This window comes from Psychroserpens luteus, assembly GCF_015319355.1.
GTDB classification, from domain to species: domain Bacteria; phylum Bacteroidota; class Bacteroidia; order Flavobacteriales; family Flavobacteriaceae; genus Psychroserpens; species Psychroserpens luteus.
Window position 1 is genome coordinate 403,700 of sequence record NZ_JADILU010000001.1, and the last position, 57,671, is coordinate 461,370.

Genomic DNA, 57,671 nt, shown 5'->3' on the forward strand with positions numbered 1-57,671 from the left:
CTTCAGGCGTTTTACCTAAAGGGGAAATAGATGAAATTGCGGTTATTGAGATTGGGTTTTGCAAGTAAAATAGTTTTGCGCAAAGATATTAATATCGCTTTATCTTTCTGCAAGGTTTTAATTCTATCCTACAAGGTTTCTACAACCTTGTAGGTTTGAGTTAGAAGATTATTGCTTTTTTGTAGATACCTACAAGGTTTTAGAAACCTTGCAGGATGGGGTAGTTATATCATTAAACGATTTCTAAAGCCTCTTCAATGACTTGATAAATCTTTTCAAGTTCTTCCGAAGAAATAATATAAGGCACTTGAATATAAATTGTATTTCCCAATGGTCTTAAAAACACACCTCGATCCATAAAGAATTTAAGAAGCTTATCTCTCAAATCTCCATAACGTTCCATTTTGGTGTTGAGGTCTAATGCGAAAATGACACCTATATGTCGTGTTGATTTTACTTTTGGGTGATTTTTAATTTTGAGTTCAAAGTCTGTATGAGCTTTGGAGATGTGTTTGATATTTTGTTGAATTTCCGAAGATATTAAAAGCTCAATTCCAGCAATAGCAGTTGCACAAGCTATTGGATTTGCAGAGTAGGTATGGCAGTGAAAAAAGCCTTTTGCCATGTCGTTGCTCAAAAACGCATCGTAAATGTCTTGCGTACAAGAGGTTATTGCCATTGGGATTAATCCTGCTGTTAAGGCTTTACTTAAACATATAATGTCTGGTTTGGTCTCGATATAATCTGAAGCAAAATAACGTCCTGTTTTACCAAAACCGGTCATGACTTCATCTGCAATGGTTAAGATTTGATGTTGTTTGCAAAATGATAAAATGTTGTTTAAACCCTTAGCATCATGAATTTTCATTCCTGCAGCACCTTGAACTAAAGGTTCGTAGATGAATCCTGCTATTTTATGTTGTGTGCTATACTCTTTTAAGAGGTTTAAAATGTGCTCAGTATTTGTTCCATCTGGTGTTGGGATTCGTTTGACATCAATTAGGAATTCTTCAAATGGACCATTATAAACTGATAAGCCAGAAACACTCATGGCTCCAAAAGTGTCACCATGAAATCCGTTTTCAAAAGCGATAAAAACAGAGCGTTTATCATCGCTATTAAAATGAAATTGCAATGCCATTTTAATAGCAGCTTCTACAGCTGTTGATCCATTATCATTAAAGAAAATCTTGTTTTGACCTTTTGGAAGGATTTTTATGAGCTCTTCAGATAAAGTTATTGCAGGTTCATGTGTGAAATCGCTAAACATGATTTGATCGAGTTGCTGCATTTGTTTATAGGTCTTCTCGATAATGTAATCGTTGCAATGTCCATACATGGATGTGTACCATGAGGAAATTGCATCTATATATTCGTTTCCATCTTCATCTTTAAGGATGCAACCTTTTGCTTTTACTATGGCAAGGCTTTCTGGATGGAGTTGGTGTTGCTTTAGTGGATGCCACAGGTGCTTTTTGTCTCTTTGTTTTAAATTCATATTCTACATCATGCTGAACTTGGTTCAGTACCTCATTATTTAATAATTTAAAGTTTCTAGATTTGGGTTTGTCTTTATACTAATTTTTCACTCTTACTTTCTGATAACAAAATTAATTGTTTTTGTCATTCCTGAGAGGACAATCTTTTGTGATTTCTATAATGACTTTAAATGGTCTTTAAATTTTTCAGCATACTCCAAAACTACATTTTTATCAAAATAAGGTTCTTCTTCAATACGACCAATAACTTTAACGTTAGTCATTTTTGTGATGATATCTTCTGTTGTTTTGTGCTCATTTCCGGAGAAAATAAGAGCGACATCAAATCCTTTTTCTTTTAATAGATTAAGGGTTAAAAGCGTGTGATTAATACTGCCTAAATAGTGTCTCGACACTACAATTACTTTATAATTTGGTTTGATGAGGTCTAAAATCGTGTTTTTAGTATTTATAGGAACTAAAAGTCCGCCAGCACCTTCTATCACTAAATGGTTTTTGGTTTTAGGCGGTTTAATGTTTTTAAGTTCTATGGTGATATGATCAATATCTGCAGCAGCATGCGGACTCATTGGTGTGTTTAACGCATAACTATTCTCGTGAAATTTAGAGTTGGTGTTCGAGATTAAACGCTGTACTTTTTTTGTATCACAATTATCTAATTCTCCAGCTTGAATAGGTTTCCAATAATCGGCTTCTAAGGATTCGGTTATAATTGCAGATGCTATTGTTTTGCCAACCTCTGTACTAATTCCTGTGATGAAATAGGTGTTCATTTAAAATATTGTTTTACAATTATTACAAATGTATTTTGTCTTTTCAAAGAAAGGAAATAGCATATAAAATAGATTTTTACGTTCTAAAGGAGCAATTAAAATATGAGTAGAATTGCAAGATGGGCAATGTATAGGGTTTTCATTTGCATCAACTTCATAAGGCCTTATCTCGTTATAAATTTGTAGCGCTTTTTCAAAATCATCATCTGCTACTAACAATTTTACACCTCCAATGGCTTGACTTATTAAAGGATCTGAGTCTACAGTTTTTTCATCTAATAGCATTACAGTAATGCCTTCAGATTCTAGCTTAGATTTTGTGATCTGTGCTTCGGTTGAATATGGAAATGCTGTAAGCACCTTATAATTATCGATCATAAATGTGAATTGATTTTAAACAAAAGTAGCAAGTAACTGTAGAACTTCTGTTATTTCTTTAAAAGAATTAAAACTATGTAAACAAAAGCGTAAACGCTCTTTTCCTTTCGGAATAGTGGGTGATAAGATAGATTTTACATCATAACCATTGTGTTTTAGTGCTTCGGAAATTTGCTTGACCAGATCATTTCCGGAGATAATACAACATTGAATCGCAGAATCACTCTTAATGAACAATTCCATAAGTTGGAGTCGTTTAATTTCAGACTTGAAAAAATTAATGTTTAGTTGGAGGTTCTTGATTTGAGATTCTTCGTTTACATTTTGAATGGTAAGTTCATCATAAGCTGCTTTTATGGTTGCTAAAGAGTGTGGAGGCAAAGCAGTAGTATAAATAAAAGGTCTCGAAAAATTGATGAGGTAATCTCTAAGATCGTTACTGCCTAAAATAGCTGCACCATGACAACCCAATGCTTTACCAAAGGTTATGATTCTTGCAAAAACGGAATCTTCTAGTTGGAGTTCATTTACCAATCCGTTGCCATGCTGTCCAGATACTCCAATAGCATGAGCTTCGTCAATGATTAAATTGGCTTTGTTTTCTTGACAAATTTTAGATAATCGCTTTAGGTCTGGAGAATCACCATCCATTGAGAAGACAGATTCTGTGATGACATATATGTCGTTGTCATTCAGAGCGAAGCGAAGAATCTCTTTTTCTAACGCTTTCAAATCATTATGTTCAAACTTGTAAGCTTTTGCGTTACCCATTTTGATACCATCACGAATGGAAGCGTGGCAAAATTCGTCATACAAAATAATATCATTTCGTTGAGGAACACATGAGAAAAAACCTAAGTTGGCATCGTAACCAGAATTAAAAATGAGCGCAGTTTCGCTATTGTGATAATCACTTATTTGTTGCTCTACTTGAGTAAAAAGTTGATGATTTCCAGATAGTAATCGAGAACCTGTTGCTCCATTTTGTTTGAGATTATGGTCTAATAAGTATTGATGCGTATTACCAAAAATAGTATTTGATTTTGAAAACCCTAAATAATCATTAGAAGAGAAATCTACTAAAGTATTAGGTTTTCCTAGATTTCTAAACGCGTTGTCTTGAGTTCTAGAATTGAGTTTGTTTTGGAGTTTTTTTGGTAGCATCTTTAGATTAATCTGTATAAATAATGTTGCCTGTTTCTCTGAATGCTATTTTATCAACCCATTTATAATCGTTTTTTACCGTAGCGTCTAAAAGGTCTATTGATAAGGCATCTGCAATATGAGAAGCAGCATTAAAAGCATTTTCAATGTCTTCTGTTTTGTGAACAGTTATTTTTTTATTTCTGTCATAAAAAATATTGACAACTATTATAGGAAAGCTATTTGTCGTTTCTGCGGTTATAACTCTAACGGTGATGTTTTCTGTTGTATTGAATACTGAAACATATTCTGGATTTTCAAGTGATTGCCATTTTCCTATACTGTAACCTAGTATTGAATCTGTTTTTCTATAAGTTTTTGATTCTAAATCTATTTCAGATCCATCTGTTTTTAACATCATAAATCCAAAGACAAGAGGAACTACTGCAAAATAGACTAGAGAAGCCAAGCCTAGAAGACCAACAAATATTGCAGCCAATCCTAGAATAATTTTCCATAAAGGTACTTTTCTTGAATATCTAATAATTCCATCCATAGCTACAAATATAGATAATGCTTTGAGTAAACCAATGAAACTAAAACTCCAATATATTTACTCATTTTAAATAAAAAATTATTGTTTATCAATAATTTTATTACATTTGTTATTGTTAAACGATAATAAAATTGATTTAATTATGAACAAAATAAAATTCTTAAACGGTTTTGTGGTTGTGTTAATCGTGATTTACTTAATACATTTCTTAGGTGATGCGTACCTCACTTTTTTTACAGATTTCATTGAGCCATTTGAACATCTATATAAAGATTTCATTTTTGGTTATTATACACAGTTTGTTGGTTTAGTTTTTTCTGTATTGACATTTATAGGTTTATTATTTATAAAAAACGGATTAGGAGAAATTATAAAAGAAGGTTTCTTCAATGCTTATAGTGCTACTAAATTTAAAACTGCAGGAAAACTGTTTTTAATCTCAGGTTTTTTGAACCTTGTGTTTAGCATGGTATTGCTTTTTCGTTCAGAAGAAGTTTTATTTCTTGGGGAAATGGGACAAAGTTTTCTTTTAATGATTATAGGATTTAGTCTCTATATTATTGCAGATATATTGCAAAACGGAAATCTTTTAAAACAAGAAAACGACCTAACCATATAATTATGCCAATAGTAGTTAATCTTGATGTGATGCTGGCTAAGCGTAAAATGAAAAGCAAAGACTTGGCAGAGATTATTGGTATAACAACTGCAAATCTATCTATCTTAAAATCGGGTAAGGCTAAGGCGATTCGGTTTTCTACTTTAGGAGCTATTTGTGAAGCTTTAGATTGTCAGCCAGCAGATATTTTAGAATATATTGAAAATTAAATTTTAACAATTGAACTAAAAATAGAAAACAAATAAGCTAAACATTTGTTGTATATTTACACATATGTTTGGACTCGTTGATTGTAATAATTTCTATGCATCTTGCGAGCGTGTTTTCAACCCTAATTTAGAAGGACAACCTATTGCTATTCTTAGTAATAATGATGGTTGTGTAATTTCACGTAGCGATGAAGCTAAAGCCTTAGACTTGCCAATGGGAGCGCCTATTTTTAAATGGGAAAGCTTTTGTAAGGCAAACAAAATTCATGTCTTATCGTCAAATTATCCTTTGTATGGTGACATGAGTAGTCGTGTGATGGATATTCTAAGACAGTTTACTCCAGATGTTGAAGTGTATAGTATAGATGAATCTTTTTTAGAATTCAAAGGGTTTGAAAACTATGATTTTAATGACTACGGAAATAAGATGCGAACACGTATTTTAAAGTGGACAGGAATTCCGGTCTGTGTTGGAATAGCACCTACGAAAGCATTATCTAAAGTTGCAAATAAGGTGGCTAGAAAATTTCCGAAGGAAACAAAAGGAACTTACGTTATAGACTCTGAAGAGAAAAGAATCAAAGCTCTAAAATGGACTAAAATTGGCAATGTTTGGGGAGTTGGACGTCGTTTAGCAAAGCGACTAGAAGTCAAAGGTTGTAAAACAGCTTATGATTTTACACAACTATCTGACGATTGGGTTCGTAAAACATTTTCAATTACTGAGTGGAAACTAAAAAAAGATTTAGAAGGGAACTCTAAAATAGGATTAGGTGAGCCTAAAAACAAAAATGCTATTGCTACAACGAGAAGCTTTGAATACACGTATTCAGATTTAGACAATATAAAAGAGCGCATCTCTACATTTGCTACAAGTTGTGCTGAAAAATTGCGAAAACAAGGCTCTAGTTGTCATATGATTATTGTTACTTTAAGTAGCGATAGACACAAAAGAGACTTAGAGCAACATCGTGCTAGTCAAAGTGTTAATTTATCTTACCCAACAAATTCATCTTTGATTATAAGTAATTGTGCAGTTAATTCTGTAATGTCTATCTTTAAATCAGGAATAAAGTACAAACGTGCTGGTGTGATTGTTACAGGTTTAGTACCAACAGATAATCATCAATTGCATTTATTTGATGCTGAAAATCCTAAACATCAACCTTTGATGCAGTCTATAGATAGTTTAAATACAAAATATAAAAGTCATAAAATTAAATTAGGGAGTCAAGATTTAAAACGCACTTGGAAAATGCGTCAAGAACGATTATCACCAAGATATACCACGAATATTAACGATATTATTGTAGTAAAATGATAGCACAAAAATCAGGAAGTTTAACTTTCTTTACACCAGAAGCCATTGAAGGTGCAGCAGCACAATTATTTGATGCAGGAATTTCGGCAGGTTTCCCATCACCAGCGGAGGATTTTAAAGAACAACGTTTATCATTAGATGAGGAGCTCGTTAAAAATAAAGAAGCCACGTTTTATGCTCGCGTTAGTGGGCAATCTATGATTGGAGCAGGACTAGATGATAATGATTTATTAGTTATCGATAGAAGTCTTGAGCCTGTAAATAATAAAATAGCGGTTTGTTTTCTAGATGGTGAATTCACGGTAAAACGATTGCGTGTCTCTGATGGTGAAGTATGGTTGCAGCCAGAGAATCCAAATTATCCTATTATAAATATCACAGAAGATAATAACTTTTTGATTTGGGGTATTGTTACCAATGTGATTAAAAAGGTTTAAATAAATTAAAACAAAAAAACGCCAAACATTAAGTTTGGCGTTTTCTATATGTATAAATAAAGAATTGCTTAGTCTGCTAATACAATCACTTTATTATCTTTCATTTCAAGTGTTCCAGAAGATATTGGTAACCAAAATCCTTTATCAGACTTATTGAATAATTTTTCAACTTCCTCTTCTAAAGTAATGTTACCATTAATTTTAACGTTACCCTCTTTTAATAAAGAGATGACAGGTGCGTGATTGTTTAACAATTCAAACTCACCCATTATGCCAGGAAGCGTTACGCTAGTAACTTCTCCGCTAAACAATGTAGCTTCTGGTGATACAATTTCTAAAAGCATGTTTCTGTAATTTTAGATTAAGCTTCTGCAAGCATTTTCTCTCCAGCTTCAATAGCTTCTTCGATAGTTCCTTTAAGGTTAAACGCAGCTTCTGGTAAGTGATCTAATTCACCATCCATAATCATGTTAAATCCTTTGATTGTTTCTTTAATATCAACTAATACACCTTTAAGACCAGTAAACTGTTCTGCTACGTGGAAAGGTTGAGATAAGAAACGTTGTACACGACGTGCACGGTTTACTGCCATTTTATCTTCTTCAGATAATTCTTCCATACCTAAGATGGCAATAATATCTTGTAATTCTTTATAACGTTGTAATAACTCTTTAACACGAGTTGCACAATCATAATGCTCATCACCTAAAATATCTGCTGCTAAGATACGAGAAGTAGAATCTAATGGATCTACTGCGGGATAAATACCTAACTCAGCAATCTTACGAGATAATACAGTTGTTGCATCTAAGTGAGCAAAGGTTGTAGCAGGAGCAGGATCGGTTAAATCATCTGCAGGTACGTAAACCGCTTGTACAGATGTAATAGATCCTTTTTTAGTTGAAGTAATACGTTCTTGCATTGCACCCATTTCGGTTGCTAATGTTGGTTGGTAACCTACCGCAGAAGGCATACGACCTAATAATGCAGAAACCTCAGATCCAGCTTGTGTAAAACGGAAGATGTTATCTACGAAGAAAAGTACATCTTTTCCTTGTCCATCACCAGCTCCATCACGGAAATATTCTGCTATAGTTAATCCTGAAAGTGCTACACGAGCACGAGCTCCAGGAGGCTCATTCATTTGTCCGAAAACGAAAGTTGCTTTAGAATCTTTCATTCCAGGTTTATCAACTTTAGATAAATCCCATCCGCCTTCTTCCATAGAGTGCATGAAGTCATCACCATACTTGATAATTCCAGATTCTAACATTTCACGAAGTAAATCATTACCTTCACGAGTACGCTCACCTACACCAGCAAATACAGAAAGTCCACCGTGTCCTTTTGCAATGTTGTTAATCAACTCTTGAATTAATACAGTTTTACCTACACCAGCACCACCAAATAAACCAATTTTACCACCTTTTGCATAAGGCTCAATTAAATCGATTACTTTAATACCAGTAAATAAAACTTCTGTAGATGTTGATAAATCTTCAAACTTAGGTGCTTGTCTGTGAATTGGTAAACCTGCATCACCTGCTTTAGGTAAATCACCTAAACCATCAATTGCATCTCCAATTACGTTAAAAAGACGTCCGTAGATATCTCCACCAATTGGCATTTGAATAGGAGCACCAGTAGCTGTAACTTCTGTTCCTCTACTTAAACCATCAGAAGAGTCCATCGCAATTGTACGAACTGTATCTTCACCAATGTGAGATTGTACTTCTAGTACTAAAAGAGATCCATCTGCTTTTTTAATTTCTAAAGAATCGTAAATTTTTGGAAGTTCAGAACCTGCTTCGAATTCAACATCGATAACTGGACCTACTATTTGTGCAACTTTACCTGTAACTTTTGACATTACTTATGTGTTTAATGTTTAGATATTTCAATTGAAAAAACATTCGTTTTTCGCGCTGCAAAGATATAATTTTTAATTTAAAACTAAAGTCTATATTTTGGCTTTTTTCAGTATAAAAAAACACCATCTTTCATTACTTTAGAAAGATGGTGTTTTGTAGTGATAAAAATTATATTTAATCTATGTACAAACCTGTATAGTCTACAGGGTTTACCGTTGGTAAATTAGAACCGTATTTTGTATTAATAATACCTATCATTTGGTTAGAAATTACAGAGTAACCTCTAGGAGATGGGTGAACACCATCTAAAGAAAATGTTCCTCCTGTTACATAATCTGCAGTCATAAATGCACTTCCAGCTTGGAAGCCACTTGTAGCGACATTGCTAAAAAATGTATTTACATCAAAAAAGGCTAAATCATATTGTGTTGCAAGATTAGCAATAGTTTGATTAAATGCTGTTGTTGCATTTTGAATCTCTGTTTGTTCTGAAGGTAATAATACCCATTTATCTTCTAAAGGAAGTGTAACACCTTCTGTAGAGAATTGTCCAGCTACTGCTTCTGGTAAACCAGCTTGTACTAATGCGTCAGCAGTCATTTGATTTACGGTTCCTATTATAGAACTACTAGGTAGAACAATTAAATCGCTAGAAGTCGCTTGTCTAGATTGACCGTAAAGATTGGCTAATAATCCAGCAGCTGATTGTACTACAAGAGGATTGTTTCCATCAAGACCAAAATTACTAATAAACGCAGGAAATGTTGCGCTAGCCATTAAAGTACCAAAAATTTGTGGCGCTATGTTCGTCAAAGTTTCATCTTGAATAACAACTGGGCTAGCAGCTGTTTGAGAAAACACAATTATTCTACTTGGATCTATAGCTTGAAAAATAGGATTTAAAGCACCAAAAACCGAATTTAACGTTGGTATTTGAGGTCCAAACGAAGGATTCGTTGGGTCTAAAGGTGCATATGGTACCGTTGTAAAATATGGAGTATCTGCTACATTTGGAATATTAGCAATAATACCGTTAGTACTATTTGCTGTTAGAGACGATACTAAAGCAGTCATTGCACCATCAAATGTTGCCTGATCTGTTATTGGATTTGATCCATCTCCTCCAGAAGTTGCGTATCCTAAAACATCATTATTTCCTATCCACAAAGAAAAGAAAGTTGGGTTTTGAGCTAACGCATCTTCTAAAACTGTTGCATTTGGTGTTGAAGCCATTCTAATAAAGTATGGATTTGCAGCAGCAGGGAAATTAGAGATGTTTCCATATCCTGGAGCTAGTAAATGAAAACTTTTTGCTCCTGGTACTCCCATATTATTATAAGGACCAGCAACTATATTTGTAATGTCTGTTGTTGGTGTGCCACTTATTGGCCCAGGTGTTTGAGTCGCAGGATTAAATATTAACCTTGGTCCAGTAATTTGTGTACCTCCTAGTAATAAACCTCCAACATTGTCATTAATTGATGGTTGTGTAAATACTCCTCCACCTGCTAATGCAAATTGTTGAGATAAAATATTAGGAAAAGATGTTTCTTGTCCTCTCATGAATAAAGTACCGTCTGAATATCCAGCAGTTAAAGAGTTACCTACTGCAACGAATGTTGTAAAATCTGCTGTTCCACTTGTATATACTGGAGATGGACCATCTGAAATTGGATCTTCAATTGCTGGATCTGCTAGTGTATCGTCATCACTTTCACATGATGTAAATCCTATAAGAAGGATAGCTAAAAGCCAAATGTTATTTATTTTCATAATTATTTTTTTTATTGATTGATAGTCCATGATACAAAGTATTGCGCTCCCACTTGACCAGAACCTGGTGCACTGACATAATCATGAGAAAGAATATTTGCGCCACCTATTTTGAAAATTGATTTTATTGAAGGAACATTAAGATTTAGTTGAGCATCTACAATGTTTCTTGCTGGTAAAATACCATCAGCAAATGTAGATTCCCATAAAAAAGAATCATTCCATCTCCAATTAACATTGAATCCAAAGTTTTTTAATAAATCTGTTTTACCAAAAGATGCTTTTACTTTATGTTCTGGTGTGTTAAAGCTAGTTTCAAAATCTGGATCTTCAGATTGATCGAAATCTAATTTAGCATATGTATAACTTACTCCAAAATCAAAACCATTTAGGATTTTCGTTTCAAGACCAATAGATGCACCATAAGAATTAATTTCAGCATTTGAGTTTGTATAGGTTTGGTACGCTTGATAATCACCATTTTGCAAAGCTAATAATGATAAGGTGTTATCTCCAACTTCTCCGTAAAGAGGCGTCAATACTGTTTTGTTTGAGATGAAATCTTCATAAGCGTTATAGTAAACACTCATATCGATTACAAATCTGTTAACTTTTCCTCTATACCCAATTTCGTATGCTGTAACTTTTTCTGGTTTTACTAAGGCAATATCCGCAGATTGTGGATTACCAGCATTTACTGATGCTAAACTAAACGCATTAGAGTAAGCATCACCACCATCTAAAGGCACTGTATTTGATCCAGTGATTAATTGCCCAGCAGTGCTTAATTGTGAACTAGTCGCAGTGTAACGCGTTAAGTTCTCAGGAGCAGAACCAACTAATATAGCACGTCCAGCATTAAGACCTATAAATAAATCCTGTGTAGTTGGATTTCTAAAACCTGTTTGGAAAGATCCACGTAAATTATGCTTGTCATTTTCGTCTGCAGTATAGTTAAAAGAAACTCTAGGAGATATAAAGCCATCAAAAAATTCAGACTTGTCATATCTAACAGATCCTGTAAGTTTTAATCGATCATCCATTACTTTTTTCTGTATTTGGGTATATGCACCAAATTCATTGTAGTCTATAGAGCCATCATTATCTGTGTAAATAGTTCCTCCAGAATTAAGAGAATATTGTCTCCAAGATCCTCCAACTTGAATGTCTGCAAACTCTATTAAATGACTAAGATTATAATTAACATCTCCATGATAAATTTTTGAGTTATCAGTAAATCTAGATCCAGTTGATAAATTCCCATCTGAAGTTACTCTATCAAAAGCTTCATCAAACTCTGCAGTTCCAGGTAATAAACGACCTGTATCTGCAACAGCTCTTGCTGCTAAATGTGCAGCATTGATTTCATCTTGTGTTGGATTCCCAAAAACACCCTGACCAGCTAGGTTGCCAATAAAACCACCTGCGTAATCTGTAAACCATTGTCTGTCAGTTTTCCATACTCTATTAATATTTATACCTGTAAATCTTGTATCATAAGAATTAGCTGCTTTTTCTGCTGTAGTGTAGATTCTTGCAAAGAAATTATCATTTCTCACTTCTAATTTATGTTGTTGCATAAAAAAGTCTTTTATAGCATATCTATTTGCACCTTGATAGATTGTGTTACCTCTACCAATTTTTGAATTTAAAATAATTTCAAAATCATTTGCCCAAGGCTTAAAATGTAAAGAGAAATCAGCCTTTAAGCTCTCTGCGCTATAGTCCATTAGATCTCGTTCTTCGTATCCTGTTCTGCTTACAGTTTGAGAACCGTAATTAGTTAATACAGGGATTGGTAATGCGCCAGCTGCGATTTCATCAAAATCTAAAGCAGTTGATACCTCGTCACCGTAAATATTTAGACCGTCAAATGATGGATCTAATCTTGTTTGACCAGGATTTTCAAAATCTCTATAATCTGTAGCGAACCACTCTGTTCCGCTAAGGAAAGAGACAGAAGCTTTAGCTGCAAACTTATCAGAGAATGCCTTTGCAACTCTCACGCCTGCATCTACAAAATTATTATCTCCAGCATTATCACTAGATGTTATTCCTGTTTTTGCGTAGAAGCTCACACCTTGGTGGTCAAAAGGGTTTTTACTGGTCATGAACATAATACCGTTGAATGCGTTTGCTCCATATAATGCAGAAGATGCACCAGGTAACAATTCAACACTATTAATATCAAGTTCAGACATTCCCAATAAATTTCCTAAAGCGAAATTTAAAGCAGGTGAAGAATTATCCATACCATCAACTAATTGCATGAATCGCGTATTAGAGAAAGCAGCAAAACCTCTGGTGTTTACTGATTTAAAGGTTAAACTACTAGTGTTCATGTCAACACCTTTTAAATTTTCAATACCATCAAAGAAGGATGGTGAAGATGTGTTTTTGATTTCTTTTATACCAAAGCGCTCTACTGTAACAGGAGATTCAAAAATACGCTCAGGAGTTCTAGAAGCAGAAATTACTACTTCATCAAGAGAAGTTCCTTCTATCATTGTGATATCAATGGTTTGTGGATTTGTAGTCACTTCTTCTGTGATACTATTAAAGCCAACACTACTTACCTCTATAGAGAAAGGAGGGTTTTGGTTTACAACTAGAGTGTAATTACCATCGAAATCTGTAATTGTACCTGTAGTTGTTCCAACAACAATGATATTTGCACCTGGTAATGGAATCCCATTATTATCGATGACTTTACCTTTTACTGTTGTTGATTGTGCAAAAGTTAAAGCACAGCAAAACAGCATCATAATCTTGAAAATTGTTTTCATTTTAGAGATTTAGTTAATTTTAGTAAAGCAATATAAATAATTTAATGGTACTGAAATGAAAAAAAGAGAAAAAATTATGCGTGCATAGTAATTTTTAACAATAAATGAATGTCTTTTTTAAGTGATTCATAAAAATAAAAGCCGAAAATGTGATATCCACATTTTCGGCTTTATTTTTAACATATATTAAGATTCAACTATTCTACGGTAACCGCTTTTGCAAGATTACGTGGCTGATCTACATTTTTACCTAGCATAAGTGCTATATGATATGATAAGAGTTGTAGCGGAATTGTAGTTAATAATGGTGTTAAAGATTCTATGGTTTCTGGAACTTCAATAACATGATCTGCTAAATTCTTTACTTGTTCATCTCCAACAGTTACAATACCAATTATTTTGCCTGATCTTGATTTGATTTCTTGAATATTACTTACAACTTTTTCGTAATGCCCTTTTTTTGTAGCGATTACTACAATTGGCATGTTTTCATCAATTAATGCAATAGGACCATGCTTCATCTCTGCAGCAGGATAACCTTCAGCATGAATGTAAGAAATTTCTTTAAGCTTAAGCGCTCCTTCAAGAGCTACTGGGAAATTATAACCTCTTCCAAGATATAAGAAGTTTTTGGCGTCTTTATATATTGCAGCTACGGTTTTAACATATGCGTCAGACTCAAGAGCAGTTTTTACTTTCTCTGGAATGAGCTCTAATTCTAATAAATGCATTCTATAATCTGAACTTGAAATAGTGCCTTTAGCTCTAGCTAAACGAAGTGCAATTAATGTTAATACAGTAATTTGAGTTGTAAACGCTTTGGTTGAAGCTACTCCAATTTCTGGTCCTGCATGTGTATAAGCTCCTGCATGAGTTTCTCTGGCAATTGAAGATCCCACAACATTACAAACTCCAAAAACGAATGCGCCTTTAGATTTAGCAAGTTTTATGGCTGCAAGTGTATCTGCAGTTTCACCAGATTGAGAAATTGCTATAACCACATCATTTTCATTAATGATTGGGTTTCTATATCTAAACTCTGATGCGTATTCAACTTCAACAGGTATACGAGCTAAGTCTTCAAAAATATATTCAGCAACTAAACCAGCATGCCAAGATGTACCACAGGCAACAATAATAATTCTATTAGCATTAAGAAATTTTTTCATATTATCTTCAACACCAACCATTTTAATAATAGCTTCATTTGATAATAATCGACCTCTAAAAGTGTCTAAAATAGCACTCGGTTGCTCATAGATTTCTTTAAGCATAAAGTGTTCATAACCGCCTTTTTCAATTTGTTCAAGATTTAATTGAAGTTCTTGAATATAAGGTGCAACTAATGAGTCATCTTTAATTTTTCTGATTTTTATACCTTTATGACGACGTACAATTGCCATTTCTTCATCTTCTAAATAAATAGCATTTTTGGTGTATTCAATAAATGGTGAGGCATCACTTGCAATAAAAAACTCATCTTCTCCAATACCTATAGCAAGAGGACTTCCTAGTCTAGCAACTACAATTTCATTAGGTTTGTTTTTGTCAAAAACAGCAATGGCATAAGCACCTACAACTTGGTTTAAAGCTATCTGTACTGCTTTACCTAATTTTGTGTTTTCATTTTTTTTGACGTCCTCAATTAAATTAACTAGAACTTCAGTATCTGTGTCAGATTTAAAAGTGTATCCTCGTTTAATCAATTCTTTCTTTAGAGATTCATAGTTTTCTATGATACCATTATGAATGATTACTAAATCTCCAGAATTTGAATAATGAGGATGCGAATTAACATCATTTGGTACACCATGGGTTGCCCAACGCGTATGACCGATCCCTAATGTACCAGTAGTAGAAATCTCTTTTTCAAGACGTTTTTCTAAATCAGCAACTTTACCTTTTGTTTTTGATAGTTTAATATCAGTACCATCATAAAGTGCAATACCAGCACTGTCATAACCTCTGTATTCTAAACGTTTTAATCCTTTGATAATTATTGGGTAAGCTTCTCTATGGCCTATATAGCCTACTATTCCACACATATTATTTTAGTTGTTTGGTTCGGTAAAAAATATTTCTAAATATGGTTTTTTGTCATCATCGGTAGTGCTATTGCCATATAAAACGGTTCCTCTAGGTGATACGATAGAACTTACAGGAACTTTATCATTATCATTAGTGCTTAGTAAATCATACTGTATTGAACTTCCTTCTAAATTGACATTTGCAGAAACAGCTAAACCAAGTTTAACATTCGTAGAGTCACTAATTATTAAATTATTTAGATGCTCTGTAATTCTAATTTTATATCTGATTCCATCACCTATAGCTTCATTGTTTTCTCTTTCTAACGGAACTAAATGGGAGATTCTAGAGAATTCTGGCGATACTGTATTTGCGTTATCAAATAAATAATCTACTAATACAGTATTGTTCTTCATATCATATAAGTATATACGATTTGGTTCGTCTCCACCAGCATTAACCTTGTCCTGGTCAACATAAAAAACAAGATTAGCTTCATTGATTAGTTTTTTTGAACTTACAAAGTTTCCATCCTCATCAGTTTCTACAAACTCTTTTTTGAATGACTCAAAAGTATTATCTGTAGAAATATCTTCATCTAAGTCTTCACCATTAAATAATTTTATTTCTGCAATAGACCCTTGAGCACCTTTTAAATATAAATTTTCATCTCCTGTTATTTCATTTCCGCTAGATAATGTAAAATCATTTGATAAGAAGTTGACTGTATTACCTGAGAAATTGAAAGTGAAAGTTGACTGTACTCTATCTAAACCTTCTGTAAAATGTTCTCTAGAGTAATAAATTATAATATTTGCACTACTGGATACCATATTTAATATCGTCATTCTGCCTTCAGAGATATTAGATTCTGTTTTGAAGTAAAGACCTCTAAAATAATTATTAAAATTATTAAGATTACTCAATTCAGTCTCACCAGCCATATTAATAATTTTTTCTTGCCAGTAATTGTTGTCGTTAAACTTAATTCTTAATGCAGGTGATATAGCAGTTGTCTCTCTATCATCACCTTCACCTTCTGCTAAGATAATTTGGTTTGAATTAGGACTAAAATTGATTATTTGGTGTAATAATGTGCCTTCTAATTGTGTATTATTAATGGTATTTGAACCTGTAGACATGTTAGAATAATAATTTTGAGGTTCATTAATATCTGAAGCAGTTGGATCAAAATCTCTTAAAAAATAATTACTTTCATAGATTGATAGATTAATTGTTCCTGATCCATAAATTGAATCTAAATCATACTCTGTATTGCCTGTTATACTATTAATACCAGTTGCAGTACTAAAATAAGGTATCGTCATAACTACAGAGTCAACAACTGGTTCTTCTCCAAAATCTGGATCTTGAGAATTACCGGTTATTTGTGTTACGAAGCTTGCTTTACTACTGCCATAACTAACACCTGGATCCTTATAAATACCTAGAAGATTTACTGGTAGAGCATTTGTTTGAACTGGATCTAGCGCTTTTGTATATGCAATAACATCAAATAATCTTGCATTTGTATCAAAATGAGTAGCATTATCATTATTGATAATATCTGAGTCGATATTTGCAAAATCTTTGTCACATGCAATAAAAGAGCATAGCAAAATGGTTAGTAATGCTAAATGTCTTAGGGCAATTTTTCTTTTTTTCATAAATTTATTTACTATTCTAAAACTCTCGTATTGTAAAATTCTGTATAATGGTCTGCAAAATCTTCAATTGGAAAATAGTCTAAGACCGGTTTCTCAGAAGCGTCTAAGTACTCACTTAATTCTTTTGGTAAATCATTTGAGCCTTTAATAAGTGCGTCAGAATTATCAATCGCAATTTTCATGAGATTATTGTAGGTTGGTTTTTCTAGACCTTTGATCTTGCTTTCATCTATATTATCAAATTTCACCTTATTAATCATATTCTTATCTAACGTACCATCAAAGCTTTGATTGTATACAGAAGTCACTATTTTACTTTCAGTAAATAAAGGTTCATTCTTGTAAAACTCTTTTAAGTATAATGGCAATAGAGAAGCTAGCCATCCATTAACATGAATAATGTCTGGAGACCAATTTAATTTTTTTACTGTTTCTATAACACCTTTAGCAAAGAAAATTGCACGTTCGTCATTATCACTAAATAATGTTCCATTTTCATCTGTTAGTGTTGCTTTTCTTTTAAAATATTCTTCATTGTCTATAAAGTATACTTGTATTCTTTCCTTCGGAATAGAAGCTACTTTAATAATCAATGGCATGTCTAGATCATTGATAACTAAATTAATACCAGATAAACGTATCACTTCATGAAGTTGGTGTCTTCTTTCATTTATATTTCCATAACGAGGCATAAATATTCGTATTTGACCACCTTGTTTGTTTACCATTTTTGGAGCTTCAAATGACATTGAAGAAATCTCTGTTTCTGGCAAATATGGTACAACCTCAGATGACACATACAATATTCTCTTATCTTTCATAAATCTTTCGTTTTTGGAATTAAGGGTAAAAAACATGCAAAATTACAAAAATTTATGCAGATTGTCAGTAAAATATTAAGTTTGCACGCTGTTAAACTTTTGTTAGTGTATGAAGATTTTTAAAAATAAAACAGACTTAATCGCTTATGTCGAGAGACTGAAGTCTAAAAAGAAAACACTTGGTTTTGTACCAACTATGGGTGCGTTGCATCAAGGTCATGCATCATTAATAAGTAAAGGACTGAGTGAAAATGATTTTGTAGTTGTTAGTGTTTTTGTAAACCCTACTCAGTTTGATAATCAAGAAGATTTAGTGAAATATCCAAGGACTTTAGATAGCGATGTTGAGTTATTGACGACGATTTCCGAAGAAAAAATTATAGTCTATGCTCCAACAGTAGAAGATATTTATGGAGATAATGTCATTGCTACGTCGTTTTCTTATGATGGTTTGGAGTATGAAATGGAAGGTCGTTTTAGATCTGGCCATTTTGATGGTGTTGGTACAATTGTTAAGCGACTTTTTGAAATTGTAAGGCCAGATAGGGCTTATTTTGGAGAAAAAGATTTTCAGCAACTAATGATTATTAAAAAGTTGGTTGAGAAGCATATGATTCCTGTAAAAGTCATTGGTTGTATAATATATAGGGCTAAAGATGGTTTGGCAATGAGTTCTCGTAATACGAGATTAAAGTCAGATTATCGCGAAGCTGCTCCTTTCATATTTAAAACCTTAAAAACTGCCAAAGAAAAATTTGGCACAAAAAGTGCTACTAAAGTAACAGAGTGGGTGATTAAACAATTTGCTAATCATGAATTATTAGAATTAGAATATTTTATTATAGCAGATATAAAAACCCTTAAAACAGTAAAACGAAAATCAAATCAAAAAGCATATAGAGCATTTATTGCTGTATATGCAGATGATATTAGACTAATAGATAATATCGCACTAAATTAATTATCTTTGCCTCATGCAAATTCAAGTAGTAAAATCTAAAATTCACCGCGTAAAAGTTACAGGTGCCGAACTAAATTACATTGGTAGTATCACTATTGATGAGGATTTAATGGAGGCAGCAAATATCATTCAAGGTGAGAAAGTTCAAATTGTTAATAATGATAATGGAGAACGTTTAGAAACATATTGTATTCCTGGTCCACGTAATAGTGGAGAAATTACTTTAAATGGTGCAGCTGCTCGTAAAGTAGCAGTTGGTGATACACTTATTTTAATCACTTATGCCTTTATGGATATTGAAGAAGCTAAAGTGTTTAAGCCTTCTTTAGTGTTTCCAAATGAAGCTAACAATCTTTTAAAATAAAGCTTTGAATCTAAAGCTTAAAAAACGTCTAAGGTTAATAATTCCGCTAGCTTTAGCATTATTTTTTGGGTGGTATACATTTTCTAAATTACCAGTATCAACAATAATCCCTTTTGTTAAATCAGCAAATTATTGGTGGATTGCTTTAGGTGTTTTTTTTGGATTACTAAGTCATTTGTCTAGAGCTTATCGTTGGAAATATCTTTTGGAGCCAATGGGTTATCAGATAAGATTTTCTAATAGTATTATGGCTGTTTTTATTACTTATTTAGCTAATTATGGAATTCCTAGATCTGGAGAAGTTTTAAGAGCTGCTGTACTTACAAATTATGAAGATGTTCCTTTTGAAAAGAGTTTTGGTACTATAGTTGCCGAACGAATCGCAGACTTGATAGTCATGCTAGGTATTATTGCCATAACATTGATTTTAGAATTTGATTTCATTATAGAGCTTCTTCAAAAATCACTTCAACCAAAAAAACTTATTTTATTAGGATCTGTTGGGCTCGTTATTTTGATAATTAGTTTTTTTATTATCAAAAAAAGTCAATCTAAATTTGCTGTAAAAATTAAGTTATTTTTAAAAGGATTAATGGAAGGCGTGTTAAGTGTTTTTAAAATGAAACATAAATGGGCATTTATAGCTCATACATTATTTATTTGGGGAATGTATCTTTTGATGTTTTACGTTACAACTTTTGCGCTTCCAGATTTAAACAATGTAACTATTGGTGCTATTTTGGTCGCTTTTATTTCTGCTAGTTTTACAATAGCAACAACTAATGGAGGGATTTTTGTTTACCCAGTAGCAGTTATGGCAGCATTTACAGTATTTGGAATTGCTAAAGACCCTAGTTTTGCATTTGGTTGGATTATGTGGTCGTCACAAACAATTATGATTATAATTGCTGGTAGTTTGTCGTTTATATATTTACCAATCTATAATAGAATTAAATAATTTTTTACCTTGCTTATATAATAAACCTAACTATCATGAATAAAACAATATTATTAATATGTTTTGGTCTCTTCTTTCAAATAGCGACTTCACAAGTTACTTATGAGACAATTGAATCTTCTAAACTTGGTGAAACAAGAGAAATTAAAATTCAATTACCAAGAAACTATGATCCAGAAGGTGATGTTTTATATCCATTGATAATTGTATTAGATGGTGATTATTTATTTGAACCTATGAGTGGTAATTCAGATTATCATTCATATTGGGGAGATATGCCAAAATCGATAGTAATAGGTATCAATCAAGCTAAAAAGAGAAGTGCAGATTTATCATACAGTGATACAAATTATTTCCCGTCAGATGAAGGTGGTTCTCAGTTTTTTGAGTTCATTGGTATGGAGTTAATACCATACATTAATGAAAATTATTTAACTTCTAATTTTAGAATTGTGGTTGGGCATGATCAAAGTGCTAATTTTCTTAATTATTGGTTATTTAAAGACAAGCCTTTATTTAGAGGTTATATTGCTTTTAGTCCAGATTTATCACCAGAAATGGTGAATCGTTTACAAGAAAAACTTTCAATTACTACTGAAGATACTTTTTACTACTTAGCTACAGCAGATAATGATGTTAAGGGATTAAGAGATGCTATTTTAGCTTGTAATACAACATTAAGTTCAATTGATAATTCAAAGTTACATTACAGATTTGATGATTTTACAGATGCAGATCACTATTCTCTTGTAGGTTTAGGAATTCCAAAAGCTATAAATGAAATTTTTGGTTTGTATAAACCTATCAATAAGCAAGAATATAAAGACAAAGTCCTTACTTATGAAGGAGGTCCATATGCGTATTTGATGAAAAAATACGAGGATATTGAATTCTTTTATGGGTTTGAAAAGAAAGTCGTTGAAAACGATCTTAGAGCAATCCTGGCAGCAACAAAGAAAAAAGATGATATTGAATCGATGAAAAGTCTTTCTAAACTCGCTAAAAAAGAATATCCAGAGTCGATGATAAGTGCTTATTACTCAGGAATATATCAAGAAATGAATGGGAATGATCGTCGCGCTTTGGTAGAGTATCAATCTGGTTTATTATTAGAAGAATCTGAGTTTATTAATAAAGATATGTTGCTTGATAAAATCTATGACCTTAAAGACTAATATTTAGTCATTTTGTGCATTTCGTCGAATAAATTAGTAGTTTAACTTATTTTAGGTATATTTACAGTCCCTAAATTAAAACCTACTTAAGATGAAAAATACACTTATTTTTATCTTCTCATTACTATTTTGTGCGCAAACTTATGCGCAAGTAGCTTATGAGAAATTTGAATCTCGAAAATTAAACTCTACAAGAGAGTTAAAAATTAAATTACCAGATAATTACGATCCAGAATCAGATTTAAAACATCCCGTAATTATAGTTTTTGATGCCGAATATTTATTTGAACCAGTAGCGGGTCAAGTAAGTTATCAAACCTATTTTGATGAAATGCCAGAGTCAATAATTGTTGGCGTTGTTCAAGGTAAAGAGCGTTTTTATGATAGTTATTTTGATGAGGTAACAGGTCTTCCATTTGAGTCTGGCGACCGTTTCTATAAATTTATAGATCAAGAATTAATTCCTTACATAGACTCTAAATACAATACCAGTAAATTTAAGGTTGCTGTTGGTCATGACTTAATGGGGAATTTTATAAATTCATTTTTATTCCAAGATACTCCAATCTTTCAGGCATATATAAATCTTAGTCCTGATTTTAAAGGATCAATGAGTGAAAACGTGGCAAAACGATTAGAATGGTTAGAAAATGATGTTTTCTATTATATGGCAACAGCAGATGAAGATATTAAGCCCATAAGAGACAGAATTAGAAAAACAAATGATAATTTAAAAACATTAGAGAATCAAAATTTAACTTATTATTTTGATGAACTCGTTGGTGATTCTCATTATACATTGGTGAGTGGTGCTTTATCTAAAGCATTAGATAGAATTTTTGAATTATACAAGCCTCTTGACGACAAGGAATTAAAAGAAAAAGCATTCCCTTATGAAGGTACGTTAGATGATTATATTGTAGATCGTTATAAACGTATTGATGATCTCTTTGGGATTTCTAAGCCTATTTCCGAAGAAGAATTACAACAATTAATAACCATTGCAGATGAACGAGAAGACATAGAATCTGTATATAGAATTGGGAAATTAGCTAATAAATTAAATCCAAGCTCCTCTTTTGGTACCTATTACATGGCGCTTCATGCCGAAAAATTAGGTAAAACAAAAAAAGCAGTAAAGCTATATGAATCTGCACTTGAGCTAGACGAAATGATTCATATTAACAGAGAATTTATCATGTCTCATGTTGAGGGATTAAAAGTTGTGGAAGATGATACAGTAATTGAAGACGAAGAAGATGAAGAAAACTAAACTAAGCATATATTCAACAGACTACCTTTTTGTCTACTTATTTAAGAAAATTAAAGGTTTGTTCACTTCAGATTTTAGATCAAAACTGGTTACTCTTAAATTGTTTTCTATAATAAGTTTGTTTAAGGATATCAATTAAAATATCTTAATTTAGCTGAAATTTTAACTGCGGAAAACTTTTTCTGAAGACAAAAATATGGCTAAACTTAAAACAACTTTTTTCTGCCAAAACTGTGGCACTCAATATTCTAAATGGCAAGGTCAATGTACTGCTTGTAAAGAGTGGAATACGATTACTGAGGAAGTCATTCAAAAGCCAGAAAAAAGTGATTGGAAAACACCCGCTAATTCTTCAAAAAGAGCTTCAAAACCACTTTTAATAAATGAGATAGACGCTTCACAAGAAGCGAGATTGAACACCATGGATGAGGAGTTTAATCGCGTTCTTGGAGGCGGTTTGGTTCCTGGGTCCTTAACACTTTTAGGTGGAGAGCCTGGAATTGGAAAAAGTACATTGTTGCTTCAAATCTCATTAAAATTACCATATAAAACCTTATATGTTTCTGGAGAAGAAAGCCAAAAGCAAATAAAAATGAGAGCTGAGCGTATTGATCCAAGCTCAAACAATTGCTACATTCTTACCGAAACTAAAACTCAAAATATATTCAAACAAATTGAATCATTAGAGCCAGATATAGTGGTTATTGATTCTATTCAAACACTTCATAGTGATTACATAGAGTCGTCATCTGGTAGTATTTCTCAAATAAAAGAATGCACAACAGAGCTTATTAAATTTGCGAAAGAAACTGCAACACCTGTTATTCTAATTGGTCATATCACAAAAGATGGCAACATTGCTGGACCAAAAATATTAGAGCATATGGTGGATACGGTTTTACAGTTTGAAGGTGACCGTAACCATGTGTTTAGAATTTTAAGGGCTAATAAAAACCGTTTCGGATCTACAAATGAATTAGGCATCTATGAAATGCAAGGATCAGGATTGAGAGAAGTTTCAAATCCATCAGAATTATTAATCTCTCAAAAAGACGAAGATCTATCTGGTAATGCCATTGCTGCCACTTTAGAAGGAATGCGACCTTTAATGATTGAAGTTCAAGCCTTAGTTAGTACTGCGGTTTATGGAACTCCACAGCGAAGCGCAACAGGTTTTAATGCAAAACGTCTCAATATGCTCTTGGCAGTTTTAGAGAAACGTGCAGGTTTTAGATTAGGAGCTAAAGATGTGTTTTTAAATATTACTGGAGGAATTACAGTTGATGATCCAGCTATAGATTTAGCTGTCGTTGCTGCAATATTATCATCAAATGAAGATGTAGCGTTACAAAAGGATTTTTGTTTTGCTGCGGAAATTGGCTTATCAGGAGAAGTACGTCCAGTGCAACGAGTAGAACAACGCATTTTAGAAGCCGAAAAGTTAGGTTTTTCTACCATTTTTGTATCTAAATACAACAAGATTTCTTTAAAAAAGCGCGCTATAAAAGTGCAACTGATTTCAAAAATTGAAGATGTCGTTGATTTAATAATTTAATTAAACTAAGACATTTTTTTTGAGATTGTTCAAGCAAACTTTCCAGGTATTCCATATAGCGTTACATTTTACTGGTGTGATTTAAAGACTAAAATAATAATTAGTAACTATTGAAAGTGTATCTGTTAACTCAATAAAATCTATGACTTGAGTCTTTAAAGCTGTAGTTGATTTTAATTGCAAAAACACACCTACTCGATGAGAAAACCTGGTGAGTTTAACTTAATTTTTTTCAATAATAATACTACTAAATTTCAGATATTGGATTATAGTTTTTATGTTGAGCAACAGGAGCATATATTGTGTTTATAAAAATAGGCATAAGTATAAAATCTAAAAATACATTATCAATTATAATCTCATATAAAAAGACCATTTCATAATCACGAAATGGTCTTTTTATGTGGAATATTTTATTCAATGACTGCTAATCGGCACTGTATGTTAGCGTGTTTTTTAGCTTTTTACTTATAAGCAAATAGCACTTCAACTGATTTCCCAAACGTTTCATCTAATATACACTTCATCTAATTTTTAAACCTATAACTAATGCGTAATATTGTATTAAATATGAGATCAATTACAACGCGTAATTTGTTTTATATTAAATAGATGTCCCTCTAAAAAAATCTACTTGACTAAGAAATTGGTCTCTAAAATTAACCATTACACTATGATGCAAAAATTGCTACATATAGTATTTTTTCTAATACTCTTTTCTGTTCCTCAATTTTCTTATTCTCAGGATACAGATAATGATACTTATTCAAATGATATAGATTTAGATAGTGATAATGATGGAATTCCAGATACAGTAGAGCAAGGTAGTTCAATTGCAAACGGTCCAGAATGTGGTGGAGAAGTCAATTTTGATTTTAATGCCATTGCTACAGAAGAATCAGGAGATGGGAATGTTTCAACATTATTAGAAGGCGAAGTGTTTAGAATTGCAAATGTAGGTACAGGTCTTGATGTTTTGGTTACACTGGTGGATTTTGTGGGTGCAACAGTAACAACTTTAGATGATAACTCAAGTAATTCGACTTATTTCAAGCCAGGTGTTGAGTTTATTGGTGTTCCTGCTGGTCAGGAAGCCTATGTAGAATTTAATCTACAGTTTGTATTATCAGGATCTATAACACCTGCAGTTGTACCTGAAGTTTTTATCAATCTCAATGATATAGATGGAAATACCGACATGTCGGAAAAAGATAAAGTACAAACACCTATAAGTTATGTTATTGATAGCCCAACAGATGTTACTATAACAGAGGAAGCGAATTTTTTAGTTGCAACATCCGGAAGTACTAATTATTCAGGAACTTCTAATGCTAATCCTACTGTAAATATTGCTTCAAGATACCTTAACTTGTCTAGTTATACTGTGCGTCTTGGGATATTAACAAGTGCTACTCTAGCAACTATTAATCTACCTAATACCATAAGGAATTATAGTATAGAATTTTCATGTGTAACAAACTTTGTTAATCCTCAAATTGTATTTGCAGATTCAGATGGTGATGGTATCGCAAATTATTTAGACATAGATAGTGATAACGACGGTATTCCAGATAATGTAGAAGCACAAACAACTAATGGGTACATTCAACCTTCAGGAGGTGTTAATGGTAGTGGAAGTCCAATTAATTACGGTCCATTTCTAACACCTGTAGATACAGATGGTGATGGCGTTCCAGATTATCTCGATGCAGATTCAGATAATGATGGTACACCAGATATTTTAGAAAACGGAATGGGAAACACTCTTTCAGGAAATGATTCAGATAATGATGGTCTAGATGATAATTTCGAAACTAATGGTATAAATGATGCTAGTTTTGATGTTAATGAAGATTTTAATGATCCTTCAAGCTTACCAGATGCAGACGGAGATTTATTAAGTGGAGGAGATGTAGATTATCGTGATTTGTTTGATGTAAATCCAACTACAACAGCAGCATTAGAATTTGATGGCATCAAAGATTATTTGAGAGTTAATAGTTTTATTGATGGTTTAGATCAAGTCACTATTATGGCTTGGGTAAAAATAGATAATACAGCTTCTGGCACTATGACCATAGCTGGAGAGGATTTAGGTTGTAGGTTATTCGTTGAGAATGGAAATAAGATAGGTTTCTTGACAACAACTGCTGGGAATACATCAAGTTTGGTTGTAAGTTCTGCTATAAATACTAATGAATGGCATCATGTTACTGGAGTGTTTTCCGCTACAACAGGTGTCAACGAGCTATATGTCGATGGTGAGCTTGTAGGTTCTAATTCTGGGCCAGCCAGTGCTAATATTGAAGTAACTTCGTCTAGTAATGGTGCTTTTGAAATTGGGCGACGTTCAAGTAACTTAATCAATAAAGAATATTTTTATGGTGAGTTAGACGAGGTAAGAGTTTTTAATAAATCACTTTCTGCTAATCAAATCCAGCAAATGGTTTTTCAAGAGATTTCTAATTTTTCCGGAAATGTTAGAGGAACAATAATCGATAAAAACATTATAGATTTTTCTAATTCAAACAATGTCTTATGGGCAAATCTTTTGGCATATTACCCCATGTCTGAAATCAAAGGAAATGATTTAAACGATTACTCGCAATATTCAAGAACACTTAAAATCACCAATATTTCAGCAGTACAATCAGAAACTGCGCCAATGCCTTTTCAAACTAATAATGATGGAGATTGGAGCATTCAAAACACATGGTTACACGGTAATGTTTGGGATATTGAAAATGCAGCAACAAACAAAGATTGGAGTATCGTTCAAATCAAAAACGAAGTAACCTCTTCAAACTCTCATACCAACTTAGGCTTATTCATTGATACTAATAAAAAATTGACAATCATTGGTGACCATAAAGTAGAAAACACATGGTATTTTGAACTTAATGGCACATTAGATCTAAAAAGCGACTCACAATTAATACAAGGTGCTCATAGTGATTTAGTCACATCATCTCAAGGAAAAATATTAAGACGACAAGAAGGTAACTCAAGCGTCTATTGGTATAATTACTGGGCTTCTCCAGTAGGAATATCAAATGCAACGACATTAGTAGATAATAATACAAATACTAACAATGCAAGTAATACGAGTTACAAATTAAGTATGCTCAAAAAAGGAGATGGAAACAACATTCAGTTTACTACAGCACATGATGAAGTTGGTAAAGTAAGTACTCGATGGACATATATGTATCAAAACGGAGTGACCTATTACGATTATGTTTCAATAGATGATGATACAAACCTTCAACCAGGAGTTGGTTATACTCAAAAAGGAACAGGAAATGCTGGTACTGAACAACAATATATCTTTGAAGGGAAACCAAATAACGGAACTATTTTAGTGAATGCTATAGATACAGGAGGTTCAGGATCTGTACCTTCGGTTTCTAAAACAGATTATTTATTGGGTAACCCATATCCTTCTGCAGTTGATCTTAATAAATTTATTCTTGATAACTCAGCGGTTATTGATGGGTCAATTCAATTATGGCAACAATGGAGTGGGACCTCACACAATTTAAATGACTACAATGGCGGTTACGCTACTGTAAACCTTGGTGGCTCAGTTAGAGCGTCTCAATTTGTGGGATTAAATGGAGGAAATAGTGGAGGTGAAGAAGGTACAAAATTACCTACGAGATACCTTCCAGTAGGCCAAGGTTTCACTACCGAAATTGTAAATACCGGAAACATCATCTTCAAAAACAGTCAACGTGTCTTCATCAAAGAAGCAGATGCAGATGGATTGGATTCAGATTTAGGTTCGGCATTTTTAAGAAGTAGCGAGATACCTGTAGACGGTTCAATTTCCGAAGAAAAAATAATGCAAAAAATACGCTTAGAGTTCAATTCAGTTGACGGTCCAGCTGCAAGACGAGAATTGTTATTAGTGTTTAGCGATTTCACTACAGATGAGTTTGATTACGGTTACGAAGCAAAAAACTCTGGTGTTGGTAATGATGATATGAGTCTTATTTTAAACGATGAACTAATGCTTATCCAAGCATATGCAGCAATTGTAGATGATAAGGTTGTTCCATTGTCAATTAAAACGTCTGGATCTTATAATTATAATATAAAAATAACAGACCTTAAGAATTTTGATGATGATCAAGCCATCTATATAAAAGATAATTTTACTGGAGAAACTTTTGATTTGAGAAATAATCAGGCTTATGAGTTTTCTTCGGAAAGTGGAACATTCAGCACTAGGTTTGAAATTGTTTTTCATCCAGGAGAATCTTTATCAACAGAAGAAGACGCATATCAATACAACTTGATTTATTTTAATACAAGTACAAATAAACTATTTGTAAAAGGACTTCAAAAAGATGTGAAGCATGTGCAAATTATTAATATGTTAGGCCAAACTGTTCAAGAATTTACAGATGTAGATTATCAAGATTTAAATAACGGTTTGCAACTTTCTAAATTAACTACAGGAACTTATGTTGCCTATTTTAAAACCGAAAATGGTATTAAAACAAAAAAGATTTTAGTACAATAAGTTTTAATCATAAATAATAAAAAAGCCTATTCTGTTTTTACAGCGTAGGCTTTCTTTTTTGCAAAACGTTTTATTAACTTCGTGTGATGAAAAAAATAATAGCAACACTAATACTAACATTGATTTTGTTTTCCTGCGGAACTAAGAAAGTAAAATCAGATGATTCTGTTATTAATACAACAGAAACTTATGTTTCAAAAATAGATAATAATAAAAATCTGAAAGAAGAATTTACCGAAGGTGCTCTTACCGACGAGAAAGGATTTGAAGATATTGGACGATTTGAGTACTCTGTGCTTTTTGATAAGGATAGTAAAGAACTATTCAGAATAAAAAATATTGAAATCTCAAATACTACGATCACAGAGCGTTATTATTACCATAACCACAATTTGGTATATATAGTGTCGTCAACTCTAAATCAAAGCGACAAAAAAATCTATACAAATGGAGATAAGAAAGTAGTCTCGTCATCTAATGCAAGTGATGAAGAAGTAAAATTACTTTTAGCAAAAGCAAAGCGCTTTAAAAATTCATTTTATAGACAAGAGTAAGATATGAGATGTAGATTGTCCTTTTTGTTTTTCTTGATGCCAATATTCGTTTTTACTCAAAATTTGAGCATTCCAATACCAAACATGTTTAATTCATATGAAGAGGCAACTATTAACTTTAACGATGGAACTTCAATCAGAGGCTACGGTAAAATCACATTCAACTCATCTGTTAAGTTTAAAATTATCGAAGAAAGCAAACCAGAAGTGTGGACAGAATTGATGATTAAAGGTGTTACTTTGCACAGAGCTCTAGATGATATTGATTTTTTGTACGTCAATGTAAAAAATCATTCAATGATGCAACTTCTAGAAGTAATAGAATTGGGAGAAATATCGCTATTTGTTGATGCAAGCTCATCTTGGACACAAACCGATACTTCATTAAATAATTCTCCAGGAAGTTTAAACATTCCAGCTACTCATAGGAGTACTAGCTATGAGTTCTTTTTAAAAAAAGAAAATGAAACAGAAGCCATTAGACTATTTGGAATATTTAACTTCAGAAAAAAGGCGATAGAATTTTTCGAAAACTGCCCTCAAATAGTAGATCGATTAAAAGAAAGAAAATACAAAAGAGGAGATATTATAGAAATGGTCTACTACTACAATGACTATTGCGCAGCTCTTGATTAAGTAAAAAAAACATTAATATTATTGTGACTTTTTAGACATTATTGTGTCTTAATTATAGAACACTAATTGTAACTCCTAAAATGAAAAACACAAAAAGAATTTTATCCATAATAGCTTTACTTATAGCAGTAAAAATGATATTTTTCTAGTGAGTTTGGAGAGTTAGATTTTATAAATTAAATCTAATTATTTTAAACACATTTCATTATTCCCTTCGTATTGCCTTTTTTGCCCAAAGAATTTTAATAATTATTACCATTGTTGGTGTTTTTCATCAGCTATTTTACCTTAAAAAATCAACAGGATTTCTAGAGTTTCTTTTTTAGGCAATCCACTACGACAATTTTACCAAAATTCCTTAATTTCGCGACTCGACAAGCATATAGATATTATGAGCGCTAAATTTCCTGAATATAAAGGACTTGACTTACCAAAAGTAGCAGAAGAAATTCTTAACTATTGGGAAGAAAACAACATCTTTGAAAAAAGTATTTCTACCAGAGAAGGCAATGAGCCTTATGTATTCTTTGAAGGACCTCCTTCTGCAAATGGATTACCTGGAGTACATCATGTTTTAGCACGTGCTATAAAAGATATTTTTCCAAGGTATAAAACCATGAAAGGTTTTCAAGTAAAGCGTAAAGCTGGTTGGGATACACATGGTTTACCTATTGAACTTGGTGTAGAAAAAGAATTAGGAATCACTAAAGAAGATATTGGTAAAACAATCTCTGTAGAAGATTATAACGCAGCATGTCGTAAAGCAGTGATGCGTTACACAGATGTTTGGAACGACCTCACACAAAAAATGGGCTATTGGGTAAATATGGATGATCCATACATAACCTACGAGCCAAAATACATGGAAAGTGTCTGGTGGTTGTTAAAAGAAATCTATTCTAAAAAGTTAATGTACAAAGGCTATACAATACAGCCTTATTCTCCAAAAGCAGGAACAGGTCTTAGTTCACACGAAGTTAATCAGCCAGGAGCATATCAAGATGTAACAGATACTACTATTGTTGCGCAGTTTAAAGCGATAGAAAGTACATTGCCAGATTTTTTACAAAACGAAGGCGATATTCATTTTACAGCATGGACCACAACACCTTGGACTTTACCAAGTAACACAGCATTAACTGTTGGACCAAAAATTGATTATGTTTTAGTAGAAACGTACAATCAATACACATTCAAACCAATGAATGTGATTTTGGCAAAAGCATTGGTAAACAAGCAATTTGATGGTAAGTTTAAAAGAGTAGAAGAAAAATCTGCACTTTTAGAATATAAAGATGGAGATAAAAAAATCCCATATTTTGTTGTAAAAGAATTCAAAGGAAAAGATCTAGTTGGTATAAAATACGAACAATTATTACCATATGCATTACCAAATGATAACCCAGAAAATGCTTTTAGAGTCATAGCTGGAGATTTTGTAACGACAGAAGATGGTACAGGAATCGTACACACAGCACCAACATTTGGAGCAGATGATGCACTCGTTGCAAAACAAGCAACACCAGAAGTTCCTCCATTATTAGTAAAAGATGAGAATGACAACTTAGTGCCACTTGTAGATTTGCAAGGTCGTTTTAGACCAGAGATGAAAGAGTTTGGAGGTAAGTATGTAAAGAATGAATACTATGACGATGGTGAAGCTCCAGAACGTTCTATAGACGTTGAGTTAGCGATTAAATTAAAAGAAGAAAATAAGGCCTTTAAGGTTGAGAAATATAAGCACAGTTATCCACATTGTTGGAGAACAGATAAACCAATTTTATACTATCCGTTAGATTCATGGTTCATAAAAGTGACCGATGTAAAAGGACGTATGGTAGAATTAAATAGTACGATTAACTGGAAACCAGAATCTACTGGTACTGGTCGCTTCGGAAATTGGCTAGCAAACGCAAATGACTGGAATTTATCAAGATCTCGCTATTGGGGAATTCCGTTACCAATCTGGAGAACAGAAGATGGAACAGAAGAAATTTGCATCGGTTCTGTAGAGGAATTAAAATCTGAAATGGCAAAAGCAGTGTCTGCTGGAGTTTTAGCTAAAGATATTTTTGACGATTTTGAAGTAGGCAACTTTTCCGAAGAAAACTATGCAAAAATAGATTTACATAAAAACATCGTTGATGAAATTGTATTGGTGTCACCAAAAGGTCAGCCAATGCAACGCGAAAGTGATTTGATTGATGTGTGGTTTGATTCTGGTTCTATGCCTTATGCACAATGGCATTACCCGTTTGAAAATAAAGAATTGATTGACGATCATAAAGCATTTCCTGCCGATTTTATTGCAGAGGGTGTTGATCAAACTCGTGGTTGGTTCTATACATTGCATGCCATTGCAACAATGGTATTTGATTCCGTAGCCTACAAAAATGTAGTGTCTAACGGATTGGTTTTAGACAAAAACGGACAAAAAATGTCCAAACGTTTAGGTAATGCAACAGATCCATTTACAACTTTGAATACCTATGGTGCAGATGCCACGCGTTGGTACATGATTATGAATGCGAATCCTTGGGATAATTTAAAATTTGATCTTGAGGGAATTGAAGAGGTGAAACGTAAGTTCTTCGGAACATTATATAACACGTATTCATTTTTTACGCTATATACCAATTTGGATAAATTCACATATAGTGAAGCAGATATTCCTTTAGAGGAAAGACCAGAAATTGACCGTTGGGTATTGTCTGAATTGCATACATTGATTCAAAAAGTAGATGATTATTATGCAGAATACGAACCAACAAAAGCTGCGCGAGCAATTTCAGAATTTACTCAAGATTACTTAAGTAACTGGTATGTGCGTTTAAGTAGAAGACGTTTTTGGAAAGGTGATTATGAAACTGATAAAATTTCGGCATATCAAACGCTCTACACCTGTATGGAGACGATTGCTAAGTTGGGAGCACCAATTGCACCTTTCTTTATGGATCGTTTGTATTTAGATTTAAATGCTGTGTCAAATAAAGAAGCTTTTGAAAGTGTGCATTTAGCAGATTTCCCAAAGAGTGATTCATCTTATATTGATAAAAGTTTAGAACGTAAAATGGAAGCTGCTCAAACAATTTCTTCATTAGTATTATCGTTAAGAGCTAAGGAGAAAATAAAAGTGCGTCAACCTTTACAAAAAATCATGATTCCTATTGATTCAAAAGAACAAAAGGATGAAATTATGGCTGTTGCAGACTTGATTAAATCTGAAGTTAATGTCAAATCAGTTGAGGTTTTAGGAGATGCAAGTGGTATTTTAGTGAAGCAGATAAAGCCTAATTTTAAAGTATTAGGACCTCGTTTTGGAAAAGATATGAAGGCTGTTGCTCAGGCAATTAACGGTTTTAATGCAGATGATATTAAAAAAATCGAGCAAAACGGTGTTTTAGATATTGAAATCAACGGAAAAAGTATTACATTAGAACAGTCGGATGTTGAGATTACATCAAAAGATATTGAAGGTTGGCTCGTAGCAAGTTCTGGAGCATTAACAGTAGCTTTAGATGTAACGTTAACAGAAGAATTAAAGAAAGAAGGTATTGCAAGAGAGCTCGTAAATAGAATTCAAAACTTGCGAAAAGATTCTGGATTTGAATTGACAGATAGAATTAGTGTTCAATTTCAAAAAGATGCGCATATTGAAAATGCGATTGAGTCAAATTTAGAATATATAAAGACCGAAACTTTAACTAATAAATTAGAGATTGTAGAAACTTTAAATAATGGTATAGAAATTGCTTTTGATGACGTAAATACCAAATTATTTATTCAAAAATTATAAGATATGGCAAATGATAACACAGTAAGATATTCAGACAAAGAGCTAGAGGAATTCAAAGTTCTTATTTTAGAAAAAATAGAAAAAGCAAAGCACGATTTAGATCTTATAAAAAGTGCTTATATGAATGATGGTAACAATGGTACAGATGATACCTCTCCAACGTTTAAAGCTTTTGATGAAGGAAGTGCTGTAATGAGCAAAGAGTCCAATTCTCAACTAGCCATTAGACAAGAGAAATTCATTAGAGATCTTAAAAATGCATTGATTCGTATTGAGAATAAAAGTTACGGTGTTTGTAGAGTAACAGGTAAACTCATTAATAAAAAACGTTTAGAATTAGTGCCTCATGCAACATTGAGCATTGAAGCTAAAAATATGCAAGCGTAATAGTTGATATCATTTAAAATTTTTTAGAACGTCTTACTCATTGTAAGGCGTTTTATATTTATTAGGTTTACTTTCTTCGGAAGAACTAAAAAATAATAACCTTATTTTTACAAGGTTTAAAATCAGGTTATGTCATTAAAAAAAGCCACAATTTTAATTGTAGTTATTCTACTTATTGATCAAATAAGTAAGTTTTATATAAAAACAAACTTTGCACTAAACGAAAAGTTAGAGGTTTTTAGTTGGTTTCAAATTGCTTTTGTTGAAAATGAAGGCATGGCTTGGGGAACAAAAATTAGTGATTTTGTATCGTTTATATCAGATAGAACTGCGAAGGTTTGCCTCACTGTTTTTAGAGTTTTAGCTGTTTTTGGAATTGGGTATTGGTTAAGAAAATCTATTATAGATAAAAGTTCAAGAACTTTAATTTTTGCAATTTCTCTTATACTAGCTGGTGCTTTAGGTAATATCATAGATTCTGTTTTTTACGGAATCTTCTTTGATTCAAGCTTAGGACAAGTCGCAACATTTTTACCAGAGCAAGGTTATGATACATTATTTCATGGCAAAGTAGTAGATATGCTGCACTTCCCTATGTGGAGCGGAGTTTTGCCTAATTGGATTCCTTTTTATGGAGGCTCTTATTTTACCTTTTTTGATCCTGTTTTTAATATTGCTGATATGGCAATTAGTACAGGTATTGGGATTTTGATTTTCTTTAATAAAAGAGCATTTAAAACTATAGATGAGAAAAATGAAGAAGTAGCTTTTGAAGACTAAAATTCATAAATAGTTTTTGGCGTCACGCAATAATCCATACGAACGTCGCTTTCAAAAACATTAGTAATTTGTTTTATGCTTTCAAAAAACGAGAGCCCAATTTTAATAGTTTCTGGTTTGCAATTATTTAGAAATTTATCATAAAACCCTTTACCATAACCTATTCTATGTCCAGTTTTATCAAATGCCAGTAAGGGTACAAAGACCACATCAATTTGTTCTACGTTAATGGAAATTCCATTGATGGGTTCAGGGATATTCCATTCATTCTTTTTAATTTTTGTACTATCAGTAAGTAAGAAATGAGACATTTCTCTAGTTGAAAAATCACTTTTAGAAATAATAATGTTTTTATCTTTTCCGGAGAGAATATTTAAGATATAATCGGTATTAACTTCCTTGTGCTCTGTAATTGATAAGAAGATGTGATAGAATTCATGATTCCAAATAGGAAGAAGAAGTAATTGATTAGCAATTTTTAAGCTAAAATCTTCTATTTGTTCTTCAGAAAGCTCTTTCCGAAGCGTTTTATAATGTGTTCGTATTTGAAATTTGTTCATTCTTTAAACCTGTTGAGATATGAAAAATAGCATCACCTTGATAAATAATTGGAGATTCATTCACATTAAAAATATAACCTGCATTTGGTGCTTTTACAAAATGATTGAAACTACCATAAGGATCTGTAATATTACCTAAAACGTCATCTTTTTCTACATAAGAATTTATAGCTGCAGTTGCTTTGAACATTCCAGAAAATTTAGCCCTCAACCATTTGCTATCCTCAATAATGATGGCTTCAGTTTTAGGTTTTGATACTTTAAATTTACTGTTTAACATTCCTAAGTGATGCAAAACGCGTTTAGCGCCATTAACACCAGTGTTGGTTATATTATCGTGGATATTAAAAGATTTTCCGCCTTCAAATAAAAGCATTGGTACACCAGCTTTGCTACAAGCATTTCTAAATGATTTATTTATATTATTTGAATAATAGATAAAAGGAGCTCCAAAAATATGTGCTAATTCTGTAAGTCGTGGTTCCTCTCTTGTGATACGTATTTGCGCTGCATTAAAACGGTCTGCTCCACCTGTATGAAAATCCATTGCAAAATCAACATGAGGTATAATTTCTGTCATTACTAAATGTGCTACTCTGCTAGCCAAAGATCCATTTGCACTTCCTGGGAAAACACGATTTAGATCTCGACCATCAGGAAACAAACGATTCATGTTTAAAAAACCAAAAACATTGACAACTGGGACGCAAATAATTGTTCCTTTTTTAGGTTTATTAATGCCTTTAGCAATAATTTGCCTTACGATTTCTACACCATTAATTTCATCTCCATGAATTCCTGCTGTAATTAGTAAAGTGGGTCCAGGTTTTTTTGAACGCTCGATAATTATAGGTACATCTAGAGTATTACGTGTATGTAGTTTTGCAACTTCAAAAGTAATAATCGCATTTTGACCAGGATTAATAGTTTCTCCTAAAATGTTTAAACTGTCTTTTTTCTCAATTGCCATAATTAAACATGTCGTTCTATATAACGAATAATAGTTGACGCAATATCTTTTTTAGTTGCAGTTTCAATACCTTCTAATCCTGGAGAAGAATTAACTTCTAAAACTAAAGGTCCACGAGAGGATTGTAATAAATCTACACCACAAATACCCAGACCAAGAGATTTAGCAGCTTTTAAAGCAGCATTTTCTTCTTCATCTGAAAGCTCAATGATATTAGCGCTTCCGCCTCTATGTAAATTAGATCTAAATTCACCTTCTTTACCTTGTCGTTTCATAGCTCCAACGACTGTTCCGTCAACTATAAAAACACGAATATCTGCTCCTTTAGATTCTTTAATAAATTCTTGAACAATCACACGTGCTTGTAAACCATTAAAAGCTTCGATGACAGATTCTGCTGCGTTATTTGTTTCTGCTAATACAACACCTAAACCTTGAGTTCCTTCTAATAATTTAATAACCAAAGGTGCTCCACCTACATAATCAATCATACTTTGAACATCTTTAGCATAGTTAGAAAAGACCGTTTTTGGCATTCCTAAACCAGCTCTAGATAATACTTGTAAACTACGTAGCTTATCTCTAGATCTCACTAAAGCTTGAGATTCTACTGCCGAAAACACTTTCATCATTTCAAACTGACGTACTACAGCTGTTCCATAAAAAGTAACTGAAGAACCAATTCTAGGTATAATCGCATCTGCCTCTAAAGTTCGACCTTTGAAGATAACTTTTGGATTTTTTTTCTCAATAATAATATCGCACATTAATGGATCGATGACTTCAACCTCATGTTTGCGTTTTTTTGCAGCCTCTACAAGGCGTTTAGTAGAATATAAATGAGCGTTTCTAGATAAAATTATTATTTTCATTGTTGTAAATTGATATAAAATTATTGTTTGTCAATATAGTTTTGTTTGATTTAAATTGGGTTCTATTGTTTGGGGAGTACCTTTTTTCCATAAGATAAGTCTTTTAAATTGATGTCTACAACAAATTTCTTAGATAGAAATTTGCGACCAATTAAAATAGGATATTTCATTTCATGTCTGGTGCTTAAGGTCAAATCAATTTTGTATTTCTTTTCAAACAGTATAATAGTCGTTTTGACGATGTATCTGCTTTGAACGATTCCGTTACTACTTTTAACCTTGGTTGTAGAGTAGTTTTTAAATACAATAATTTTTTTATTATAATTTGGATGCTCTTTATCAAAAAATAAGCATTTAAGTAAATTGTCTTCTTCAACAACCTTGTGACAGTGCATAGATGAAGTATAGGCACCAGTGTCAATTTTTATGTCAATATCAAATAAATCAAGAGTAGGGAAGTCTGCTTTATCTATTCTGCCTATAGTTTTTTTTGGCATCTCAGTTCTAAAATTTAAGGTGCAAAGTAACAAAAAACTTCAATTAAATTAATCTTGTAATCATAATTACTATTTAAAATATTTTTTTAGTACTACCTTTGAGTAATGAGTAAACTTGCTTTAGAGATACAAATAAAAACGTTGCCTAATCAACCTGGAGTTTATCAATATTTTGATGATAAAGAGACTTTGATTTATGTTGGAAAAGCAAAAAACATAAAAAAAAGAGTGAGTTCTTATTTTACGAAAACTCATGAAAATGGTAAGACAAGAGTTTTAGTAAAAAAAATTGCAAGTATTAAGCATATTGTTGTTGAGACAGAGACAGATGCGCTTTTATTAGAAAATAATCTTATAAAAAAATATAAGCCACGTTATAACGTGTTGCTTAAAGATGATAAATCCTATCCTTGGATTTGTATAAAAAACGAACGCTTCCCAAGAGTATTTCCTACGCGTAGAATTTTCAAAGATGGCTCAGAATATTACGGTCCATATACAAGTATGAAAACGGTTTGGACGTTGCTTGATTTAATAAAGGGACTCTACAGTTTACGGACTTGTAATTATAATCTTTCCGAAGAAAAAATAGATGCAGGTAAATATAAAGTCTGTTTAGAATATCATCTGGGTAATTGTAAAGGTCCATGTGAAGACTTGCAAAGCGAAGAAGAATATAATGCTCATATTGTTGCGATACGAGAAATAATCAAAGGAAATTTCAAAGATTCATTGTCGCAATTTAAAATTCAAATGAAAGAGTTAGCTCAAGATATGCAGTTTGAAGAAGCGCAGCGTATTAAGGAGAAAGTTGAGGTTTTAGAAAATTATCAGGCAAAATCAACAATTGTAAATCCTAAAATTAGCAACGTTGATGTGTTTAGTATTATGAGTGATGAAGGCTACGCTTATGTAAACTTTTTACAATTGTCCTACGGAAGCATCATCAGGTCGCACACTTTAGAGATTAAAAAGAAATTAGACGAAACCGACTTACAATTACTAGAACTATCAATTACAGAAATTAGACAACGTTTCAACTCGACATCTAGAGAAGTTTATGTGCCTTTTAAAGTTGATTTAGGTGAGCATATAAAAGTTACAGTTCCAAAATTGGGTGACAAAAAGAAGATTTTAGATTTATCGCTTCGAAATGCAAAATACTATCGTATGGAGCGTTTCAAACAAGTAAAAATTGTTGATCCAGATCGTCATGCAAATCGAATTATGGCGCAAATGAAAGTAGATTTAGGTTTACCTGAAGAGCCTCGTCATATCGAATGTTTTGATAACTCAAACATTCAAGGAACAAATCCAGTAGCAGCATGTGTGGTTTTTAAAGATGGGAAACCAAGTAAAAAAGATTATCGTCATTTTAATATAAAAACAGTAGTTGGACCAGATGATTTTGCGTCTATGGAAGAAGTCGTCTATCGTCGTTACAAGCGATTGTTAGATGAAGAACAGCTATTGCCACAATTAATTATTATTGATGGAGGAAAAGGACAATTATCATCATCTTTAAAAAGTTTGGATGCTTTAGGTCTTCGGAATGAAATCGCAATCATCGGAATTGCGAAGCGTTTAGAAGAATTATTCTATCCAGACGATCCAATTCCCTTATATTTAGATAAAAAAAGCGAAACATTGAAGGTGATTCAGTATTTAAGAAATGAAGCACACCGTTTTGGGATTGAACATCACAGGAATAGACGAAGTAAACAAGCGCTTAATACAGAATTGGAAACCATACCAGGAATTGGTGAGCAAACTGTTGTAGCTTTGATGAAGCAATTTAAGTCGGTGAAGCGCATTTCCGAAGCAAAAAAAGAAGATTTAGAAAAAGTTGTTGGATTATCAAGAGCTCAAAAAATAATAGATTATTATAGTAAAAAGTGAGATATAAAATTTTTATCATATTAATGCTATTGAGCACGTTTTCTATGAAAGCGCAATCAAACAGTGATGTCCAAAAACCAAAGATAGGATTAGTGTTAAGTGGTGGTGGAGCAAAGGGTTTTGCACATATTGGAGCTCTTAAAGTTATCGATAGTCTTGGGATTAAAGTAGATTATATTGCTGGTACAAGTATGGGAGCAATTGTTGGGTCTTTATATGCTTCTGGATATTCAGGGAAACAATTAGATTCTATTTTTGGTAGCTTAGATTTTGATGCTGTCATTAATGATGATATACCACGATCTGCAAAAACATTTCATGAACGTAACAATACAGAGAAATATGGTATTATACTTCCGTTTAATAATTTTGAACTAAAGTTGCCTTCGGCTTTATCTAGAGGTCAAAATGTGTTTAATTTATTAACGAAATTGACACTTCATGTAAGTGATATAGATAAATTTGAAGAACTACCTATTCCGTTTTTTTGCATTGCCACTAATGTAGAAAATGGAAAACAAGTCATTCTTGATTCTGGTAATTTACCACAATGTATTACTGCTAGTGGAGCGTTTCCTTCTTTGTTTCAGCCTGTAGTTATAGGTGATGATTTGTTAATTGATGGAGGTGTTATTAATAATTATCCAATTGATGAGCTTAGAGCAAAAGGAATGGATATTATCATTGGTGTTGATGTACAAGATGATTTGGCAACACGAGATGATATGGTATCTGCTTTAGATGTACTGTCTCAAATAAATAACTTTAGAACAATCAATGACATGAAATTGAAGTCTAAAAAGACTGATATTTATATTAAACCAGATATAGAAAATTTTACAGTAATTTCATTTAGTGAAGGAAAAGAAATTATAAATAATGGGAAGTTGGCTGCTCTGGATCAAATAGCAGCTTTAAGTGAATTACCAAGAATAAGCGGTAAAAGACTTAATAAACGAGAATTAGATTTAACCTCAAAAGATAGTATTATCATAAACAGGATTACTGTAAATGGAAATGATCGCTATACGAGAGCTTATATTATGGGTAAATTAAAACTCAAAGATGGTGAAACTGTGAGTTATGACGATTTTAATGAAGGCGTAAATAATTTAATTGCAACAAATAATTTTGATTCATTTCAATACAATTTCAAACGATCTAAAGGAAAAGATGGTTATGAGCTTGTAGCAAATCTTAGAGAGTCAAAAACCACGACATTTTTAAAATTGGCAATCCATTATGATGATGTGTATAAAAGTGCAGCGCTTGTTAATTTGACAAAGAAGAGATTGTTTTTTAATAATGATATAGCATCATTAGATATAATTTTAGGAGATAATGTGAGGTATAATTTTGAATACCTTATTGATAAAGGTTTTTATTGGAGTGTGGGTTTGCGATCAAGATATAATCAATTTGAAAAAGGAATTAATAGCGAATTATTGCTAGATGAAGCACAAATTGCAACAACAGGAATCAATAAGTTAGATGTTAAATTTAGAGATCAAACTAATCAGTTTTATTTGCAAACCTTGTTTAGAAAAGATTTTGCACTGAGCATTGGAGCAGAACATAAGCGATTAAACGTTAAGTCTGAAACAATAACAATTAATTCGGAAACCGATGAGTTTCTATTTGAAAACACTGATTATTTTAGTGTCTTCGGAAAGTTGAAACTAGATACTTATGATAACACATATTATCCATCATCTGGAGTTTATTTTAGTGGTGATTTACACAACTATGTATTAGCTTCGAAATTTAATAGTGATTTTGATCAGTTTTCTATAGCAAAAGCCGATTTGGGTTATGCATTTAGAGTTTCAAAAAAAATAAGTTTCAATTTACGAACTGGAGGCGGATTCAAATTTGGAGATAATTCTACAAATACCTTAGATTTTGCACTTGGTGGTTATGGTAATAATTTTATAAATAATTTCATTCCGTTTTTGGGTTATGATTATATTTCACTTACAGGTAATAGTTATGTGAAAGCTTATGGAAGTGTAGACTATGAAATCTTTAATAAAAATCATATCACCCTAGAAGGTAATTGGGCTAATATTGATAATGATATTTTTGATTCTGGAGAGTGGTTTACATTACCAGATTATAGAGGATACGCATTAGGTTATGGTCTTGAAACATTTTTAGGCCCAATACAAGCAAAATTTAGTTACTCACCAGAGCAACGTAAAAGTGTTTGGTATTTTAATATTGGGTTTTGGTTTTAGGGTACTAAGTGCGTTTTGAGAAAGAATATGATTTTATTTTTTTGCAGTTTAAAATTAACTTGTTTCTGTAAGAAAGAGAAAAAAGAGGATTAAGTAAATTTCAACCCTCTTTTGTAATATAATACATTACAATTTAATTTACTAATTCACTTATAGAATTTAAATATTGGTTATAAACTTCACTGTTCCTTGTCAATACTTCATATAAACAAAAGTGGTCATTAGTACCATTCTCAATTACATTATGACCGTTTGATAAAGTACCATTACAACTCTCTGTGTCGGATGTTCTGTTTTGATCTGGACAATCACCAACTTGTACATTATCATTGGCTACTTGATATGATTGACCAGTTTCAGTATTGTCTATATAAACTCTTACATTTACAGTATAGCAACCGCCTTCTGCACTGACTAAATCACTCTCTGTTCTAATATTGAAATCTGCTACAAATGGTAAATCTCCGGATCTAGAATTTTCACTACCAAATAATATTAAAGCCATATCTGCTTTTGATAATTTTGCAGATTGTTCAATTTTGACTAGTTCCTCATTGTTTTCTTTTTCACATGAATATATTAGAGTAGTCATAAGTGATAGAAAAAACAATATTTTAATATTTTTCATTTTTAGATAAATTTTACATTTTATTAAAGAAGCACTTGTTTAAGTTGCAACATATTGTTAAAAAAAAGATGAGGAGCTTCTTAAAAACCAAATCCTCAATGTTTTTCAACACCACAAAGCAACTAATAATAAACGAGTTATCAAAATTTTTTCGTTAAGCGGTTACTGTCGTTCAACCCACGTCAATCCTAGTGACTACGGAAAAACCGTAATTTTGACGCCTCAAAAATAAAAGCTTTAACATTTGACTGTTAAAGTCTATTTTTTTCTTGTCAAAGCGTTTTTTTTTTTCGTAAATAATAATTAATATAATGTATTTTTAAATTTTAGTTGCATAAAAGCAAAGAGGTTCTAAGAGTTATCATCAAAGTTTCAAATCACAATTTTTTTCACGATATTTAGGCCATGCAAAATCTCATCTTCAAAGATTTATTAAGTCATCTTCAGTTTCTCTTAAAAAGAAATCCTGAATAACATCACATATTCGTATCTTTATATCAAGTCAAAAAGTTGAGTAAGTTTTTATTACTTCAAACTTTTAAAATCTAATATTTAATATAAAAAGAATATGCCTTTTTACCATAAATTAGGAAAAATTCCACCAAAAAGACATACCCAATTCCGAAAGGAAGATGGAACTTTATATGCTGAGCAATTGTTTGGTACTATAGGTTTTGATGGTATGTCTACCAACAGTTACCATGAGCAAAGACCAACGCAAGTCAAAGCAATTAAAAAACAATACAGTGTTGCTCCAAAAATTGCAAAAGCAAATCATATTCAATCGTATCGATTAAGAGGTTTTCAAGTCAAACCAGAAAATGATTACTTAGAGAGTAGAAAAGCAGTCCTTACCAATAGCGATTGTACTATTATTTTAGCAGCTCCAAAACAGTCCATGACGGATTATTTCTATAAAAACTCAGATGCAGACGAGCTTATTTTTGTCCATAAAGGAACAGGTAAACTCAGAACACATCTAGGAAATCTAGATTTTAAATATGGAGATTATCTCGTGGTTCCAAGAGGAATCATATATAAAATGGATTTTGATACAGAAGACAATAGGCTTTTTATTGTAGAATCTAGACGACCAATTTATACACCAAAACGTTATAGAAATTGGTTTGGTCAACTCCTAGAACACTCTCCTTTTTGTGAGCGAGATATCCGTCAGCCACAAGAACTAGAAACCAATAACGAATCTGGAGAGTTTTTAATGAAAGTTAAAAAACAAGGTGATATTTTTGAAATGGTATACGCATCGCATCCCTTTGATGTTGTAGGTTATGATGGTTATAATTATCCATATGCCTTATCAATTCACGATTTTGAACCTATAACAGGTCGCATTCACCAACCACCACCAGTACATCAAACTTTTGAGACCGATGCTTTTGTAGTGTGCAGTTTTGTGCCTCGATTATACGATTACCATCCAGACAGTATTCCTGCACCTTATAACCACAGTAATATAGATAGTGATGAGGTCTTATATTATGTAGATGGTGACTTTATGAGTAGAAACGATATAGATGCAGGACATATAAGTTTGCATCCAGCTGGTATACCTCATGGTCCACATCCAGGAGCAACAGAGCGTAGTATTGGTAAAGTGAAAACAGATGAACTCGCAGTCATGGTAGATACATTTAAACCATTACAAATTACGGAAGAAGCCTTAAAAATAGCCGATGAAGATTACTATAAATCTTGGTTAGAACACTAAATATTATATGACTAACAATAAATTATCTGCAGATCCATCTGCATTAGTTTTGGGTATTATAGCTATTACAATCTCAATTGCAGGTTGCTGTTGTGGTGTTTTTGCAATTATACCTGTTATTCTTAGTATTATAGGTTTAGTTATTGCTAATAAAAGTTTACAAGAGTATAGCTCAAACCCAGAAGCTTATAACCCAAATAGCAGAAGTAATGTATCTACAGCAAAAGTTTTAAATATTATTGCTTTAGTTATTAGTTCTTTGGTGACGCTATTTTACATCGCTTATTTCATGATTTACGGTGTGTTTATATCAGAAATATTTAAGGAAGCCTATGAGGCTCGAAATAACAATGACGATTACAATTACGAATGGGAAAACGATAGCATCTACTATGAAGATGATTATTATGAAATGGAAGAAGATACCATTAATATAGATTCAATTAATATTGAAGAATTGATTGAAACAGAGATAGACAGTTTAAATAATTAAAATAATAAATTTATTTTCTTCGGAAATATGAATACTCCAAAGAAAATTCTAAAAATAAAATCATTATGGCAAAAGAAGTAAAAAGTGTCGATTACGGATTAGAAAAAATCTTCGAAGGAGCACAAGATTTTTTACCATTACTAGGTACAGACTATGTAGAATTCTATGTAGGTAATGCTAAGCAATCTGCTCATTTTTATAAAACAGCATTTGGGTTTCAGTCCTATGCATATAAAGGATTAGAGACAGGTTCTAAAGATTCAGTGAGTTATGTATTGAAGCAAGATAAAATTAGATTGGTTCTCACAACACCACTAAATAGTAAATCACCAATTAATGATCACATTGTAAAACATGGTGATGGTGTAAAAGTAGTTGCGCTTTGGGTTGATGATGCTAGAAAATCATACGAAGAGACAACAAAAAGAGGAGCAAAATCTTATATGGAGCCAATTGTTGAAAAAGATGAATTTGGTGAAGTCGTGAGAGCAGGAATTTATACTTATGGTGAAACCGTTCACATGTTTGTAGAACGAAAAAATTATAAAGGCACGTTTATGCCAGGATTTGTAAAGTGGAAAAGCGACTATAATCCAGAACCTGTAGGCTTAAAATACATTGATCACATGGTTGGTAATGTAGGTTGGGGACAAATGAACACTTGGGTAAAATGGTATGAAGACGTGATGGGATTTGTAAATTTCTTGTCTTTTGATGATAAACAGATTCATACAGAGTATTCTGCGCTCATGAGTAAAGTGATGAGTAATGGAAATGGTCGTATTAAATTCCCAATAAATGAGCCAGCAAAAGCTGCAAAAAGATCTCAAATTGAGGAGTACTTAGATTTTTATGAAGACTCTGGAGTACAGCATATTGCAGTAGCAACAGATGATATTATTAAAACCGTCGCGCAATTAAAAGCTAGAGGTATTGAGTTTTTACCTCCTCCTCCTCAAGCGTACTATGATGAGATTCCTATGCGATTAGGAGAACACATGGAAATGATGAAAGAAGATATTGGAGAACTTCAAAAGTTATCTATAATGATAGATGCAGATGAAGAAGGCTACTTACTTCAAATTTTCACAAAGCCAGTAGAAGATAGACCAACTTTGTTCTTTGAGATTATTCAAAGAATGGGAGCACAAGGTTTTGGTGCAGGTAATTTTAAAGCACTTTTTGAATCTATTGAGAGAGAACAAGCAAAACGAGGAACGTTGTAATAGGCTTCCAAATTTTTATAGTTTAAAAGCTCAATCTTATTTAGGATTGAGCTTTCTTTTTATAGATTTAGTGTTGTGTGTAGCGCATTTCCGAATAAAAAATTAAAAGATGATTAAATTTATAAAATCTGACACAACTATAATACCTTTACCTATAATGGTTTCAATAAAATTTATATTTTTGGAATAGTAATTGTAATTCTACCTACTGAACAATAAAATGAAAGATAAAAGTTTCATTTGTAATAATTACGATAATGAAAAATGTACTACTTATATTTAGTATTCTGTTTTGTACGCAAGTCTCTTTTGCTCAAGAGAAGAGTGCGTTTAAAGATGGTGAATGGTTTAAATTTGAAATGAGTTATAGTGGCTTTTTAAAAGCAGGAAATGCAACATTATCTGTTGATGAAACAACGTTGCAAGGTAAACCTGTATATCACGTCACAGGAAAAGGTTGGACAACAGGTGCTATTAAATGGTTTTTTAAAGTTAAAGATAGATATGAAAGCTACTTTGATAAAGAAACAGGAGTGCCTTATAAGTTTATTAGAAAAATTGATGAAGGTGGTCACACCAAGGATATTGAGATTGCATTTGATCATGTTAAAAAAGAAGCCTTAGTAGAAAATAAAAAGCACAAAACGACAAAGATAGTTGCGACAGAGCCAAACGTTCAAGATATGGTATCTGCTTTTTATTATCTTCGGAATAATTATGAAACCGATAATATTAAAGTTGGAGATATTGTAGAATTAGACATGTTTTTTGATGAAGAAAATTTCGGATTTAAATTAAAATTTTTAGGAAAAGAAACGATAGAAACAGAATTTGGAAAAATAAAAACCTTAAGATTTAGACCATACGTAATGGCTGGACGAGTCTTTAAGGAACAAGAAAGTTTGACACTTTGGGTAAGTGCAGATGAAAATAAAATTCCGCTTAAAATACAAGCAGATTTAGCTGTAGGTTCGTTAAGAGCAGAGTTGGTGGAATTTAAAGGATTAAAGCACTATTTCCCGATACAATTTGATTAATTAAATGGATGATTTACATAAGTTTGACGATATCGTTAAGCAATTACAAGAGAAATACACAAAAATAGATCAAGATACAGATGACCACCTATATGGCTTGCTTTACAGCAAGCCTATTACGTATTGGGACTATATACAAACCGATGCCTTACTAAATCTTCAAATTCAACGCACAACGCTTCCAGATGAGATGGTGTTTATTGCTTACCATCAAATCAATGAATTGATCTTTAAAATGATTTTATGGGAAATCCAACAAGTCGCAGAAAAAGAAGAGCTCAATGTTGCTTATTTTGAAGATAAGATCATGCGTGTAAGTAGATATTTTGATATGCTTACAACGTCTTTTAATATCATGAGAGAAGGCATGTCTATTGAGCAATATATGAAGTTTCGATATACGTTAACACCTGCTAGCGGATTTCAAAGCGCACAATATAGAATGATTGAGTTTGCATCTACAGAGCTTATCAATCTTATAGATTACAGGTTTAGAAAAACGATAGATCGCAACACGCCTTTTGAGCATGCTTTTGAGCATTTATATTGGCAAGCAGCAGGAAAAGACTATAAAACGGGTAAGAAATCAACACTCTTAACTAATTTTGAAAAACGCTACAAAGGAGATTTCATTCGTTTTATGGAAACTTATAATACAAAAAACCTTTGGTCTAGATTTAAAGAACTTCCAAAAGAAGATCAAGAAAGCGAAGTCCTAGTCAAAGCAATGCGTCATTTTGATCATACAGTGAATATTAAATGGGTTATGGCACATTACAATGCTGCACGTCACTACATAGAAAGTGGTACAGGTGATGGAGAAGCCACAGGAGGAAGTGATTGGAAAAAATATATGCATCCAAAATATCAAAAACGCATATTTTTTCCAGAACTTTGGAGTGAAGAAGAAATTAAAAACTGGGGAGAAAATATCTAAAGACTAATTAATGCAGCCAAAACAATTATTAATAGCACTTATATTATGCGTTTGTGTTTTTTCATGTAAAGAAGATGAAAAACCAAAGGTAGAACCATTAGAAATAATTACTGAACCAGAACAAATTAAAGAATTTGGTTTTGTTCTCGAGGACTACATCGTAAAAAGAGATACCATTAAAAGTGGAGATAGCTTTGGAGAAATTTTAGAGCGTAATCATATAGGTTATCCTAGGATTTTCAATATTGCAGAGAAGGTTAAAGATAGTTTTGATATTACAAAGCTCAAAGTTGGTAAGCCATATACTCTTTTATGTTCTAAAGATTCTCTACAAACACCAGAGTGTTTTATATACCAAAAAAATAGTATTGATTACGTCGTTGTTAAGTTTGCAGATTCAATCATCACTTATAATGAGAAGAAGCCTATAAGCATTGTTCAAAAAGAAGCCTCAGGTATTGTGATGAATAATCTTTCTGAAACAATGGAGCAACAGGGTTTGCCTTATGAGTTGATTAATGATATGAGTGATATTTATGCTTGGACAATAGATTTCTTTAGATTACAAAAAGGAGATCGCTTTAAGATTGTTTATACACAGCGTTTTATTGAAGATTCTATTCCTGCAGGAATAGAAAGTATTGATGCTGCCTATTTTAAACATAAGGACGAACCGTTTTATGCATTTAATTTTGAGGTGGATAGTACAAAAAATATTTCCGATTATTTTGACGAAAACACAAAGAGTTTAAGACGAACATTCTTAAAGGCACCTGTACAGTTCAGTAGAATCTCATCTCGATATAATTTAAATCGTCGTATTAAATATTATGGTTATAGATTAAGACCACATAAAGGTACAGATTTTGCAGCGCCAATTGGAACAGAGATTTTAGCAACTGCCAACGGAACAGTTACAGAGTCTACAAGACGTGGCGGAAACGGAAAATATGTAAAAATTAAACACAACGGAACCTACAGCACACAATACTTGCACATGAAAGGTCAAAATGTCAAAAAAGGACAATTTGTAAAACAAGGTGATGTAATTGGTTGGGTTGGTATGACAGGAAATACAGGTGGACCTCATGTGTGTTACCGTTTTTGGAAAAATGGAAAACAAGTAGATCCTTTCCAAGAAAAATTACCAGCTGCAGAGTCTATTCCAGACTCATTAAAAGCTAACTATACAGAATTTATCAAACCGTTAAAAATACAGTTGGATAATATTCAATTTAAAGATAATAAAATAGAAATTCCTTCAGAAGAAGAAACACTTACTAGCAAAATACAATAATGGCATTAAAAACAATCAACCCAACAAAAACAGCTGCTTGGAGTAAATTACAAGCACATTTTGAAACTATAGAACATACGCATCTTAAAGATTTGTTTGCTCAACATACCAACCGAGCAAATGATATGACTATTAAATGGGAAGATTTTTATGTAGATTATTCAAAACATAGAGTATCTAAAGAAACACTTGATTTGTTATTAGAACTAGCAAATGAAGTAGATCTTAAAGATGCTATGGGTAAATATTTTGGTGGAGATGTTATCAATCAAACCGAAGGTCGCGAAGTATTACATACTGCATTAAGAAACCCTGAGAATGCTGAGGTTCTTGTAGATGGAGAGAATGTAATGAAAGAGATTTTTGAAGTAAAGCATAAAATCAAAGACTTTTCTAATAAAGTCATTGGTGGTCAAATTAAAACTTACAAAAATCAACCATTTACAGATATTGTAAATATTGGTATTGGTGGTTCAGATTTAGGTCCAGCGATGGTTGTAGATTCTTTAGCTTTTTATAAAAATCATTTAAAAACACATTTTGTAAGTAATGTAGATGGCGACCACGTTAATGAAGTCATTAAAAACTTAAATCCTGATACAACACTTTTTGTGATTGTTTCTAAAACATTTACGACACAAGAAACCTTATCTAATGCCAATACTTTAAGAGAGTGGTTTTTAAAGCATGCACCTCAAGAAGCAGTATCAAAACATTTTGTTGCAGTATCTACAAATATTGAAAAGGTGAAAGCCTTTGGGATTGATGAAGATAATATTTTCCCAATGTGGAACTGGGTTGGAGGACGATTTTCACTGTGGAGTGCAGTTGGACTTTCTATAAGTTTAGCAGTAGGTTTTGATAATTTTGACAAACTTCTTTTAGGAGCTCATAAAATGGATGAGCATTTTAAAACCGAAGATTTTGATAAAAACATCCCAGTAATTACCGCATTATTAAGCGTTTGGTATAATAATTTTTTCAATGCCGAAACTGAAGCTGTTATTCCTTACTCGCAATATTTAAATCAATTTGCTACTTACCTACAGCAAGGGATCATGGAAAGTAATGGGAAAATTGTAGACAGAAATGGAGATAAAATAAATTATCAAACCGGAACCATAATTTGGGGAGAACCAGGTACAAATTCTCAGCACGCGTTCTTTCAATTGATTCATCAAGGAACTAAATTAATTCCTGCGGAATTTATAGGCTTTGCAAAATCACTTCATGGTAATCAAGACCATCAAGATAAGCTAATGTCAAACTTTTTTGCGCAAACAGAAGCGTTGATGAATGGTAAATCACAACAAGTGGTAATTGATGAGTTGAAAGCGCAAGGAGCTTCCGAAGAAAAAATTAAAGAGCTAACACCTTTCAAAGTATTTGATGGGAATAAGCCTACAACTACTTTTTTAATCGAAAAGTTAACTCCAGAAAGTTTAGGTAAGTTGATAGCCATGTATGAACATAAGATTTTTGTTCAAGGGATTATCTGGAATATTTTTAGCTACGACCAATTTGGGGTCGAATTAGGGAAACAACTCGCTAACGCGATTTTAAAGGAGCTTCATGATGTAAATGTTATCAACAATCATGACCAATCTACTCAAAACCTCATTAAATACTACCAGAGTCAAGGTTAATTAATGTTGAATACTTGACTAATTTCCAGTATTCTAATTTTAAAATTTAAGAAAATTTTAAGTATTTTTATGTGTTAACAATTGTTAACGTTATGGTAATATAGGATCGTCCAAACAGACGTATTTTTGCCAAAAATTAAAACTCTTAAATAAATCTTAAACAATGAAAAAATTTTCAAAATGTTTATTGGTACTTGTAGTCTTATTGTGCACTACACTCGCCTTTTCTCAAAGCACAATATCTGGTAAGCTCTTAGGCTCAGATATGAATGAACCTTTACCAGGTGCAAATATTGTTGAAAAAGGAACTTCAAATGGAACAACGACAGATTTTGATGGAAATTTTACTCTCAAAACAAATGCCTCTTCAGGTGAGCTAGTTATTACATTTGTAGGTTACAATTCTCAAACGATTTCTTTTTCTGGAGATCAAAATTTAGGAACAATAACGTTAGCTTCTAGTGAAGTAGGTTTACAGGAAATTCAAATCATTGCTTCTGTAGCAGTAGACAGAAAAACACCTGTTGCAGTATCTACAGTTAGAGCTGCAGATATTGAGCTAAAATTAGGAACTCAAGAATTTCCTGAGATTTTAAAGTCAACTCCTGGTGTATATGCTACCAAATCTGGTGGTGGTTATGGAGATGGTAGAATTAACCTTAGAGGATTTAGTTCAGAGAACGTAGCTGTAATGATTAACGGTATTCCTGTAAATGATATGGAAAACGGTGCAGTATATTGGTCTAACTGGGGAGGATTAGGAGATGTTACAAGTTCTATGCAAGTGCAAAGAGGATTAGGAGCATCTAAAGTTGCTGTGCCTTCTGTTGGTGGAACTATCAATATTGTAACAAAAACTACAGATGTTGAAGCAGGTGGTAATGTTTACACAACTTTAGCAAATGATGGTTATAAAAAATTCGGTTTAACATATTCTACAGGATTGATGGAGAATGGTTTAGCTGCAACAGTTTCTGCTTCTAAAACAGATGGAGATGGATATGTTGATGGGACTGAGTTTAACGCTGTGTCTTATTTTATTAACTTGTCTAAAGAAATTAATGATAATCATAAGTTGTCTTTTTCTGCTTTTGGAGCAAAACAACGTCACGGACAAAGACAAAACAGACAACTTATTGAGACTTTTAACGAAAGTGAAAGAGGTAAAAAGTTTAATGCAGATTGGGGTTACAAAAATGGTCAAGTAACTCATGTTGAAGATAATTTTTATCACAAACCTCAAATGTCTTTAAATCATTACTGGACATTAAATGACAAAACTTCTGTGTCAACTGCAGCTTATGCTTCTTTTGGTTCTGGAGGTGGTGGAGGAACTGCTGGTTCTTTAAGCAGTAAATTCAATCTTTCTAGTCCAGATTATAGAATTGGAAATTTAGGAACAGTTGACTTTGATAAAATTGTTGACGAAAACATTGCTAATGGAGCAAATGGTTCTACAGCTGCTTTAAGAGCTTCTAGAAATGACCATATTTGGTATGGTATTTTATCAACTTTGAAAACAGATTTATCTGATGAACTCGTATTATTAGGTGGTTTAGATTTTAGAGATTACACTGGAATCCATTTTCAAGAAGTTACAGATTTATTAGGTGGACAGTATTTAGCAGATAATAGTAATGTAAATAATCCAAATGCAGCATTACAAGTAGGGGATAAAAGAAGTTATCATAATGACGGTAAAGTTGGTTGGTTAGGTGTTTTTGGTCAACTAGAATATTCTAAAGATAAGTTAGCAGGTTTTGTGTCTTTATCTGCTTCTAATACAAGTTACAAAAGAATAGATTACTTCAACTATTTAGATAGTGATCCATTACAAGAGACAGATCGTTATAATTTCCTTGGTTTTGGAGCAAAAGGTGGTGCTAACTATAATATTGATGGCAATCATAATGTTTTTGTTAACTTAGGTTACTTTGAAAAGGCACCAGATTTTGATGCAGTTTTTACCCAATTTGATAATGAACATATTATTGAAGATGCTGAAAACGAAAAAGTTTTAAGTTTTGAATTAGGTTATGGTTTTAGAGGTGATAGGTTAACTGCCAACGTAAATCTTTATAGAACGACATGGAGAGATAGAACAGAGACTGTTGGGTTTCAACAACCAGATGGAACTTTCGCTTCAGCAAATGTTTTAGGAGTTAATGCAATACACCAAGGTATTGAAATAGACTTAGTTTATAAGGCTACAGAAAAGTTAAAACTTACAGGTATGGCTTCTCTAGGTGACTGGAGATGGGAAAACAACATTGAAAATGTAACTATTTTAGATGAAGATCAAAATGTGATTAGAACAGTTAACTTGTTTATTGAAGACTTACACGTTGGTGATGCTGCGCAAACAACATTTGCATTAGGAGCTAATTATCAATTAACACAAGATACTAAATTCACTGTAGATTACAATTACTTCGATAATTTGTATGCTGATTATGATCCAAGTAGACGTGGTGTTGCTGGAGCACCAGATGCATGGAAGGTTCCTGCTTATGGTGTTTTTGATACTGCTGTATCTCATGGTTTTAAATTTGGTGACTTTGATGCTGTATTAACAGCTAGAATGAATAATATATTTGATACTGAGTATATCTCAGATGCAAATGATGGCGCAGGTTCAGTTTCTCAAACTGCGTTAGTATATTACGGATACGGAAGAACATTTAGTGTTGGTGCAAAACTTAAATTTTAAAAAATTAAGAAAATGAAAAAAATAGTATATTTAATTGCCATTATTTTAGGAACAACCATTGTAGGTTGTAATCCTTTAGAAGACATCAACAACGAAATTGATGCACAAGACAATCCAGTAGTTGGAGTTGATGAATTTACAATGTCAACAGATGATTATACTGCAATTGTAGAACAAGGAGATGATGAAGATCCAGATTATTACGAAACATTTGAAGCGTTTAGTAATGTAGATGATGCAAAGCTAATGTTGCCTGCTTTTTTAAGCGATAAATATCCTTATTGGGGAGAAGGTTCTTCTGTAACTGTAAATTATAACTTATACGATGGTAACCCAGAAGATGTAAGTGCTTATGTAAATGCAGATGATTATGAATTAGTTGCAAGTGATTATCCTACTGGTGCTAGTAATGCGTTTTTTCCTAATGAAGAGCCTACAGATTTTTTAGAAGATGTATTAGTAAATCAAATTGCTAGTCCTACGGAGGGTCAAATAGTTTTAGTAGAATACGATCAATATACTGAAGAACCTGTAGTTGGTTTTGCTCCATTAATAGCATATGATTTTGCTGGAAGTTTTGAAGGTTGGTCTGTTGTTGAAGAATCTGGTATTAGTGATGTTTGGACTTCGTTAGATGATTATATTCAAGGTAATGGTTTCTTTAGTGGGCAAGTTCCTAACGTAGAATGGTTAGTGTCTCCTTCAATTGATTTATCTGGAGAAACTGATCTTAGGTTTCAAATTGCTCACGCTATAAAATATGCTACTGATGCATCATTACTTAAAATATTAGTATCTACGGATTATACTGGTGATACAGGAGCAGCAAATTGGGATGAGATTAACTTAGCAACAACTGCAGGAGTTGATACATTAGATCCATCTGAGGACTATGATTTTTCTTCTTATGGAGGAGAAACAATTAACATCGCTTTTAAGTATGAATCTACAGTTGATGATGCTGGTAGATGGAGAATTGCAAGTACTACTATTAAAACTGTAGGTATTACAGGACCATCAATCACAAATACTAATTACTATAAATTTGATGGTTCTTCTTGGAATCTTGTTGATGATGTTTACTATTTAACATCTGCAGATTATGATTCTATGGGAACTGGATCTGGTCAACCAGGTCAGTACAATAACTTTAGTGGTTCTACTTCAGCATCAAATTATTTACCACAGTTTTTAAGTATTAAATACCCATTTGCACAAGAAGAAGATGATATCTTTATTACTTATAAGTATTATGGAGGATCAGCTGTTGGTACAGTTATAAAAGGAAATCTGTATACATTTACTAACGGTAGCTGGTCACCAAACATATCATCTTTGCAGTTTGGCTTTGAAAATGGTATTTGGGTTCCAGATAATACGATTAGATATACATTAACAAATCCTGATTATGAATATATTGGTAACACATTAGCTTCTGATTCAGAATATACTGATTTAGTTGGTACCTTAATTGATTATCATGATTATGATTATAACTGGACAGCTACCCAAGTTACATATTCGTTAACTGTATTTTTAGATTATTTAGATCCTAGTGCAGTCGAAGGTCAAAAATATCAAGTAACATACTTGCTTTATGATAATGGATTACAAGTTTTAACAGAAAGCTTTATCAAAGAAGGCGGAGAATGGATTGTTAATTAATAAAACAATTTAAACTTATAAAAAATGCCTATCGTTATCGATAGGCATTTTTGTTTTTCCGAAGTAATAATTAAATTAAATTTCTCTTTTGAAAAAGAAAGCAAAATAAGCATGATCTGTTTTAGTTATCAAAAATGAGAAAATTGCTTTACTGAATACTGAATATTTAATTCAGTAAGTCTATTCTTTCCACTCTACAGTTTCCATAATATGCTTTATATCGTTTTTTAGATATGCTGCTGCTGGTAAAATGGAATCATAATTAGGTTTTGCGTAGAAGTATAATGAACCTGTTAAAAAATGTTTAGTGCTGTCTGTGACATAGAATTGTGATTGTGATGCTGCATTGCCTCCAACCTCATAGAACATACCAAATACGTTTTGGTCTTTGTTTTCATAAAGCACGCTTTCAATCTCATCTGCTTTCATCGTATGCTTTTGGGTTAACGCTTGCGCATCTCTAAGCAATGAATCTAGATTAGTAGTATTAACCTTCTTGTAGGTAAGGTAGATCGTACCTTTCATATTTGGATAGTTAATATTTACTCCAGATAGATTATTGATGCCATCTAATTTAATACTAGAGATTTTTTCTGCGAGTTCATTTTTTTCAAAAGTAAAAGGTAATTTTACATCTACTTTTGAATATTTAGGTGTTTGATATTCTAACCTTAGCATTGCTTTAGGTTTTGGTAAAGGATCATTTCCGCAGGAAAAACAAGCAATAGCGAGTAACGGAAAGACTATGTTTTTAATTTTCATAATAGCTGGACTATTTTAGTCTAAAATGGTAAACTTAATTTGTTTGATGCGCTTTTTGTCTATAGCTTCTACAGTAAAAACGTAATTTTTGAAATTTATTTTACTTTGACGTCTTGGGAAAATGCCAGAAATCTCTAAAACAAATCCAGCAATCGTTTCTGCTTCACCTTTATGATCTTCAAAATCTGTTTCGTCGTCAAGCTTTATAATCTTATAAAAATCTTTTAAAGTTGTTTTGCCTTCAAAGGAATAATTATTTTTATCAATCTTAGTGTAAATAACATCATCATCGTCAAATTCATCGCTAATATCACCTACAATCTCTTCAATAACATCTTCGAGTGATACAACTCCAGAGGTTCCTCCATACTCATCTACCACAATGGCTAGATGGACTTTTTTCTCTTGAAACTCAACCATTAGATCATCAAGTTTCTTATTCTCAGGCACAAAAAATGGATCGCGTAATAAGGTCGTCCAATTAAATTCTTCTCTGTCGATATAAGGCAGTAAATCTTTTACATATAAAATACCAGTAACTGAGTCTATACTATCTTTATAAACAGGTATTCTTGAGTAACCGTTATTGATGACTTCTTCAATAATATCAGTGTATTTAGCATCTTCACTAAGTGCAAAAATATCCATTCTAGGACGCATGACTTGTTTGGTGTCTGTGTTACCAAAAGAGACAATACCTTTTAAAATCTTATGTTCTTCATCTGTAGTATCACTATCTCCCGTGAGTTCAAGAGCCTGTGACAATTGGTCAACACTAAGGTTTGATTTTTGTTTACCTAGTTTATTATGAATCCCTAAAGTTATTTGACGCATAGGTAAGCTAATAGGAGAAAAAATAACATCAAGTACTTTGAGCGGAATTGCCATAAAAACAGCAAACTTCACACGGTTTCTACTCGCATAAATTTTAGGTACAATTTCACCAAATAGTAAAATTAAAAATGTGATAACTACGACTTCTAAAAGAAAGCGAACCCAGGATAACTCAACACTCGCAAAAAGTGTTTCACCCAAGTAAGCAAACAAAATAACAATACCAATATTTATAAAGTTATTAGCTACGAGAATGGTTGCTAATAATTTTTTTGGTCGTTCAAGCAGTTTTGAAATGATATTGAATTTTTTTGAATTTTCTCCAAGACCTAAATCAATATCAGATTTACTCAAAGAGAAAAAAGCAACTTCTACACCACTTATAAGTGCAGAGCAAAAGAGTAAAACAAAAAGCAAAATAAACCCAGAAACGAAAGTTACGTTTGTATTGAGCATTATAATTATTAAACTCGTGGGTTCAGGATCCAAGGTAAATAGTTTAAGTTTAGTTTAATTAAAACGGAAGATCATCACTATCTTCAGTTGGTGTTTGAGTTACAGGATTACTAGCTGGTTTTTGTGCAGCTTGTTGAGGGTTTGGAGTTGGCACATTTCCGCCTTGATTATCATTTTTAGTTGTTAAAAACGTAAAATCAGTACATTGAATCTCTGTTGAGTAACGATCTGTACCTTTGTCATCCTGCCATTTTCTAGTTTTTAGGCGACCTTCAATATATACTTTATCTCCTTTAGATAAGTACTTTTCGCAAATCTCTGCAGCTTTATTTCTAACCACGATATTGTGCCATTCTGTATTGGTAACA

At 32.4% G+C, this 57,671-nt stretch carries 48 protein-coding genes (2 of these 48 running past the window's edge); 27 read left to right on the forward strand and 21 right to left on the reverse strand.

The features are described from left to right. The 6 genes from IM744_RS01800 to IM744_RS01825 all read right to left on the reverse strand — a co-directional run. Positions 1 to 64 carry the start of a beta-ketoacyl synthase N-terminal-like domain-containing protein gene (locus IM744_RS01800; RefSeq protein ID WP_194506368.1) on the reverse strand. The gene continues 1,100 nt to the left of window position 1, outside the view, so only the first 64 of its 1,164 coding nucleotides appear in the window; the start codon lies at positions 62 to 64; the stop codon falls past the left edge of the window. A 168-nt stretch (positions 65 to 232) separates the two neighbouring features. Continuing rightward, entirely contained in the window at positions 233 to 1,498 is a 1,266-nt protein-coding gene (bioA, locus tag IM744_RS01805) for an adenosylmethionine--8-amino-7-oxononanoate transaminase (protein WP_194506369.1), read from the reverse strand. Between the two features lie 156 nt (positions 1,499 to 1,654). Then, positions 1,655 to 2,272: a dethiobiotin synthase gene (gene bioD, locus IM744_RS01810; RefSeq protein ID WP_194506370.1), complete on the reverse strand. Its 618-nt coding sequence runs from the start codon at positions 2,270 to 2,272 to the stop codon at positions 1,655 to 1,657. Next, positions 2,273 to 2,650, reverse strand: a complete 378-nt coding sequence (locus IM744_RS01815) for a putative signal transducing protein (protein ID WP_194506371.1) — start codon at positions 2,648 to 2,650, stop codon at positions 2,273 to 2,275. A 15-nt stretch (positions 2,651 to 2,665) separates the two neighbouring features. Then, positions 2,666 to 3,814 (reverse strand): aminotransferase class I/II-fold pyridoxal phosphate-dependent enzyme, encoded by a 1,149-nt coding sequence (locus tag IM744_RS01820; protein ID WP_194506372.1) that lies wholly within the window; start codon positions 3,812 to 3,814, stop codon positions 2,666 to 2,668. 7 nt (positions 3,815 to 3,821) lie between these two features. Further along, complete coding sequence (locus tag IM744_RS01825) at positions 3,822 to 4,349, reverse strand: hypothetical protein (protein ID WP_194506373.1); 528 nt, start codon at positions 4,347 to 4,349, stop codon at positions 3,822 to 3,824. A 142-nt stretch (positions 4,350 to 4,491) separates the two neighbouring features. Between IM744_RS01825 and IM744_RS01830 the strand changes: the two genes are divergently transcribed. The 4 genes from IM744_RS01830 (at position 4,492) to IM744_RS01845 (ending at position 6,935) form a co-directional block, all read left to right on the forward strand. After that, positions 4,492 to 4,968 carry a DUF2975 domain-containing protein gene (locus IM744_RS01830; protein ID WP_194506374.1) on the forward strand — a complete coding sequence of 159 codons (477 nt, stop codon included), beginning with the start codon at positions 4,492 to 4,494 and terminating at the stop codon, positions 4,966 to 4,968. 2 nt (positions 4,969 to 4,970) lie between these two features. Beyond that, entirely contained in the window at positions 4,971 to 5,177 is a 207-nt protein-coding gene (locus IM744_RS01835) for a helix-turn-helix domain-containing protein (protein ID WP_194506375.1), read from the forward strand. Between the two features lie 64 nt (positions 5,178 to 5,241). After that, positions 5,242 to 6,498, forward strand: coding sequence for a Y-family DNA polymerase (locus tag IM744_RS01840; RefSeq protein ID WP_194506376.1), 1,257 nt, complete (start codon positions 5,242 to 5,244; stop codon positions 6,496 to 6,498). Further along, positions 6,495 to 6,935: a LexA family protein gene (locus IM744_RS01845; RefSeq protein WP_194506377.1), complete on the forward strand. Its 441-nt coding sequence runs from the start codon at positions 6,495 to 6,497 to the stop codon at positions 6,933 to 6,935. The genes IM744_RS01840 and IM744_RS01845 overlap by 4 nt, the downstream gene beginning before the upstream one ends. A 68-nt stretch (positions 6,936 to 7,003) precedes the next feature. Here the strand turns inward: IM744_RS01845 and IM744_RS01850 are convergent, their stop codons facing one another. From IM744_RS01850 to IM744_RS01880, 7 genes are all read right to left on the reverse strand, one after another. After that, positions 7,004 to 7,279, reverse strand: a complete 276-nt coding sequence (locus tag IM744_RS01850; protein WP_194506378.1) for a F0F1 ATP synthase subunit epsilon — start codon at positions 7,277 to 7,279, stop codon at positions 7,004 to 7,006. A 17-nt stretch (positions 7,280 to 7,296) separates the two neighbouring features. Further along, the gene (gene atpD, locus IM744_RS01855; RefSeq protein WP_194506379.1) at positions 7,297 to 8,805 is read right to left on the reverse strand and encodes a F0F1 ATP synthase subunit beta; all 1,509 of its coding nucleotides are present in this window, start codon (positions 8,803 to 8,805) and stop codon (positions 7,297 to 7,299) included. Positions 8,806 to 8,980: 175 nt separating this feature from the next. Beyond that, positions 8,981 to 10,579, reverse strand: coding sequence for an SGNH/GDSL hydrolase family protein (locus tag IM744_RS01860; protein WP_194506380.1), 1,599 nt, complete (start codon positions 10,577 to 10,579; stop codon positions 8,981 to 8,983). An 11-nt stretch (positions 10,580 to 10,590) separates the two neighbouring features. Then, entirely contained in the window at positions 10,591 to 13,365 is a 2,775-nt protein-coding gene (locus IM744_RS01865; protein WP_194506381.1) for a TonB-dependent receptor, read from the reverse strand. A 197-nt stretch (positions 13,366 to 13,562) separates the two neighbouring features. Further along, complete coding sequence (gene glmS, locus IM744_RS01870; RefSeq protein ID WP_194506382.1) at positions 13,563 to 15,410, reverse strand: glutamine--fructose-6-phosphate transaminase (isomerizing); 1,848 nt, start codon at positions 15,408 to 15,410, stop codon at positions 13,563 to 13,565. Positions 15,411 to 15,416: 6 nt separating this feature from the next. Then, positions 15,417 to 17,060 (reverse strand): DUF4270 domain-containing protein, encoded by a 1,644-nt coding sequence (locus tag IM744_RS01875; protein WP_194506383.1) that lies wholly within the window; start codon positions 17,058 to 17,060, stop codon positions 15,417 to 15,419. A gap of 11 nt (positions 17,061 to 17,071) precedes the next feature. After that, complete coding sequence (locus IM744_RS01880) at positions 17,072 to 17,881, reverse strand: glycogen/starch synthase (RefSeq protein ID WP_194506384.1); 810 nt, start codon at positions 17,879 to 17,881, stop codon at positions 17,072 to 17,074. Between the two features lie 109 nt (positions 17,882 to 17,990). Here IM744_RS01880 and panC point away from each other — a divergent pair, with 109 nt between their 5' ends. The 12 genes from panC (at position 17,991) to IM744_RS01940 (ending at position 34,848) form a co-directional block, all read left to right on the forward strand. After that, positions 17,991 to 18,842: a pantoate--beta-alanine ligase gene (panC, locus tag IM744_RS01885; protein ID WP_194506385.1), complete on the forward strand. Its 852-nt coding sequence runs from the start codon at positions 17,991 to 17,993 to the stop codon at positions 18,840 to 18,842. A gap of 13 nt (positions 18,843 to 18,855) precedes the next feature. Then, positions 18,856 to 19,206, forward strand: a complete 351-nt coding sequence (gene panD / locus IM744_RS01890; RefSeq protein ID WP_028870774.1) for an aspartate 1-decarboxylase — start codon at positions 18,856 to 18,858, stop codon at positions 19,204 to 19,206. A 4-nt stretch (positions 19,207 to 19,210) separates the two neighbouring features. Then, positions 19,211 to 20,164 carry a lysylphosphatidylglycerol synthase transmembrane domain-containing protein gene (locus tag IM744_RS01895; protein WP_194506386.1) on the forward strand — a complete coding sequence of 318 codons (954 nt, stop codon included), beginning with the start codon at positions 19,211 to 19,213 and terminating at the stop codon, positions 20,162 to 20,164. Between the two features lie 35 nt (positions 20,165 to 20,199). Next, positions 20,200 to 21,339, forward strand: coding sequence for an alpha/beta hydrolase (locus tag IM744_RS01900; RefSeq protein WP_194506387.1), 1,140 nt, complete (start codon positions 20,200 to 20,202; stop codon positions 21,337 to 21,339). Between the two features lie 91 nt (positions 21,340 to 21,430). Further along, positions 21,431 to 22,612, forward strand: coding sequence for an alpha/beta hydrolase-fold protein (locus tag IM744_RS01905; RefSeq protein ID WP_194506388.1), 1,182 nt, complete (start codon positions 21,431 to 21,433; stop codon positions 22,610 to 22,612). 196 nt (positions 22,613 to 22,808) lie between these two features. Further along, a complete protein-coding gene (radA, locus tag IM744_RS01910; protein ID WP_194506389.1) occupies positions 22,809 to 24,167 on the forward strand; it encodes a DNA repair protein RadA in 1,359 nt (452 codons plus the stop codon). A 673-nt stretch (positions 24,168 to 24,840) separates the two neighbouring features. After that, entirely contained in the window at positions 24,841 to 28,695 is a 3,855-nt protein-coding gene (locus IM744_RS01915) for a LamG-like jellyroll fold domain-containing protein (protein ID WP_194506390.1), read from the forward strand. Positions 28,696 to 28,781: 86 nt separating this feature from the next. Further along, a complete protein-coding gene (locus IM744_RS01920) occupies positions 28,782 to 29,249 on the forward strand; it encodes a hypothetical protein (protein ID WP_194506391.1) in 468 nt (155 codons plus the stop codon). Between the two features lie 84 nt (positions 29,250 to 29,333). Further along, positions 29,334 to 29,885, forward strand: a complete 552-nt coding sequence (locus IM744_RS01925; protein WP_194506392.1) for a hypothetical protein — start codon at positions 29,334 to 29,336, stop codon at positions 29,883 to 29,885. A 391-nt stretch (positions 29,886 to 30,276) separates the two neighbouring features. Beyond that, entirely contained in the window at positions 30,277 to 33,681 is a 3,405-nt protein-coding gene (gene ileS / locus IM744_RS01930) for an isoleucine--tRNA ligase (protein WP_194506393.1), read from the forward strand. 3 nt (positions 33,682 to 33,684) lie between these two features. Continuing rightward, positions 33,685 to 34,068 (forward strand): TraR/DksA family transcriptional regulator, encoded by a 384-nt coding sequence (locus tag IM744_RS01935; protein WP_194506394.1) that lies wholly within the window; start codon positions 33,685 to 33,687, stop codon positions 34,066 to 34,068. 129 nt (positions 34,069 to 34,197) lie between these two features. Continuing rightward, positions 34,198 to 34,848, forward strand: a complete 651-nt coding sequence (locus tag IM744_RS01940) for a lipoprotein signal peptidase (protein ID WP_194506395.1) — start codon at positions 34,198 to 34,200, stop codon at positions 34,846 to 34,848. Here the strand turns inward: IM744_RS01940 and IM744_RS01945 are convergent. The 4 genes from IM744_RS01945 to IM744_RS01960 all read right to left on the reverse strand — a co-directional run bounded on the left by IM744_RS01945 (position 34,845) and on the right by IM744_RS01960 (position 37,747). Next, entirely contained in the window at positions 34,845 to 35,408 is a 564-nt protein-coding gene (locus IM744_RS01945) for a 5-formyltetrahydrofolate cyclo-ligase (RefSeq protein WP_194506396.1), read from the reverse strand. The genes IM744_RS01940 and IM744_RS01945 overlap by 4 nt on opposite strands. Further along, positions 35,377 to 36,378: a succinylglutamate desuccinylase/aspartoacylase family protein gene (locus tag IM744_RS01950; RefSeq protein WP_194506397.1), complete on the reverse strand. Its 1,002-nt coding sequence runs from the start codon at positions 36,376 to 36,378 to the stop codon at positions 35,377 to 35,379. The genes IM744_RS01945 and IM744_RS01950 overlap by 32 nt, the downstream gene beginning before the upstream one ends. A gap of 2 nt (positions 36,379 to 36,380) precedes the next feature. After that, entirely contained in the window at positions 36,381 to 37,250 is an 870-nt protein-coding gene (gene rimK, locus IM744_RS01955) for a 30S ribosomal protein S6--L-glutamate ligase (protein ID WP_194506398.1), read from the reverse strand. A gap of 62 nt (positions 37,251 to 37,312) precedes the next feature. Continuing rightward, positions 37,313 to 37,747, reverse strand: a complete 435-nt coding sequence (locus IM744_RS01960; protein ID WP_194506399.1) for an ATP-dependent zinc protease family protein — start codon at positions 37,745 to 37,747, stop codon at positions 37,313 to 37,315. A 105-nt stretch (positions 37,748 to 37,852) separates the two neighbouring features. Between IM744_RS01960 and uvrC the strand changes: the two genes are divergently transcribed. Then, positions 37,853 to 39,646, forward strand: coding sequence for an excinuclease ABC subunit UvrC (gene uvrC, locus IM744_RS01965; RefSeq protein ID WP_194506400.1), 1,794 nt, complete (start codon positions 37,853 to 37,855; stop codon positions 39,644 to 39,646). A 44-nt stretch (positions 39,647 to 39,690) separates the two neighbouring features. After that, positions 39,691 to 41,883: a patatin-like phospholipase family protein gene (locus tag IM744_RS01970; RefSeq protein ID WP_194506401.1), complete on the forward strand. Its 2,193-nt coding sequence runs from the start codon at positions 39,691 to 39,693 to the stop codon at positions 41,881 to 41,883. Between the two features lie 133 nt (positions 41,884 to 42,016). On the opposite strand, the gene IM744_RS01975 is transcribed toward IM744_RS01970, so the two are convergent. Further along, on the reverse strand, positions 42,017 to 42,511 hold the full coding sequence (locus IM744_RS01975; RefSeq protein ID WP_194506402.1) for a hypothetical protein: 495 nt from the start codon (positions 42,509 to 42,511) through the stop codon (positions 42,017 to 42,019). A 568-nt stretch (positions 42,512 to 43,079) separates the two neighbouring features. On the opposite strand from IM744_RS01975, the gene IM744_RS01980 reads away from it, so the two are divergent. The 9 genes from IM744_RS01980 (at position 43,080) to IM744_RS02020 (ending at position 55,251) form a co-directional block, all read left to right on the forward strand. Continuing rightward, on the forward strand, positions 43,080 to 44,240 hold the full coding sequence (locus IM744_RS01980) for a homogentisate 1,2-dioxygenase (protein ID WP_194506403.1): 1,161 nt from the start codon (positions 43,080 to 43,082) through the stop codon (positions 44,238 to 44,240). 7 nt (positions 44,241 to 44,247) lie between these two features. Then, positions 44,248 to 44,733, forward strand: a complete 486-nt coding sequence (locus IM744_RS01985; RefSeq protein WP_194506404.1) for a CCC motif membrane protein — start codon at positions 44,248 to 44,250, stop codon at positions 44,731 to 44,733. A 65-nt stretch (positions 44,734 to 44,798) separates the two neighbouring features. Next, positions 44,799 to 45,959 (forward strand): 4-hydroxyphenylpyruvate dioxygenase, encoded by a 1,161-nt coding sequence (gene hppD, locus IM744_RS01990; protein WP_194506405.1) that lies wholly within the window; start codon positions 44,799 to 44,801, stop codon positions 45,957 to 45,959. Between the two features lie 257 nt (positions 45,960 to 46,216). Beyond that, on the forward strand, positions 46,217 to 46,996 hold the full coding sequence (locus tag IM744_RS01995) for a DUF3108 domain-containing protein (protein WP_194506406.1): 780 nt from the start codon (positions 46,217 to 46,219) through the stop codon (positions 46,994 to 46,996). A gap of 4 nt (positions 46,997 to 47,000) precedes the next feature. After that, positions 47,001 to 47,933 carry a tryptophan 2,3-dioxygenase family protein gene (locus tag IM744_RS02000; protein WP_194506407.1) on the forward strand — a complete coding sequence of 311 codons (933 nt, stop codon included), beginning with the start codon at positions 47,001 to 47,003 and terminating at the stop codon, positions 47,931 to 47,933. A 10-nt stretch (positions 47,934 to 47,943) separates the two neighbouring features. Further along, complete coding sequence (locus IM744_RS02005) at positions 47,944 to 49,230, forward strand: peptidoglycan DD-metalloendopeptidase family protein (protein WP_194506408.1); 1,287 nt, start codon at positions 47,944 to 47,946, stop codon at positions 49,228 to 49,230. Next, positions 49,230 to 50,876 (forward strand): glucose-6-phosphate isomerase, encoded by a 1,647-nt coding sequence (gene pgi / locus IM744_RS02010; protein WP_194506409.1) that lies wholly within the window; start codon positions 49,230 to 49,232, stop codon positions 50,874 to 50,876. Before IM744_RS02005 ends, pgi begins: the two co-directional genes overlap by 1 nt. 163 nt (positions 50,877 to 51,039) lie before the next feature. Beyond that, complete coding sequence (locus IM744_RS02015) at positions 51,040 to 53,586, forward strand: TonB-dependent receptor (RefSeq protein WP_194506410.1); 2,547 nt, start codon at positions 51,040 to 51,042, stop codon at positions 53,584 to 53,586. Between the two features lie 12 nt (positions 53,587 to 53,598). Next, positions 53,599 to 55,251 carry a choice-of-anchor J domain-containing protein gene (locus IM744_RS02020; protein WP_194506411.1) on the forward strand — a complete coding sequence of 551 codons (1,653 nt, stop codon included), beginning with the start codon at positions 53,599 to 53,601 and terminating at the stop codon, positions 55,249 to 55,251. A 180-nt stretch (positions 55,252 to 55,431) separates the two neighbouring features. On the opposite strand, the gene gldD is transcribed toward IM744_RS02020, so the two are convergent. The 3 genes in view from gldD to IM744_RS02035 are tightly spaced (at most 25 nt apart) and all read right to left on the reverse strand, a layout consistent with a single transcriptional unit that may run on beyond the window. Beyond that, on the reverse strand, positions 55,432 to 56,013 hold the full coding sequence (gldD, locus tag IM744_RS02025; RefSeq protein WP_194506412.1) for a gliding motility lipoprotein GldD: 582 nt from the start codon (positions 56,011 to 56,013) through the stop codon (positions 55,432 to 55,434). Positions 56,014 to 56,028: 15 nt separating this feature from the next. Further along, positions 56,029 to 57,336, reverse strand: a complete 1,308-nt coding sequence (locus tag IM744_RS02030; RefSeq protein ID WP_194506413.1) for a gliding motility-associated protein GldE — start codon at positions 57,334 to 57,336, stop codon at positions 56,029 to 56,031. Positions 57,337 to 57,361: 25 nt separating this feature from the next. After that, positions 57,362 to 57,671 carry the 3' portion of a single-stranded DNA-binding protein gene (locus tag IM744_RS02035; RefSeq protein ID WP_194506414.1) on the reverse strand. 143 nt of this gene lie beyond the right edge of the window, so the window shows 310 of its 453 coding nt (coding positions 144-453); its start codon lies beyond the right edge, outside the window; its stop codon occupies positions 57,362 to 57,364.

Bases quoted from the DNA above. Each gene is read 5' to 3' on its own strand.
- bioA (WP_194506369.1), bottom strand. From the start codon at position 1,498: ATGAATTTAAAACAAAGAGACAAAAAGCACCTGTGGCATCCACTAAAG.
- bioD (WP_194506370.1), bottom strand. From the start codon at position 2,272: ATGAACACCTATTTCATCACAGGAATTAGTACAGAGGTTGGCAAAACA.
- IM744_RS01815 (WP_194506371.1), bottom strand. From the start codon at position 2,650: ATGATCGATAATTATAAGGTGCTTACAGCATTTCCATATTCAACCGAA.
- IM744_RS01820 (WP_194506372.1), bottom strand. From the start codon at position 3,814: ATGCTACCAAAAAAACTCCAAAACAAACTCAATTCTAGAACTCAAGAC.
- IM744_RS01825 (WP_194506373.1), bottom strand. From the start codon at position 4,349: ATGGATGGAATTATTAGATATTCAAGAAAAGTACCTTTATGGAAAATT.
- IM744_RS01830 (WP_194506374.1), top strand. From the start codon at position 4,492: ATGAACAAAATAAAATTCTTAAACGGTTTTGTGGTTGTGTTAATCGTG.
- IM744_RS01835 (WP_194506375.1), top strand. From the start codon at position 4,971: ATGCCAATAGTAGTTAATCTTGATGTGATGCTGGCTAAGCGTAAAATG.
- IM744_RS01840 (WP_194506376.1), top strand. From the start codon at position 5,242: ATGTTTGGACTCGTTGATTGTAATAATTTCTATGCATCTTGCGAGCGT.
- IM744_RS01845 (WP_194506377.1), top strand. From the start codon at position 6,495: ATGATAGCACAAAAATCAGGAAGTTTAACTTTCTTTACACCAGAAGCC.
- IM744_RS01850 (WP_194506378.1), bottom strand. From the start codon at position 7,279: ATGCTTTTAGAAATTGTATCACCAGAAGCTACATTGTTTAGCGGAGAA.
- atpD (WP_194506379.1), bottom strand. From the start codon at position 8,805: ATGTCAAAAGTTACAGGTAAAGTTGCACAAATAGTAGGTCCAGTTATC.
- IM744_RS01860 (WP_194506380.1), bottom strand. From the start codon at position 10,579: ATGAAAATAAATAACATTTGGCTTTTAGCTATCCTTCTTATAGGATTT.
- IM744_RS01865 (WP_194506381.1), bottom strand. From the start codon at position 13,365: ATGAAAACAATTTTCAAGATTATGATGCTGTTTTGCTGTGCTTTAACT.
- glmS (WP_194506382.1), bottom strand. From the start codon at position 15,410: ATGTGTGGAATAGTAGGCTATATAGGCCATAGAGAAGCTTACCCAATA.
- IM744_RS01875 (WP_194506383.1), bottom strand. From the start codon at position 17,060: ATGAAAAAAAGAAAAATTGCCCTAAGACATTTAGCATTACTAACCATT.
- IM744_RS01880 (WP_194506384.1), bottom strand. From the start codon at position 17,881: ATGAAAGATAAGAGAATATTGTATGTGTCATCTGAGGTTGTACCATAT.
- panC (WP_194506385.1), top strand. From the start codon at position 17,991: ATGAAGATTTTTAAAAATAAAACAGACTTAATCGCTTATGTCGAGAGA.
- panD (WP_028870774.1), top strand. From the start codon at position 18,856: ATGCAAATTCAAGTAGTAAAATCTAAAATTCACCGCGTAAAAGTTACA.
- IM744_RS01900 (WP_194506387.1), top strand. From the start codon at position 20,200: ATGAATAAAACAATATTATTAATATGTTTTGGTCTCTTCTTTCAAATA.
- IM744_RS01905 (WP_194506388.1), top strand. From the start codon at position 21,431: ATGAAAAATACACTTATTTTTATCTTCTCATTACTATTTTGTGCGCAA.
- radA (WP_194506389.1), top strand. From the start codon at position 22,809: ATGGCTAAACTTAAAACAACTTTTTTCTGCCAAAACTGTGGCACTCAA.
- IM744_RS01915 (WP_194506390.1), top strand. From the start codon at position 24,841: ATGATGCAAAAATTGCTACATATAGTATTTTTTCTAATACTCTTTTCT.
- IM744_RS01920 (WP_194506391.1), top strand. From the start codon at position 28,782: ATGAAAAAAATAATAGCAACACTAATACTAACATTGATTTTGTTTTCC.
- IM744_RS01925 (WP_194506392.1), top strand. From the start codon at position 29,334: ATGTTTAATTCATATGAAGAGGCAACTATTAACTTTAACGATGGAACT.
- ileS (WP_194506393.1), top strand. From the start codon at position 30,277: ATGAGCGCTAAATTTCCTGAATATAAAGGACTTGACTTACCAAAAGTA.
- IM744_RS01935 (WP_194506394.1), top strand. From the start codon at position 33,685: ATGGCAAATGATAACACAGTAAGATATTCAGACAAAGAGCTAGAGGAA.
- IM744_RS01940 (WP_194506395.1), top strand. From the start codon at position 34,198: ATGTCATTAAAAAAAGCCACAATTTTAATTGTAGTTATTCTACTTATT.
- IM744_RS01945 (WP_194506396.1), bottom strand. From the start codon at position 35,408: ATGAACAAATTTCAAATACGAACACATTATAAAACGCTTCGGAAAGAG.
- IM744_RS01950 (WP_194506397.1), bottom strand. From the start codon at position 36,378: ATGGCAATTGAGAAAAAAGACAGTTTAAACATTTTAGGAGAAACTATT.
- rimK (WP_194506398.1), bottom strand. From the start codon at position 37,250: ATGAAAATAATAATTTTATCTAGAAACGCTCATTTATATTCTACTAAA.
- IM744_RS01960 (WP_194506399.1), bottom strand. From the start codon at position 37,747: ATGCCAAAAAAAACTATAGGCAGAATAGATAAAGCAGACTTCCCTACT.
- uvrC (WP_194506400.1), top strand. From the start codon at position 37,853: ATGAGTAAACTTGCTTTAGAGATACAAATAAAAACGTTGCCTAATCAA.
- IM744_RS01970 (WP_194506401.1), top strand. From the start codon at position 39,691: ATGAAAGCGCAATCAAACAGTGATGTCCAAAAACCAAAGATAGGATTA.
- IM744_RS01975 (WP_194506402.1), bottom strand. From the start codon at position 42,511: ATGAAAAATATTAAAATATTGTTTTTTCTATCACTTATGACTACTCTA.
- IM744_RS01980 (WP_194506403.1), top strand. From the start codon at position 43,080: ATGCCTTTTTACCATAAATTAGGAAAAATTCCACCAAAAAGACATACC.
- IM744_RS01985 (WP_194506404.1), top strand. From the start codon at position 44,248: ATGACTAACAATAAATTATCTGCAGATCCATCTGCATTAGTTTTGGGT.
- hppD (WP_194506405.1), top strand. From the start codon at position 44,799: ATGGCAAAAGAAGTAAAAAGTGTCGATTACGGATTAGAAAAAATCTTC.
- IM744_RS01995 (WP_194506406.1), top strand. From the start codon at position 46,217: ATGAAAAATGTACTACTTATATTTAGTATTCTGTTTTGTACGCAAGTC.
- IM744_RS02000 (WP_194506407.1), top strand. From the start codon at position 47,001: ATGGATGATTTACATAAGTTTGACGATATCGTTAAGCAATTACAAGAG.
- IM744_RS02005 (WP_194506408.1), top strand. From the start codon at position 47,944: ATGCAGCCAAAACAATTATTAATAGCACTTATATTATGCGTTTGTGTT.
- pgi (WP_194506409.1), top strand. From the start codon at position 49,230: ATGGCATTAAAAACAATCAACCCAACAAAAACAGCTGCTTGGAGTAAA.
- IM744_RS02015 (WP_194506410.1), top strand. From the start codon at position 51,040: ATGAAAAAATTTTCAAAATGTTTATTGGTACTTGTAGTCTTATTGTGC.
- IM744_RS02020 (WP_194506411.1), top strand. From the start codon at position 53,599: ATGAAAAAAATAGTATATTTAATTGCCATTATTTTAGGAACAACCATT.
- gldD (WP_194506412.1), bottom strand. From the start codon at position 56,013: ATGAAAATTAAAAACATAGTCTTTCCGTTACTCGCTATTGCTTGTTTT.